We start from the raw sequence: 55,163 nt of genomic DNA on the forward strand, positions 1-55,163 counted from the left end.
GCGCGGATCAAGCTGCGCCAGCAGGTGTTCATGCTCCTCGGCCCAGAGCCGGCGGAAGAGAGCGGCGGTCTGCGGCGGCTGGTCGGATTTGCGAAGATGCGCGATCAACAGGCCGTGCAGCGCGCAGAGTTCCGAGGTGCCGGCCAGTTCCTCGCGGATCTCCAAGAGCTTGCGGCGGTTCGAGGAACGCACCGGCGCGGCGCGCAGCGGATCCTCGGCCGGGGTGGGGACGGTCTGCGCCTTGAACGGCGCGAAATCGACCTCGAGCGGCGGCAGGCTCTCGTCCTGCGAGAAGGTCAGTGGCTCGCGGCGCGCCTCCATCTGTTCCAGAACCCCTTGGATTCCAGCGTCATAGGTCGGGGTTTGGCGGTCATTCGGCACATCACTCATGCGGAAGATACTGCCGCTTTCACCGCGCCAAGGCAATTGCCGCCGGTGCGATTAGGCGGTGTTTTCACGGGGGCTGTGCTCAGGGCGCCCCCGTAAAGTTCATTGCCCGGCGGACGTCAGGTCAGACCATCATTTCCTTCGTGGCGGTCAGCTTGACGTCCGGGTAGTCACGTTCGATCCGGTCGATGTCCCACTGCAGCCGGGTCAGGTAGACGATGTCGCCGTCGTTGTCATGGGCGATGTGCTGCTTGTTGGCGGCGATGAACTTGTCGACCGCCAGCTTGTCGCCCTTGACCCAGCGGGCCGAGGTGAACTGCGACGGCTCGAAGCGCACCGGCAGGCCGTATTCCAGCTCGATCCGGCTGGCCAGAACCTCGAACTGCAGCGCGCCCACGACGCCGACGATGAAGCCCGAGCCGAAGGAGGGCTTGAAGACCTTGGCGGCGCCTTCCTCGGCAAACTGCATCAGCGCCTTTTCCAGGTGCTTGGCCTTCATCGGATCACCGGCGCGGCAGGTTTGCAGCAGTTCCGGCGCAAAGGACGGAATGCCGGTGACGCGCAGCGCCTCGCCCTCGGTCAGCGTGTCGCCGATGCGCAGTTGGCCGTGGTTGGGGATGCCGATGATGTCGCCGGCCCAGGCCTCTTCCGCCAGTTCCCGGTCGGAGGCGAGGAAGAGCACGGGGTTCGACACCGCCATCGGTTTCTTGGTGCGCACATGGGTCAGTTTCATGCCGCGCTTGAAGTGGCCCGATGCCATGCGAAGGAAGGCCACGCGGTCGCGGTGCTTGGGGTCCATATTGGCCTGCACCTTGAAGACGAAGCCGGAAACCTTTGTTTCCTCGGGCGAAATCGCGCGCGGGGTGGCGCGTTGCGGCTGCGGCTCGGGGCCATATTGGCCGATGCCCTCCATCAGCTCCTTGACGCCGAAGGAGTTGATCGCCGAGCCGAACCAGATTGGGGTCATATGACCTTCGAGCACCGCCTGCGGGTCGAGCTTGGGCAGCAGTTCGCGCGCCATCTCGACCTCTTCGAGGAAGGGTTCGAGCAGTTCCGCCGGCACGTGTTTTGCCAGAAGAGGGTCGTCCAACCCCTTGATTTCGATGGATTCCCCGACCTTGTTGCGGTCGGCGCGGTCCATCAGTTCCAGCCGGTCGTTGATCAGGTCGTAACAGCCGATGAAATCGCGACCGACGCCAATCGGCCAGGAGGCCGGGGTCACGTCGATCGCCAGGTTTTCCTGGATCTCGTCGATGATCTCGAAGGTCTCGCGGCTTTCGCGGTCCATCTTGTTGCAGAAGGTCAGGATCGGCAGGTCGCGCAACCGGCAGACCTCGAAGAGCTTCTGGGTCTGGCTCTCGACGCCCTTGGCGCCATCGATCACCATCACCGCCGCATCCACCGCGGTGAGCGTGCGATAGGTGTCCTCGGAGAAATCCGAGTGGCCGGGGGTGTCGACAAGATTGAAGCGGAACGTCTTGTAATCGAACGACATTGCCGAGGCCGAGACCGAGATGCCGCGGTCTTTCTCCATCTGCATGAAGTCCGAGCGGGTGCGCCGCGCCTCGCCCTTGGCGCGCACCTGTCCGGCCATCTGGATCGCGCCACCATAAAGCAGGAACTTCTCGGTCAGAGTAGTCTTGCCGGCGTCCGGGTGCGAGATGATGGCAAAGGTGCGCCGCCGGGCTATTTCCGGAGGCAGGTCAGGGCGGTTTGGCGTCACGTCAAGCATGGCGCGCGTATAGAGCGTGGCCGGTCCCGGCGCAATATGGCGCGAGACGCCCGGGCCGCGTGGTAACTTGTGACAAACGACAGGAGGGTGACATGCCGAACCCGAGCATCAAGGACGAAGAGACCTACCGGGCGTTGCGCGACGAGGGCCATTCCAAGGAAAAGGCGGCGCGGATCGCCAATGCCCAGGCGAGCGATGATCAGGCGCCCTCGAAGAAGGGCGGCAAGCAGCCGCCCTACGAGGAGTGGACGAAGGATGAGCTCTACGCGCGGGCGCAGGAGATCGGGATCGAGGGGCGCAGCGATATGACCAAGGACGAGCTGATCGCGGCACTGCGGGAGTGAGCACATCGCGCCCCAGGCTTGACCCGGGGCCTCCTGTGCGGCCCTAGGGAAAGTGTGTCAGGCGCGTTAACAGCGGCCAAAGGCCGCCGCGCATCGCTGGGCCGCCCGCCGGCACGGCGATTTGGCTGACGCAAGCGCGTCGCTCTGATCTCTTCCGGATATGGCGGGGATAAAGTGCTGCCGAACTGGGGGTGGATCGCCGCACCGCGGCCCGACGATACGCGGCTCAACTCTCCGGTTCATCGCTCCCAGCGCGTCAACAGTGGCTGCAAGCCGCCGCGCATCGCCGGGCCGCCTCCACGGCACGGCGATTTGGCTGACGTAAGCGCGCCGATCTGATCTCTTCCGGACTTGCCGGGATAAAGTGCTACCGAACTGAAGGAGGGTCGCCGCACCGCGGTCCGGAGATGCGCGGCTTGGACGTGGGGCAGGCCGGGAGGCCCCGGATCAGGTCCGGGGCGGCGCACCGCGAGGGAACTACCGGGTCGAGGCCCGCCGCAGGAGCTCGGCGGCGTCAGGCCGGCAGGCCAGGCTCTCGCTCAGCTCGAAATCCGCCCGCAGCCGGCCGTCATGTGCCGGCAGGGCCGCGCTCAGCTTGCCGTCCAGCGCCGGTGGCAGCGCCGCGCGGGTGCGGGTGTCGACCAGCAGGGTCTCGGCGGCAATGCCCTCGGCGTAGATGATCTGGTGATCGTCGAACAACAGCTGGAAGTACTCGACGAACCCGCCCTCGACCCGGCGCACGCTGTCGCCGTTGATCAGGTGCCGCGCCTTAACCAGAAGCTCGGACCGGCCGGCGCCCATGCGATCGTGACGCTGGTAGACAAACAGCCGGTGGTCGGGGCTCACCAGCAGGTCGCCGGCGTTGTTGAGCGTGCCCGCCCGGATCAGGATCGGGGCGCCTTCGCCGGTGGCGCGGGTGGTGGTCTGGCCGATCCAGCGCAAAGGCTGCGGCCCGTCATCGCGGGTCAGCACCATGTCGCCGGCGACCAGCTCTTCCACCGGCTTCTGCGCGCCGCTGGCCATGGTGATCATCGTGCCATGGGTGAAGGACACGCAGGCGACTTCGGCAAAGCGCCGCTCGGGCGTGGCGAAATCGAGGCCGATGATGCGGTAATCGGTCTTCGGGCGCAGCTGTCCCAGCGGCAGTCCATAGGTGCCGGCCGCCAGACCGGCCTCGTCGACCTCGACCAGAACGATCAGGTCGACGGTGTCGCCGTCATTGCCCATGAAGGTGATGCAGCCGTCGATATAGGTGTCGCGCCCGGCCTGGCCCAGCCGCGTGCCCTCGGCCAGTTGCAGCGTCCGTGGGCCGCTCTGGCGCACGCGCAGATCGCGCCGCAGGGCGGCTGGAGCGAGGTGATAGACGTCGTCATGCTGCAGATCGTCGCCAAAGCCCAGCTCATCGCCAAGGTTGGCGCCGTCCACGACCGTCAGGTCGCTGGCCGGATAGACTGAAAGCGTCTGCGATGTGCCGCGTGCCATGGCGTACTCCGAACGCCCCCGGGGGGGGCGGAATTTCCTCTTGCTGGGGCGTATACTCTGCGCCGAATGTGGCACCACTTGGAAAACGGCCGGGCGATTTCCCGGCCATCCGCCTGCGGGCGCCCGTGATTGACAACAATAGGGCAAAGCGCGACAGAAGCGAAGAACAACACGGAGATATCTGATGGATTTGGGAATTGCCGGCAAACGTGCGGTGGTCTGCGCCGCCTCCAAGGGTCTGGGTCGGGGCTGCGCCATGGCGTTGGCCGAGGCGGGGGTGAACCTCGTGATCAACGCCCGCGGCGCCGAGGCGCTGGAAGCGACCGCCCAGGCGATCCGTGACGCCCATGGCGTCGAGGTCACTGCCGTGGCGGGCGACATCACCACCGAGGAAGGCCGTGCCAAGGTTCTGGAAGCGGCGGGCGAGGCCGACATCCTGGTCAACAACGCCGGTGGCCCGCCGCCGGGCATGTGGCAGGACTGGGGCCGCGAGGATTTCATCAAGGCGCTCGATGCCAACATGCTGGCGCCGATCGCGATGATCCAGGCGCTGGTGCCCGGGATGATGGACCGCGGCTGGGGCAGGGTGGTCAACATCACCTCGCAATCGGTCAAGGCACCGATCCCGGTGCTGGGCCTGTCGAACTCGGCCCGCGCCGGCCTTACCGGTTTTGTCGCCGGCACCTCGCGTCAGGTTGCCGGCAGCGGCGTCTCGATCAACAACCTGCTGCCCGGCATCCATTCCACCGACCGCGCGATTTCGCTCGATGAAGGCCTGTCCAAGCAGCAGGGCATCACCCCCGAGGAAGCCAAGGTACAGCGCTGCAAGACCATTCCCGCTGGCCGCTACGGCACCGCCGAGGAATTCGGCGCGACCTGCGCGTTCCTCTGCTCGCAGCACGCCGGCTTCATCGTCGGCCAGAACCTGCTGCTCGACGGCGGCGGGGTGAATTCGACGCTGTGAGCGAGGCCTTCTCGCTTCGCGATCACCTGTTCAACCAGGCGACCCTCGGCCAATTGGCCGGGGAGTTCGCCGCCAGAGTGCCCGGGTTTGATGCCGGGCGGTTCCTGGACGAGGTGCTGCCGCAACTGCCCGACCTGCCGCTGCTGCAACGGCTCGAGGCGATGGCCGATGGCATCGAGGCGCAGCTTGCGACCGATTTCCCGGAGATGGCCGCGCAACTCGAAGCCGCCATGCCGCCGCCGCTCGATCCCCTGCGCAGCGATGACGATTTCGGCCAGTTCATCCACGCGGTGCCCGGCATACTCGCGGTGCGCCACGGGCTGGAGCATCATCGCGAGCGCGCGCTCGACCTGTTGCACGCGGCGACGCAGCGGTTCTCGATGGAGTTCTACATCCGCCCTTTCCTCAACCGCTGGCCGGACGAGACCTTGGCGCGGCTGCGCCTGTGGGCCGAGGATGACAACTACCATGTGCGCCGGCTGGTGAGCGAGGGCACCCGGGCGCGGCTGCCCTGGGCGCGGGCGATCACCCTTGATCCGCTGGTCCCCCTGCCGCTGCTCGACCGGCTGCACGCTGATAGGGCGCGATATGTCACCCGTTCGGTCGCCAACCATATGAACGACATCGCCAAGATCGCGCCGGAGGTGGTGATCGAGCGGCTAGCATCTTGGCAGACGCAAGCGCGGCAGACCCCGGCCGAACTGGCCTGGATCACCCGCCACGCCCTGCGCACGCTGATCAAACAGGGGCATCCCGGTGCACTTGACCTGCTAGGATACCATGCCGAGGCGCCGGTTACAGTCGAAATTGCCTTGCCCTCGGAGGCCATCGCCAAGGGCGCGCCGCTGGTCTTTGACCTGAGGCTCTCCGCGCCGGAGGATGTTCCGGTGCTCATCGACTACGTGATCTGGTTCCGCAAGGCCGACGGGCGGCTGGCGCCAAAGGTCTTCAAGCTGAAACAGACACAGCTGACCGCCGGCACGCCGCTGCGCTTGCGCAAATCGCACCGGCTGAAATGGGATGCCACCACCTTTCGGCTGTTTGCCGGGGCGCACAGGCTGGGCATCCAGGTCAACGGCCAGGTCCGGGCCGAGGCAGAGTTTACCCTTCTGGACTGACCTTGCAGGGCCGGGCGGGGATTGCTATCTGACCGTTATGCCGATTGTTTTGATCGGGAAAAGCGAGAGGCCCCCTTGCCGCCCGAAACCAGAGCTGCCCCCCCACCGCCGCGTCTTGAGATCCGCAACCTCGTCCGCAATTTCGAAGGGCGCCGGGTGGTCGATGATGTCTCGCTGAGCATCCAGCCGGGGCAGGTGACCTGCCTGCTCGGGCCGTCGGGCTGTGGCAAGTCGACGACGCTGCGGATGATCGCCGGGGTCGACATGCAGGACGCGGGCGAGATCTACGTCGACGGCCAGCTGATCTGCGACACGGTGTTCCGTGTCCCGCCAGAGCGGCGCTCGATCGGGCTGATGTTTCAGGATTTCGCGCTGTTTCCGCATCTCGACGTCGGGCGCAACGTTTCTTTCGGTCTCCGCGAGAAGGGCGCAGCGGCGCGGGCCCGGACGCTGGAGATGCTGCGCAAGGTCGGGCTGGAGCGCTATATCGACAGCTATCCGCATGAGCTGTCGGGCGGCGAACAGCAGCGGGTGGCGCTGGCGCGGGCGCTTGCACCGCAGCCCAAGATCATGCTGATGGACGAGCCGTTCTCGGGCCTCGACAACCGGCTGCGCGACGGCATCCGCGACGAGACGCTGGCAGTGCTCAAGGAAGAGGACACCGCCGTCCTGCTGGTGACGCATGAGCCGGAAGAGGCGATGCGCATGGCCGACGAGATCGCGCTGATGCGCGATGGCAAGATCGTTCAGCAGGGCGCGCCCTACAACATCTACCGCGCGCCCAAGGACAAGGCAGCGGTGGCTTTCTTCAGCGATATCAACGTGATCCAGAGTGAAGTTCACGGCGCGCTGGCGGATACGCCCTTTGGCGACTTTCTCGCCCCCGGTCTGCCCGACGGTGCCCAGGTCGAGATCGTCTTTCGCCCGCAGCATGTGGGCATCGACTTCGACCGTGCCGGCCAGGGCCCGCATCCCACCGCCGAACGCGGCGTGGCGGCGCGTGGCGTGGTGGAACGGGCGCGCTTCATGGGCAAGGAGAGCCTGGTCGAGTTCCGTATGGATCACGACGGCACCACCCTGCGCGCCACGGTGCCCAACGTCTTTCTGCCCAAGAAGGGCACGCCGCTCTGGCTCTCGATCCGCCGGGATCGCTGCTTTGTCTTCCCCCGGGTCGGCTGAGCCGCGCTGCGTCAGATCGCGCAATGGCCAATTGGCCATGTACATTCCCCCCGCTTTGCGTTAGGCGAGCGGTTTCGCAACCTGTCCTTAGGGGCAGATGGGCCGGCATCCTGCCCCGCCCGCCACTCAGAACGGTTTTCCACATGATCCAGACCCTGTCCGATGCGCTTGCCGAGCGTGGCTATGACACGTTGACCCCGGTGCAGACGGCAGTCACCGACCCGGAGCTGACTGCTTCCGACCTGCTGGTTTCGGCCCAGACCGGCTCGGGCAAGACGGTGGGCTTCGGCCTTGCCATCGGCCCGACCCTGCTGGACGAGAACGGCCGGTTCGGCCCTGCCGCGGCACCGCTGGCGCTGATCATCGCGCCGACCCGCGAACTGGCCTTTCAGGTCAGCCGCGAGCTGACATGGCTCTATGAAAAGGCCGGCGTGCGCATGGCGACCTGTGTCGGCGGCATGGACATGCGCGACGAGCGGCGCACGCTGGAACGCGGCGCGCATATCGTTGTCGGCACCCCCGGCCGTCTGCGCGATCACATCCAGCGCGGCTCGCTCGACATGAGCGACCTGCGCGCCGTGGTGCTGGACGAGGCCGACGAGATGCTTGACCTCGGGTTCCGCGAAGACCTCGAATTCATGCTGGGCGAAGCACCGGAAGACCGCCGGACGCTGCTGTTCTCGGCCACCGTGCCGCCGATGATTGTCAAGCTGGCGCAGAACTACCAGCGCGACGCCGTACGCGTCACCACCCTGGCCGAAAAGGGCCAACATGCCGACATCGCCTATCAGGCGCTGCGGGTGGCCCAGCATGACGCGGAGAACGCGATCATCAACGTCCTGCGCTATCACGACGCGCAGAACGCCATCGTCTTTGCCAACACCCGCGCCACGGTGAACCGGCTGACCGCGCGGTTCGCCAACCGCGGCTTTTCGGTCGTGGCGCTCTCGGGCGAGCTGAGCCAGACCGAGCGGACCCACGCGCTGCAGGCGATGCGCGACGGGCGCGCCCGGGTCTGCGTGGCCACCGACGTCGCGGCGCGCGGCATCGACCTGCCGAACCTCGAACTGGTGGTCCACGCCGAATTGCCCTCGAACTTCGAGAGCCTGCTGCACCGCTCGGGCCGCACCGGCCGGGCCGGGCGCAAGGGCATCTCGGCGCTGATCGTGCCGCCGAAAGTGGCGAAAAAGGCCGAGCGGCTGCTGAAATGGGCCAAGGTCACCGCCGAATGGACCGAAGCGCCGGGCGCTGACGAAATCCTGCGCCGCGACGAAGAGCGGCTGCTGAACGATCCGACATGGTCCGAGGAAATCCGCGAGGACGAGGCCGATTTCGCCAAGCGCCTGCTGGACCTGCACAGCCCCGAGGCCATCGCCGCCGCCTATCTGCGGCTGGCCCGCTCGCGGTATTCCGCGCCCGAGGAGCTGTCTGATCCCAACACCCGCCCGGATCGCAAGGAGCGCAAGCCCTTCGGTCCGAGCACTTGGATCGCGCTGTCGGTGGGTCGCGACGACCGCGCCGAGGCGCGCTGGATCCTGCCGCTGCTCTGCCGGGCCGGCGGGCTCGACAAGGATTCGATCGGCGCCATCCGCGTGCAGCAGAACGAGACCTTTGTCGAACTGACCCAGGAGGCCGCCGGCGGCTTTATGGCCAACCTCGGCGCCGACAATGTGCTGGACGAGAACGTGACCGTGCGCCCGGCCGAAGCGCCGCCGCAGGGGCCGCGTCCCCAGCGCGATGACCGTGGTCCGAGCAAGCCGCGCGCCAAGCGGGACTTTGACGGTCCGCGCCCCAAGCGCGACTTCGATGCACCGCGCCCGAAGCGCGATTTCGACGCGCCGCGCCCGCCGCGTGACGAGGCCCCCAAGCCGCGTCCCGCGCCGAAGGAATACAAGCCCGCCGATCCCGAGACTCATGGCCCGGCCAAGAAACGCGCCAAGCCCGCCGGTGACGACAAGCCGCGCGGCTTTGACAAGGGGCCGAAGGACCGTGGCGACAAGCCCGGCAAACCCTTCAAGGCCGGCGGTGCCGGCAAGCCCGGTGGCAAACCCTTCGGCAAGCCCGGCGGCAAGCCGGCTGGCAAACCCGGTGGCAAACCCGGCGGCAAGCCGGTCCCCGGCAAGGCGCTGGCCGGCAAGGCCCCCGGCGGCAAGCCGGCGGGCAAGCCCGCGCCGCGCGCCAGCGCGTCCGATACGTCCAAGCGCTTCACCCCTCCGGGCAAGGCCGCAGGCACCCGCAAGGGCGGCAGCCAGCCGCCGCGCCGCAAGCCCTAACGCCCGGGGCGCGCGTGAAAATCCTGTAGCCTCTTGCCCGGCTCCTCGACAAAGAGGCCGGGCAGGGGTGCCAGTGTCTCGATCTGGTCGATGCGGAAGCTGGTGAAATCGCCGCTGCTCTCGCTCCAGCCGACACAGGCCCAGATCCGCCCCCAATAACGCAGCTCCAGCGGCCTCAGGTCGTGCCTGGTGCCGTCCTCCAGCGTAATCCGCAGCTTCTGCCGCGCGCGAATTGCGGCGCGAAAGGCCGGCATGTGGCGAAAGCCCCGCGCCGCCGCCTCGAAGGGGTAGGCGGCAAAGGCAAATTGCGTCGGTGCCGCGTGATCCTCTGGCAAAAGCGCGTCGATCTTGGCCGAAAGCGCGCGGGCGGCTTCGGCGATCTCTTCTTCCCCTGACTGCGCCACCACGGCGAGGCCGAGGTGCAGGGCCTCGAGTTCGCCATCGGTGAGGTTGATCGGCGGCAGGGTGATCGCCGCCTGCGCCGAATAGCCCAGGCCCCGTTCACCGATCACCGGCACGCCGCTGTCGATCAGCGTGTCCATGTCGCGATAGATCGTGCGCACCGAGACGCCGAGATCGCCCGCCAGATCCTCGGCCCGGTGCAGCGACCCATCCTTCAGAAGCTCCATCAGCCGATACAGCCGGTCCGCCCGTTTCATCCCCGATTCGCTCCTGCTTCGACGCCATTACTGACAGTAACCTGTCACCTGACAACTTACTGTCAAAATGCACCCGAATTTGCCGCATCACCAGCCCCCCAATAGGGTGTTTTGCCACTTTCAGGGGGGGACCGAAGGCTTTATGCAAGGTCCCTGAGAGCCGCGCGGCTGGCGCGGCAGCAAGAGGTGGAGACAGAACCCATGCTGAACAATATCGGCCTTCCCGGCCTTCTTCTGATTGCCATCGTGGTCCTGGTGCTCTTTGGCCGCGGCAAGATTTCTTCGCTGATGGGCGAGGTGGGCAAAGGCATCACCGCGTTCAAGAAAGGCGTGAAGGACGGCAGCGAAGAGAGCGACGAGCTGGATGACAAGACTGGCGATACCGCCAAGGACGTCACCCCGCGCGAAGAAAAAGACAAGGTTTAACCGCAGATGTTCGACCTTGGCTGGTCCGAGCTTCTGGTCATCGGGGTGGTGGCGCTGATCGTCGTCGGCCCCAAGGACCTGCCGGTGCTGTTCCGGCGTGCCGGCGAGTTCGTGGGCAAGGCCCGCGGCATGGCGCGCGAATTCAGCCGTGCCATGAACGAGGCCGCCGACGAGGCCGGGGTGAGCGACCTGAAGAAGACCATTCACACCGCCTCGAACCCGATGAAATCGGCGATGGACGGGGTCAAGGACGCCGCCCGCCAGATGGCCGATCCGCTGGGTGATCTGGAGAACGGCAAGAAGAAGGGTCCCTCCGGCAGCAAGGTCGAGGACCCCGAGGCCGCCGCCAAGCGCGCCGAGCAGACCAAGAAGATCCAGGCCGCCACCGCGCGCGCCGCGGCCGAGCGCAAGCGGCGCGAGGCCGACGCGGCGATCAAGGCCGCCGAGGCCGCCGAGGCCGCGGTCGACACCCCCGCGCCGGCGACGCCCGCTCAGGAAACGAAAGACCTCTGATGAGCCCGACCGACGAGATCGAAGACAGCTCAGCCCCGCTGATCGAACACCTGGCCGAGCTGCGCACGCGGCTCATTCGCTGCGTGGTCTATTTCGTGATCGGCATGGTGATCTGCTTCACCGTGGCCACGCCGATCTTCAACTTCCTGACCAACCCGCTCTGCGAGGTTCTGGCCGAGCGCGGGCAGGATTGCGACCTGATCTTCATCTCGCCGCAGGAAGGGTTCTTCGTGGCGATCAAGGTCTCGTTCCTGGGTGGCTTCATCCTCGGGTTTCCGTTCATCGCCAACCAGTTGTGGCGCTTTGTTGCGCCGGGCCTCTACAAGTCCGAAAAGGGCGCCTTCCTGCCCTTCCTGGTCGCCTCGCCCTTCATGTTCTTTCTCGGCGCGTCTTTCGCGTTCTACGTGGTGACGCCGCTGGCCTATGACTTCTTCCTCGGCTTCCAGCAGTTCGGCGCCGAAGGCGAGGCAGTGGTCGGCGAAGAGATCGACCAGGGGCTCTCGGTGGTCTTCCAGGGCTCGGCGCAGGAATACCTGAACCTGACGATCAAGTTCATCGTGGCCTTCGGCCTTTGCTTCCAGCTGCCGGTGCTGCTGACTCTGATGGGCAAGGCCGGGCTGGTCAACGCCGAGGGGCTGGGCGCGGTGCGCAAATACGCCGTGGTCGCCATCCTTGTGCTGGCCGCTCTGGTGACGCCGCCCGACGTGATCACCCAGGTGATCCTCTTCGTGGTGGTCTACGGGCTTTACGAGGTGTCGATCTTCCTGGTTCGCCGGGTCGACCGAAAGCGCGAGGCCGATCTGCGCGCCCAGGGTCTCTGGTTCGAGGACGAGGAAGAAGGCGAGGACATGGCCGACGATCTGGCGCCTGATCTGGCTGACGACCCGCTGATGTCGGAATTCGACGAAGACGACGAAGACGACCTCGGCAAACCGGACAAGAGCTGATGAGCAAAGCCCTGAAACGTATCGCCGCGGCGCTGGAACGCATCGCCCCGGCGCCGCAGCCCGCGCCTGATTTCAAGGCCGCCGACGCCTTTCTCTGGCACGTGGAGCCCGACCGGCTGCAGCCGGTGCCGCAGGTCAGCCGGGTCGAGATCGACCTGCTGATCGGCGTTGACCGGGCCCGCGACACGCTGCTGGCCAATACGCTGCAGTTCGCCCGGGGTCTGCCGGCCAACAACGCGCTGCTCTGGGGCGCGCGGGGCATGGGCAAGAGCTCGCTGGTCAAGGCGGTGCATGCCGAGGTGCTGCGGCAGGGCGAGGCGCTCAAGATCGTCGAGCTGCAGCGCGAGGACCTGCCCTCGGTGGGCCGTCTGCTGGGCCTTTTGCGCGGCCGCAAGGAGCGCTTCGTGCTGTTCTGCGACGACCTGTCGTTTTCGCATGATGACCAGCACTACAAGTCGCTGAAGGCGGTGCTGGACGGCGGCATCGAGGGGCGGCCGGAGAACGTGGTGTTCTATTCCACCTCCAACCGTCGCCACCTGATGCCGCGCGACATGATCGAGAACGAGCGCTCCTCGGCAATCAGCCCGTCAGAGGCGACCGAGGAGAAGGTCTCGCTGTCGGATCGGTTCGGGCTGTGGCTGGGCTTCCATCCCTGCACGCAGGACGAATACCTGTCGATGATCCGCGGCTATTGCGATGCCTACGGGCTGGAGATCGACGACGAGACGCTCAGGGCGGAAGCAGTCGAATGGCAGGCGACGCGCGGCGGACGGTCTGGCCGGGTGGCCTGGCAGTTCTTTACCGATCTCGCTGGTCGCCGGGGCGTGGCGCTGGGCTGAACCGGCGTATTGCCGCGTACGTCTCACGACGCTGTTACATAGCGCGTAGGCCGTTCTCCTCAGGGCCCGGAACAAGGGCGCAAGCCCGCCGGGCCAGCGGCTGCCCGCCCCATCGGGCTGCCGCTTTGGCTGACGTAAGCGCGTCGGTCCGAGGTCTTCCGGATTTGGCCGGGATAAAGCGCTGCAGAACGATTGTTGCAGCGGCATCCCGCGGGCAGCCACTGGCCCGGCGCGTGGGATGCTTGTGGCGGGTGGGGCTTCATCACAGCGCGTCCATCAGTCTCCTCGTGGCCCGGAATCAAGGGCGTCAGCCCGCCGGGCCAGCGGCTGCCCGCCCCACCGGGCTGCCGCTTTGGCTGGGCTTGGCGCTTCGGTCCGAGGTCTTCCGGATTTGGCTGGGATAAAGCGCTGCAGAACGACTGATGTAGCGGCACCCCGCGGGCAGCCACTGGCCCGGCGCGTGGGGTGCTTGTGGCGGGTGGGGCTTTGTTGCAGCGCGTACCTCAATCTCCTCGTGGCCCGGAACAAGGGCGCAAGCCCGCCGGGCCAGCGGCTGCCCGCCCCCCGGGCTGCCGCTTTGGCTGAGCTTGGCGCTCCGGTCCGAGGTCTTCCGGAGTTGGCCGGGATAAAGCGCTGCAGAACGACTGTTTCAGCGGCACCCCGCGGGCAGCCGCTGGCCCGGCGCATGTCGTGCTTTGGGTCAGGGGAGCCTGAGAAAGACGCGGAACATGGTTCCCGACACGCCCGAAAAGCCGGGGACAAGCCGCAGACCCGGCCGCAACGCGCCCCGGGCTTGACCCGGGGCCTCCACCGCGACGCTGCTTAAAGCGTCCCGCGGGGCGGGCGGTTGGTCTCTTTGGTAAACACCATCCCGTCGAGCAATTCCGCCAGGTCGGGCCGGGCCGAGGGACCGTTGGACAAAGCGATCAGCAACAGGCTGCCGTCGGGCCGCAGGACGAACACACCGGGCTCGGCAAAGGGCGCGTCGGTCTCGGCGTCAGACAAAGGCTGGGTGACATAGAGCCCCAGCGTGGCCATCTGATCGCGCCTCAGACCATAGCCCAGGTCGAACCCCCAGCCGAATTCCGCGACATCGGCCTGCGCCTTGGCCTCGGGATCGGCCGAGACCACCACCACGTCAAACCCCGCCGCCTGCCAGTCGCCGCGCATCGCGTCGAGCCCGTTGAGGTACTTCTTGCACCGCGGGCAATGCTTGCCGCGATAGACCACCAGCAGGGTCCAGGCCTCGCGCTCGCCGCCGACGGTGATCTCGCCACCCCCGACCTTCGGAAAGCGCATCGGCGCAAGCAGCGCGCCGGCGACGGGTTTGGGCGTGGGCATGAGCGGTCCTTCCGGGGAACTTGCTGAAGTTACTGAACGTAGGGCAGGGGATCGACGCTCTCGAAGCCTTCGCGGACCTCGAAGTGCAGATACGACGGATCGCCCGCCGCCACCTTGCCCAGGGTCTGGCCGCGGCTGACGCTGTCGCCCTTCTTGACGGTGATGCCGTCGACGTTGGCATAGACCGTCAGCACGTTGTTGGCGTGCTTGATCACCACGATCGGCACCTGATCGGCATTGGCGGTGATCGCGGCGACGGTGCCGGCCTCGGCGGCCTTGACCGGGGTGCCGGCGCTGGCGGCGATGTCGATGCCGTCGTTGCGGCCCTTGGCATATTCGCGGATCACCGAGCCCGAGACCGGCATCTGCATGCGCGCGGACTTGGCGGGGGCCTTGGTCTGCTCCTTGCCGAGGTCGGGCGAGGGCGGTGTCGGCACCGGGGCGGCGGCGGGCGCCGGGGTGGCGGCGGGCAGCGGCTTCGAGGCGCTCGGCGGTGTCGGCGTGGGCGAGCCCTGGCCGGGCTCGGTGGTGGTTGTGGCCGCAGGCTCGGGCCGGGTGGCGGCGGCGCCATCCCGCACGGTGGGGATCAGCAGGAACTGGCCCTCGCGCACGGTGAATTCGCGGTCGAGCCCGTTCCAGTCGGCCAGCGCACGTACAGAGACGTTGTAGAGCCGCGCGATGGTAAAGGCGGTTTCGCCGCGTTCCACCTTGTGGCGCACCGGCTCGGCGCCGGTCTGCACCGGCGGAAGTTCGCTTGTGGTCACCGGTGTGGCGGCGGCATTGTTGATCGCGGCACCGGCGATCTCGGTGATGTCGCGGGCCTCGTTGGCGGGGCGGATCGGGCCTGTGGCGGGCTCGGTCACCTTGTAGGGCAGGGCCACGATCTCTCCGGCGCGCAGGGTGTCGTCGGCGCGCATGCCGTTGAACTTGGCCAGATCGGCGACGCTCATGCCGATGCGCTGCGCCAACCCGCCCAGGGTATCGCCACGCCGCGCCACGGCGACCTGGTAGTTGGGATAGGAAATAATCCCGCGGCTGTCGGGGCTTGGCCGGCTCGCCGTGGCATTGCGCGCCGCTTCCGACGTGTCATACTGGCTGTCGCCGATCCTGCCGCGCAGGTCGAAATCATTCGGCAGGCTCTCGCAGGCGGCCAGACCGACCAGCGCCGAGCCAGCCACGATCACCGGAAAGCGGGGCGGAAAACTCCACATCTCGATATCCCTCAAACTTCGTCCGGTTGCCCCGGATGTTCTGTTGCCAATTTTATACACCGTTCACGTGTCGCGCCCAAGTCCCTCGACCAGCGGCACAAAGCGCACGGCGCGCAATTCATCGTAATCGAAGCCGTTTTCATCACGCCTGACCCGGATCAGGCGCTGAACGGCATCGGATTGCCCCACCGGCAGCACCATGACACCACCAACGCGCAATTGCGCCAAGAGCGGGCCCGGCGGGTCCTCGGCAGCGGCGGTCACCAGGATGCGGTCGAAGGGCGCCTGATCGGGCAGTCCGAAGGAGCCGTCAGCGGTAAAGGCGGTGATGTTCGCAAGGTCGAGCTTGTCGAACACCGCCCGCGCCCCCTGCACCAGCCGCTTGTGCCGGTCGACGGTGTAGATCCGCCGCGCCAGCTGGCTCAGGATCGCCGCCTGATAGCCGGAGCCGGTGCCGACCTCGAGCACGGTGTCGCGCGGCTGCACGTCGAGCGCCTGGGTCATCAGCCCCACCACCGAGGGCTGGCTGATGGTCTGGCCGCAGGCGATGGGCAGCGGCATGTCCTCGTAGGCGCGTTCGGAAAAGAACCCCTGGATGAAATCCGCGCGGTCGATCTTTTCCATCGCGGTCAGCACGCGCTTGTCGGTCACGCCCTTGGAGCGGAGCGCATAGAGGAACTGCATCTTGCGTTCGGCCTCGGGGGTCATTCCAGCACGCCTCTCAGCGCATCGAGCGCATCGGGCGCCGTCAGGTCGGCGCGCATCGGGGTGACCGAGATATAGCCGTCGAGGTTGACGCCGGCGTCGCTGTCGGGCGCCACCGGCGCGCGCTGGTCGCCGCCGCGGATCCAGAAGAACCGCCGGCCGGAGGGCGAGAGATGCGGTTCGACGCTGAAGGCGGTGTTGTCGCGCATGCCCTGCGGCGCGGCGCGGGTGCCCTTGACCTCGGCCGCCGCCACCGGCGGGAAGTTGATGTTGTAGAACAGCTGGTAGGCCGAGGGGTTGGCCAACCGGGCCGAGAGCACCTTGCGGATGACGTCGGCGCCATGCACGCGGGCGGCCTCGAAGGGGTCGTCGAGATCGCGGTTGTCAGGGCCGTAGTACTGCGACAGCGCCATCGCCGGCAAGCCCTGCAGCGCCGCCTCCAGCGCGCCGCCCAGGGTGCCGGAATAAAGTGCGTTCTCGGCCGAGTTGTTGCCGCGGTTCACGCCCGACAGCACCAGATCGGGCGGGGTGTCCTTCATCACGTCGTGCAGGCCCACCATGACGCAATCGGCCGGGCTGCCTTCGGCGGCAAAGCGGCGGTCGCCCATTTCCGAGACCATGAAGGGATGGGTGTAGGAGATGCAATGCGCCACGCCCGATTGCTCGAACGCCGGGGCGACGGTCCAGACCTCGCCACCCGGGCCTGCGATCTCCTCGGCGATCTTGTGAAGAACCTTCAGGCCCGGCGCGTTGATGCCGTCGTCATTGGTGATGAGAATGCGCATGGAGACCCCGAATGAAAGCTGGCCTCTGCTTAGTGGAGCGGGCGCTCAGGGGCAAGGCGGGGCAGGCCGGATGCCCCCGCCGACCGGTGCCGAAATGCCATTCCGCCGCGTCGGGATCAGCCGAGGTTCAGCGCCGCCACCACCTTGGCCGCCTCGTCGCGCGGACGCGCCAGAAGCTCGGCCTCTTGTCCCGGGAAGAAGCGCGCGCGGGTGCCGCTGGGCATCTGCGCCGGTTCCAGAACGTGGACCCGGGGACCGGTGCTCTCGGTCTCGGCCTGCCAGCTGCGGGCGAGCGCGATCTGCGCGGCCTTGGTGGCGCCGTAGGAGGCAAAGAACTTCTGCCCGGCGCGGGGATCGTCGAAGAACACCGCCTGTCCCTCGGTGCCCAGCAGCGGCGCGATGAAGGGGATCAGCCGGCCCATGGCGGTGACATTGACCTCGATGCTCTTCTGCCAGTCCTTCATGTCGAGATGGCTGGCCGGCGTCAGCGGCGCGGCATGCACGGCGGTGTGGCACCAGAGGTCGAGCTTGCCCCATCGGTCGTGGATGCCGCGACAGAGCTGCGCCATGGCGGCCTCGGTGGTGATGTCCATCGGCGCCAGCGTGGCGCTGTGGCCCTTGGCCTGGATGCGGTCATCCAGTTCCTCGAGCGCACCGGTGGTGCGCGCCACGGCGATGATGTGATGGGTCGGCGCCAGCGCTTCGGCCAGGGCAGCGCCAAGCCCGCGGGAGGCGCCTGTGATCAGGGCGGTTTTCTCGGTCATGCGCCGGGTTTGCTGCGGTTCGGCGCGAAGGTCAAGCCGGAGCGCATGGGGCGGGGCGGGGAATTGCGTATTTGGGCGGGGGTGTTGGCGCTTGAGAGGCCGAGGGGTGGCCCGGGGGCGGGCGTGAAAAAGCGGCGAAGCTTGCGCGCCGCCGCTCGGGATGTCGGAATGTCGCCGGGATCAGGACCCCGGGATGGTGAGCTTGATGCCGCGGCCGTCGCGCGAGATGAAGACCTCGCCGTCGCGGATGGCGGTCACCTCGCCGCCGTTGATATGAGACCCGATGCCGACGGTGTTCACGCCGCCGTACCCGTTGCGCAGGATGGCCTTGGGGCCGGATTGCGAGGTCAGGGTGCCGAGCAGGACGGTTTCCAGCATCGGCATCTCGGCCTTTTGCGTGGCCGCGGCCTGAGTCTCGGGTGTGATCGTGACAGTCTGTGCCATTTGGCTTTCCCCATAAGTAGAAGCATCACAAGCCTACCGGGTAGGCTGTCGCACTGCGACGCTGCGAAAGGCATCTAGGCGGTCCGGACGTATAGGGGAAGGGGCCGAAAGATCATCGGCAGATTGACGCCCCGATGCTGGATCGGGGCGGCAAATTACGGCTTATTGCGGCACTGGGTCGCGGCGGTCGCAGGGGGGATGTTTACCCCGCGTTACTCGGCGGCCTTCATCTCGAAGCCCTTTTCGATCATGTCGGCCGGAATCACCGGATATTCGCCGGAGAAACAGGCGTCGCAATACTGCGGGCAGGCATTGTCGCGGCCTTCGGCCTGGCCCACGGCGCGGTAGAGCCCGTCGAGCGAGATGAACTTGAGCGAATCGACGTTGAGGTGATCGCGCATCTCGTCCTCGCTCATGGTGGCGGCCAGCAGCTTTTCGCGCTGCGGCGTGTCGACACCGTAGAAACAGGGCCAGGCGGTGGGCGGGCTGGCGATGCGGAAGTGCACCTCCTTGGCGCCGGCATCGAGGATCATCTCCTTGATCTTGCGGCTGGTGGTGCCACGCACCACCGAGTCGTCGACCAGGATCACCCGCTTGCCTTCGATCAGCGCGCGGTTGACGTTGAGCTTGAGCCGCACGCCCATGTTGCGGATCTGCTCGGTCGGTTCGATGAAGGTCCGGCCCATGTACTGGTTGCGGATGATGCCCATGCCGTAGGGGATGCCGCTCTCATGGGCAAAGCCGATCGCCGCCGGGGTGCCGCTGTCGGGCACCGGGCAGACGAGATCGGCCTCGACCGGGGCTTCGCGGGCCAGTTCGACGCCGATCTGGCGCCGGGTCTCATAGACCGAGCGGCCGCCGAGGATGCTGTCGGGGCGCGAGAAATAGACATGTTCGAAGATGCAGAAGCGCGATTTGGCCTGTGCAAATGGGCGGTGCGAATGCACCTCGCCGTTCTCGATCACCACCATTTCGCCGGGCTCGACCTCGCGGATCAGCTCGGCGCCGATGATGTCGAGCGCGCAGGTCTCTGACGACAGCGCGTAGCCGTCGTCGCCGACCTTGCCCAGCACCAGCGGCCGCACGCCCAGGGGATCGCGCACACCGATCAGCTTGGTCCGGGTCATGGCGACGATGGAGAAGGCGCCTTCGACCCGGCGCAGGGCGTCCTGCATCCGTTCCGGCACCCGGCGCTGCAGCGAGCGGGCCATCAGGTGGATGATGCATTCACTGTCCGACGAGGACTGGAAGATCGAGCCGCGCTCGATCAGCTCGCGCCGGAGCGCCTCGGCATTGGTGATATTGCCGTTGTGGGCGATCGCCGCGCCGCCCATGGAAAATTCGCCGAAGAAGGGCTGGACGTCGCGGATCGCGGTCTGTCCCTTCGATCCGGCGGTGGAATAACGCACATGGCCGATGGCGAGATCGCCCGGCAGCGTTTCCATCAGCGATTGCTTGGTGAAGTTGTCGCGCACATAGCCGAAGCGGCGTGCGGAGTTGAAGCCATGGTCGGGGTGATACGAGACGATCCCCCCGGCTTCCTGGCCGCGGTGCTGCAGGGCGTGCAGACCGAGCGCGACGAAATTGGCAGCATCGGTCACACCGACAACGCCAAAGACGCCACATTCTTCTTTGAGTTTGTCGTCATCGAAAGGATGAGCGGGGGGCATCAGGGCGTCGGCCAAGGTGTGGCTCCGAATCCGTTATTGCTTACGGGGGTTACTTAAGCCTTCGGTGCGGACATGTCACGGAACTATGACGGTCAAGTTTGTGGCATGTGCGGGGAGGGGAGGATCGCCGGGCTTTCGAGGGCCCGGAATCAAGGCCACAGGCCGCCGGGCCAGCGGCTGCCCGCCCGGACGGGCTGCCGCTTTGGCTGGGCCTGGTGTTTCGCTCGGAGGGTTTGCGGAATTGGCTGGGATAAAGTGCGGCCGAACTCAGAGTGCTGCGGCATCCCGCGGGCAGCCGCTGGCCCGGCTTGTGCCTCGGTCCGGCGGAGACTGTGGCTCAACAAACTGCGATGACAACGGTGGAGCCTGCGAGTGGCCCGGAATCAAGGACATAGGCCGCCGGGCCAGCGGCTGCCCGTCCGGACGGGCTGCCGCTTTGGTTGGGCCTGCTGGTGCCTCGCTCGGAGGTCTTGCGGATTTGGCTGGGATAAAGTTCGGCCGAACGGAGGGTGCTGCGGCATCCCGCGGGCAGCCGCGGGCCCGGCTGAAACCGAAAGCGGCGGCCCGAGGGCCGCCGCTGTTCCGAATTTCTTACTGTGCAGGTGCGTCGCAGACGCCGACGAGCTCTTCGTATTGCGTGGTGACCCAGCCCAGCGCCTGCTCGGGGTTGCGCTCTTCGATGGCGTCGGTCATCCGGCCGAAGACCTGCGCCGAGCGCGAGTCGTCGATCATCGCGATGTCCTGGCTGGTGATTACTGTCTCGTAGACGAAGAAGGCGATCGCCACCAGAAGGATGCCTCGCGCCACGCCGAACAGGAACCCGAGCCCCTGGTCGAGCCCGCCAAGCGCCGAGCGCTGGACGATCGACGAAAACAGCGGCGTGAACAGCGACACGACGACCAGAGCGGCGGCAAAGACCACCGCAAAGGCGGTGATGATGCTCAACTCGCAGCTGTCGCGGATGAAATCGCCCAGCACCGGGATTTCCTTGACCAGCGGATCGACCTGCGGCGCAAAGATGAAAGCCAGGATCGCGGCGGCGACCCAGCCGGCGATTGCCATGGCTTCACGCACCAGACCGCGCGAATAGGCCAAGAGTGCGGATAGCACGATGACAACGGCCACAATGCCGTCAACAAGTGTAAAACCTTCCATGTCCTGCCCTTCACTGCCCTCAGCGGCGCCTCAACCGGCACCAAACGTTTCGCCTACGAATGCGGTCAGATCGGCCATGCGGTTGAGTGTCAGCCCGGCATCGCCCGACATCTTGCCACCCTCGGGCACGATCGCGGACGTAAAACCAAGTTTGGCGGCTTCTTTCAACCTGTTTTCGCTCTGGCCCACCGGCCGCAGGGCACCAGATAGGCTGATTTCTCCGAAAACAACGGTTTCTGGCGGCAAAGCCGCATCTTCACGCGCGGAAAGCAGCGCAGCAGCGACCGCCAGATCGGCGGCAGGTTCGCTGACCTTCATGCCGCCGGCCACGTTGAGGTAAACGTCGAGCCCGGCAAAGGGGATGCCGCAGCGCGCCTCGAGCACCGCGAGAATCATCGCCAGCCGCGAGCCGTCCCAGCCGACGACGCTGCGCCGTGCCTGGGCATGCGGCGTCGGCGCCACCAGCGCCTGCATCTCGACCAGCACCGGGCGCGTGCCCTCGATGCCGGAGAACACCACCGATCCGGGGGCCGGGGTGCCGCGTTCGCTGAGAAACAGCGCCGAGGGGTTCAGGACCTCCTGCAGGCCCGCGCCGGTCATCTCGAAGACGCCGATTTCGTCGGCCGGGCCGAAGCGGTTCTTGACCGCGCGCAGGATGCGGAACTGGTGGCCGCGCTCGCCCTCGAAATAGAGCACGGTGTCGACCATGTGCTCGACCACCCGAGGCCCGGCGATCTGGCCGTCCTTGGTGACATGGCCCACCAGGATCACCGACATGCCCTTGCGCTTGGCAAAGGAGGTCAGCTCATGCGCCGCGGCGCGCACCTGGCTGACCGAGCCGGGGGCCGAGCCCACGTTGTCGGCCCACATGGTCTGGATCGAGTCGATGATGGCCAGCTGCGGTCGCTCCTGGTCGAGCGTGGTGAGGATGTCGCGCAGGTTGGTCTCGGCCCCAAGCCGGACCTGGGCCTTGGTCAGCCCCAGCCGCTGGGCGCGCATCCGCACCTGGGCGCTGGCCTCTTCGCCAGAGATATAGACGGTCTTGAGCCCCGCATCGGCGAATTTTGCCGCGGCCTGCAACAGAAGCGTGGATTTCCCGATGCCGGGATCGCCGCCGACGAGGATGGCGCTCGAGGGCACCAGACCGCCGCCCAACACGCGGTCAAGCTCGTCCATGCCGGAATGGGTGCGCGGCGGCGGGGTTTCCTCGGTGGAAAGATCGGAGAGCGCGACCTTGCGGCCGCGCGCCTCGCCCAGGGCTTTGCCTGCCGGCCCGGTGGAGATCCCCGCGTCTTCGGTGATCGAGTTCCAGGCGCCGCAGGCCTCGCACCGCCCGGACCATTTCGTCGTGACATTGCCGCAGGCGGTGCAGGAGAAGGTTTGTTTCGACTTGGCCATAAGGCGTCATGCCCGAGGACTGACGCCTTGCCAAGCATTCTTGGGTTATTCGGCGGCCTGACGCCCGGCCAGTTCGATCATCCGGCCATTGGCCATCCGGCTTGCCTGGCGCATGTCGGCACCGGGAGGCAGGTCGAGTTCCGGCATCACGTCCGACAGAAGCTCGGACAGGCGCTGGATTTCCGAGCGTGCGACATCTTCCTCGATCTCGACGCGCATCGCCCACTTGTGGATGTCGTTGGCAATGACCTTGGCCTCTTCGAGACGGTCCTCGATCATCTTCACCTCTTGCTGACGCTGGGTGAGGAAGGAGCGGGCCCGGTCGACCTTTTCGTCGGAATAGACTTCGGCCAGTTCGTGGCTGATCGCGCCCATCTGTGCCGCGACCTCGAGAAGGTCGGTCTCGAGCACGCTGAGATCGGGGTGATTGCGCAGAAAGATCATCCGTTCGCGCACGGCGTCGAACTCGGATTTCAGCTTGAAGACGCCCTCGCGGTCGGCCTTGTGCACCGCATCATAGGCGCGGGCCACGTCCTGCATGTTGATCGAAAAGCGGCGATGGGTGGTTTCAAGACGCAGGATACGCTGGTTCGTGGGCAGGTAGACGACAAGGCCGAGAACCAGTGCAGTGACGGCGATCTGGACGATCCAGCCGAGATCGACCGGCGGATTGCTGCCGAACTGCAGGGGTAGGGACAGCCAGGGTGCTTGCCCCAGGGCGCTCGCGATTGTATAGCCTAGCAACGCAAGGCCGGCGATCGCGTAGATTGCCATGAAGATCATTTGGAAAACGACGGCTGCCAGCCGAAGTGTAGTTTGAATGTTGCGCATCTGATCCCCCTAGGATCCTGAATGTGGGCGGCCCAGATGAGTATGAAGGCCTGCGACTTTTCGACCTAGAAGTATTTAATGATGCGTCAACCTTTGCCGTTGTTACGTGATCATTATTTCGTTTTGTCGCGTTTTGTGACGGAAGAGCACCAGATTGACCCCAAAATACAGGAACTAAACAGGTAGAGACCCCATTGGGTTTCGATGCGCCCGACACCGATTCCTTTTGTCACGGTGATATAAAGCGCGATCAGGAAGATGTCGGCCATCGCCAGCCTGCCCAGAAACGACAGCAGCGGCAGCAGATGCGTCCCCGCCCGGCCGAAATGCACGAGCGCCAGACCGATGGTTTTCACGTAGGGCGCGACCAGCGCAAAGAGCGTCACCACCAGCGCCAGAAAGATGTCGGTCGCCCAGAGCGAGCGCAGACCGGTCAGCACGCTTATCTGTTCGAGGCCGAAGAGCGGCAGCAGCCCGGCCTGCATCAGCGGCGCGGCCCAGGCCAGCGGATAGAGCAGCAGCAGCGACAGGTTGACCCAGCGCACCAGCCCGTATGTCCGGGTCTGCACGGTCAATAGACCCTTGTGTAGCCCCAGAGGCCGATCAGCACCGCCAGCAGCAGGACATGCACCACGTCCACCCAGCGCCAGGCCCGGCCAGCGGCAAAGGCCGAGGCGATGAGCGGCGCCGAGGCTACCAGCGGCAGCGCCATGCCGCCCAGCGGTTTTGTCACCATGGCCGCGACTTGCGGCAGGGTGCCAGTGTAGAGGTTGAAGAGCGGCGGCACGAAATGCGCCGCCATCCCCAGCAGCGCCAGAGCAAGGCTCGCCAGCCCAAGCCAGCGACTGGGACCGCGCGCGGCACCGGCGCGGGCGGCGGCCAGCATTGCCAGCAGCGGCAGGTAGAAGAAGGTCTGGAGGCTGAGCAGCGCCATGACCGCCGGGCTTGGTTGCAGGAACCCCATCAGTCTGCCGCCTGAGGCGCGTGGCGCCTGTCATGAGTGAGGGTCAATTGGTCGCTCCCGGTCTGTCCTGCTCCGGCCGCGGGGCCGAGTTCTCGTCAAAGATGATGATTCCCTGCGGGTCTGCAATGGCCTGCGCGGTGTCTCGCCGGATCGTGCGGCTGCATGTAACCCGGCACCGCCGCCTGTCAGCCCGTCAGAGGCCAAAAGCCTCAGGCGCCGTGATAGACCCGGGTGTAGCGCGCGCCCAGCGAGGTGAGGATCTCGTAGCCGATGGTGCCGGCCCAATCGGCCAGAACGTCGACGGTCTGATGGCGGTTGAGCAGCGACAGGCTCTCTGGCACCTGGCGCAATGCGGTGACATCGACGCCGATCAGGTCCATCGAGATCCGTCCCGCCACAGGGCAGGGCGTATCACCGGCCATCAGGCTGGCCTTGGGCCCCATGGCCCGCAAGAGCCCGTCGGCATAGCCCGCCGCGATGGTGGCGATGCGGCTGGGGCGGGAGGCGGTGAAGGTGTTGCCGTAGCCCACTGTCTCGCCCCGCTGCAGTTCGCGGGTCTGGATCACCGGGATGTCGAGGCTCACCACCGGGGCGGCGTCGGCAAAGGGCAACCCGCCATACAGGCCGATGCCAGGCCGGGTGAGGTCGAAGTGATAGTCCGCGCCCAGGAGGCAGCCACCGGTGGCCGCCAGCGAGCGCGGCGCCTCGATCCCGTCGGTCATGTCGCGGAAGCTTTGCAGCTGCCGGGCGTTCATCGCGTGGTCGGGCTCGTCGGCGCAGGCCAGATGGCTCATCACCAGCACCGGGTTCTGCGCCAGCGCGATGTCGCGCAGGGCGGCCCATTCGGCGGGCTCCATGCCCAGCCGGTTCATGCCGCTGTCGAGCTGGATGCCGAAGGGCGCGCCGGGCAGGGCCTCGACGTGGCGCAGCATCTGGTCGATGTTGTTGATCAGCGGCACCAGATCGAAATCGCGGATCAGCGCGGTGTCGCCGAGCATATGGCCCGAGAACACCAGGATCTCGGGCCCTTGGCCCAGCGCCGCGCGCAATGCCGCGCCTTCCTCGGCCAGGGCCACGAAGAAGCGCCGGGCGCCGGCCTGGGCCAGCGCGCGCGCCACCTGGGCCGCCCCAAGGCCATAGCCGTCGGCCTTGACCACGGCCGCCGTTTCGCCTTCGGAAAGCGCGGCCAGCGCGCGCCAGTTGCCGCGCAGCGCCTCGAGATCGATTGTCAGTATCGCCTGTGCCATGGCCGCTTAGTCGGTCCGCTTCGGGTCAAGGTCAAGTGGGAATTGCGCGCGAAAACCGCCCCGCAAATGACTGCGGGCCGGGCCTTGCCTGCCCCGGCCCGCAAACCTGCCCTCGCTCGATTATTCCTAGTAGTTCTGACCGCCGCCGTCCTGTTGCCAGGGCTTGGCGAGGTTGCCGAAGCGGGTGAACTGGCTTTCGAAGCTCAGCTCGACGGTGCCGATCGGGCCGTGACGCTGCTTGCCGATGATGACCTCGGCCTTGCCGTGCAGGCGCGACATCGCCTCCTGCCATTCGGCCATCTTGTCGAGCTCGTGATCGCCGGGCTTTTCGCGTTCCTTGTAGTATTCCTCGCGGAACACGAACATCACCACGTCGGCGTCCTGTTCGATCGAGCCCGATTCCCGCAGGTCCGAGAGCTGCGGCCGCTTGTCTTCGCGGCTTTCGACCTGACGCGACAGCTGCGACAGGGCGATCACCGGGATGTTCAGCTCCTTGGCGATGGCCTTAAGACCCATGGAGATCTCGGCGATCTCCTGCACCCGGTTGTCGGCGGTGCCGCGCGCCAGCTGCAGGTAGTCGATGATCAGGAGGTCGAGACCATGCGTCCGCTTGAGCCGCCGCGCCCTGGCGGCCAGCTGCGAGATCGGGATCGACGGCGTGTCGTCGATGTAAAGCGGGCAGGCCTCCAGCGCCTTGGCGGCATCGACGAAGCGGCGGAATTCCTCTTCGGTCATGTCACCCTGGCGGATCTTGTGGCTGGAGATCTCCGAGGCCTCGGCGAGGATCCGGCCGGCCAGCTGCTCGGCGCTCATCTCGAGCGAGAAGAAGCCCACCACGCCGCCGTCGATCGCGCCTTCGCTGCCGTCGGGGCGAATGCCGCGCTTGTAGGCCTTGGCGACGTTGAAGGCGATGTTGGTGGCCAGCGAGGTCTTGCCCATCGAGGGCCGCCCGGCAAGGATCAGAAGGTCGGAGGGGTGCAGACCACCGAGCTTGCGGTCCATGTCGTCAAGCCCGGTGGAAACACCGGCCAGACCGCCTTCGCGCTGATAGGCGGCGTTGGCGACGTTGACCGCGTCGGTCACCGCCTTGAGGAAGGACTGGAAGCCGCCCTCGGTCTGGCCCTGTTCGGCCAGCTTGTAGAGCTTCTGCTCGGCTTCGACGATCTGCTCGCGCGGTTCCGAGGCGACATCGACCCGCGCCGCCTTGGCCGAGATGTCCCGGCCCAGACCGATCAGGTCGCGGCGCACCGCGAGGTCATAGATCATCTGTGCATAGTCGCGCACCGCAAAGGCGCTGACCGCAGCGCCTGCCAGACGCACCAGATAGGCCGCGCCGCCCAGTTCCTGCAGGCCCTCGTCGTCCTCCATGAAAGCCTTGAGCGTGACCGGCGAGGCGAGGTTGTTCTTCGCGATCCGGGCCGCGGCGATCTCGAAGATCCGCGCATGCACCGGCTCGTAGAAATGCCGCGCGCCGATGATCGAGGCGATGCGGTCGTAGACGTCGTTGTTGGTAAGAATGGCCCCCAGAAGCTGCTGCTCGGCTTCGATGGAATGCGGCATGGTTTCTTCGGACTGAATCTCCACGCCTGTTGGATTGATCGTCGTGATCTCGTTCATATTGCCCGCTCTTGTCTTTGCCCCACGGAGGTTGTTCTAGCCAAACCGGGAGCACCAATCCATCTGCATAACCCTGTGGATGCTCCGCAGGGATAACTTTCGTGACCTTGGGTCACAGCGCCTTTGCCTCGGCTCATATGGTAGCCGATCGAAGGCGCTCTGCCAAATGTTGAATTCCGCAGTGAGTCGCAACCGGGTTGTCCCCAGTTGTCCACAGGTGGATTTATTTCTTGTTGGCTTCCTGCCACTTACGCGGATCGTTGAGGAAGGTCTCGACTTCGGCCAGCGTCTCGGCACTGAACTGGCCCTGTTCCCTGGCCTCGGCCAGCACGTCCCACCAGGTGCAGAGATGGTGCAGCGCCACGCCGTGATCGCCCAGCGTCTTCACCGTTTCGGGGAAGATGTCGTAGTAGAAGATCACCGCCGTGTGGCCGCAGGTGGCGCCGGTTTCGCGGATCGCGTCGACGAAGGAGAGCTTCGATCCGCCGTCGGTGGTGAGGTCCTCGACCAGGAGCACCCGCTGGCCTTCGGACATCGCGCCTTCGATGCGGGCGTTGCGGCCATAGCCCTTGGGCTTCTTGCGCACATAGGTCATCGGCAGGGCCATCCGCTCGGCCATCAGCGCGGCAAAGGGGATGCCTGCGGTCTCGCCCCCGGCGATATTGTCAAACGCCTCGAAGCCCGCCTCGCGCATCACCGTGACGGCGAGGAAATCCATCAGCGTCGACCGGATGCGCGGAAAGGAGATCAGTTTGCGGCAGTCGATGTAGCTGGGCGAGGGCAGGCCGGAGGCCAGGGTATAAGGCTCATCGGTGTTGAAGTTCACCGCGCCGATTTCCAGCAGCATGCGGGCGGTGAGACGGGCGATTTCTTCCTTGGCGGGATAGGTCGAGGGGATCATGGCAGGGGTCCGTTCCTGTGGCCGGCGTGGCGTGGCGTATTTGGAAAGAGAAGAAGCTCAGGTGACGCTCCAATGCACCGGGAAGCCCGGATCGAAGACGGTGACGGGGCCATCCTCGGTCTCGATCTTCTCGGGGAAGGACTGGGGGTCGCCCTTGGTCAGGGTGATCGTGGCGTCGTTGACCGGCAGGCCGTAGAAGCCGGGGCCATTGAGCGAGGCGAAGCCTTCGAGCTTGTCGAGCGCGCCGTCCTCTTCGAAGACATGGGCGAGCAGTGGCATGGTGTTGGTGGCGGTGAAACAACCGGCACAGCCACAGGCGCTTTCCTTGTTCGGATCGGTGTGCGGCGCGCTGTCGGTGCCGAGGAAGAAGCGCGCATCGCCCGAGGTGGCGGCGGCACGCAGCGCAAGGCGGTGTTCTTCGCGCTTGGCCACCGGCAGGCAGTAGTAATGCGGCTTGATGCCACCGACGAGGATGTGGTTGCGGTTGATGATCAGGTGATGGGTGGTGATCGTGGCGCCGAGGTCGGTGTCGTTGGCCTTGACGTAATCGACGCCGTTTTTGGTGGTGATATGCTCCATCACCACCCGCAGGCCGGGGGTGGCGCGGCGGATCGGGTCGAGCACCCGGTCGATGAAGACCGCCTCGCGGTCGAAGATGTCGATGTCATGGTCGACCACCTCGCCGTGCACGCAGAGCGGGCAGCCGATCTCGGCCATCCGTTCGAGCACTGGGCGGACCTTGTCGAAGTCCTTGACGCCGCTGGCGGAATTGGTGGTGGCCCCGGCCGGGTAGAGCTTGACCGCGGTGATCAGGCCAGAGGCATGGGCGGCGGCCAGATCGTCGGGGTCGGTGTCCTGCGTCAGGTAGAGCGTCATCAGCGGGGTGAAGTCCGCGCCCTCGGGCAGGGCGGCCAGGATGCGGTCGCGGTAGCGCGCGGCATCGGCCCCGGTCACCACCGGCGGCACCAGGTTCGGCATGATGATGGCGCGGGCGAAATGGCGCGTGGTTTCGGGCAGGACGGCGCGCAGCATTGCGCCATCGCGCAGATGCAGATGCCAGTCGTCGGGGCGGCGGAGGGTCAGGCTCTGGGTCATGCGCCAGCAGTTACACCAGCCGGGGAAAGGGTGCCAGAGGGCTTTGCCCGGGCCTGGGCGAAGTTACGAGCGCGAAGAGGCGGGGTCAGCCGGCCTTCTTCTTGCGGGCCTCGATCTCTTCGAGCCGGCGCTGGAACTTGGGCGCGCTTTGCCGCGAGACCACGAAGCGGCAGAGCCGTTCGGCCAGCGCGGTGCGCCGGTCGCGGTCGAGCGCGCCAAGCAGATTGCGCAGATAGCCCGGATGGCTGCGCCGCGCCCGCATCAGCCGGTAGAAGCTGTGGCGGTCGAGCTTGCCGGTGCCGGCCTTGGCGAGGATGCGGTAGAGCACCGACATCTCGAGCAGGTCGCTCTGGATGGTGTCGCCGAGGCCCGGGACCGGCAGCAGCGTGGTCTGCGGCCCGTGAAACAGCGCGGCGTGCATGGCATCGAGCGGCTCGCGCGGATCGTAGATCACATGCACCTGGTCGGCGCCCTGCGACATGTCGGGCGCATAGCCGTAACGCGAGGTGAAATCCATCGCGCGCAGATCGGTGAAGCGGTCATCCCAGCCGGCCAGGCGCGGGTTGAGCGTGGCCTGCGGCTGGATCGCCACCACGGTCGCGCCCGGTGAGGCCACCGAATAGGCGGTGGCGGCATAGGCGCAGGGTCCGGCGCCGTAGAAGATCACCCGGTCGAACTCGTCGAAGAAGCCATCGTCGGTCAGCTCGTCAAAGAACTCGTAGACCTCTTCGGTGCGAAACCAAGTCTCGCCGTCACAGACAACGCCGAGATGCGACCAGCCCATCGCCCGCACCATGTCGAACCCCAGCGGCTGGCCGGTCTCCGACAGGGCCTGGATGCCCTGAAAGCTTTCGAAGGTCACCAGCAGCGTGTCGCCTTCCTCGATGAAGGCGGCGGCATGTTTCGGGCCGAGCGGGGCGTAGAAGCCTTCTTCCTCGGCGATGTCCTTGAGCGCCCCGAACCATTTGGCCTTGGGCAAGGCGGTCATGGGGGCATCAAATGTGTTCAGCGTGTCCTGCATCATCAAATCCTCAGAGCGCACGCGTTATCTTCGCGCAATTCCCCAATGGCTATCCGACAATTTAGGCGAAAGTTGGAAAGAATGCTCGCGGAACAAGGCAGTTTCCTGACGAATTCCGTCCTTTCAGGGGCTTACGCGACGTGCCTTGCGGGCATGGGCGATCAGCTTGCGGGCGGCTTCGGGCGGCAGGGGCAGCGAGGGCGGGGTCATCAGCAGCCGGCCAAAGAGCGCGCGGCAGGGCTCTTCGCGCATCAGTTCGGCAAAGCGCGCATGGCGCCAAGCGACGGCGGCCTCATGCAGGCGCGCCAGTTCCGGGTCGGCGGCGAGGCGGGCGCGGTCTTCGGCCACCTCGGCGGCCAGCCGCAGGGCGCTGTCGTCTTCCTCGGTGTTGAAATTGCGCTCGCACCAATAGTCCATGCCAAGCCGGTCGTCGGAATGCACCGCCCGGCCGCGGGCGGCCTTGAGCACGAAGCTTTCCATCGCGCCCAGCGCATAGTGGTTGAGTTGCGCCAGCCGGGTGTGGCGCTGGCCCAGCGGCGAGAACACCCGCCGGTCATGGGAGGTCAGGTCGAGCGTGCGGCCTTCGCCGTCGCGCCAATCCACCGAATGCCCGTCACGCAACCCCCGCGGCCGGTGCACGCCCAGTTGCCGGAAGCTGCCGGTGTTGCGGTAGAGCGTCTTGAACATCTGCGCCCGCCAGGGCCAATGCATCACCTCTGGCGCGGCGCGGGTGAAGAGCCGGGTCACCGGCGCGTCGCGATACCCCACCTCGCCGGCATTGCCGAAGAGCCGCCAGGTCAGGGTGATCGCCGTCGCCTCGGGCAGGGCGGCGATGAGGTCGGCCAGACGGTGATCGCCCGCGTGGATGTTGACATATTCGTCGATATCCAGCGCCATCAGCCAGTCGGCCTGCCGCACCGGCTTGAGCTTGCCGGCGCGCTTCAGCCCGGTGAACTGGATGCCGCCCTTGTCATAAGGCCCATCGTTGCGGATGTGGGTGACGCCGCCCAGCGCTTCCAGCCGATCGGCGATCAGGTCGGTGCCATCGGCGCAATCGTTGGTGCAGATCACCACGTGGGAGAACCCCACCACCCGGTGATGCGCCAGCCAGTCGAGCAGAAAGGCGCCCTCGTCGCGCAGGCAGAGAACCGCGGTGGCCTGCATCAGGTCTCCATATCGAGCGCCAGCGCATAGGCGGCGCGTTCGGTGCCGGTCAGGCGCAGGGCCATGGCTTTCTCGTAGAGCTCGGCAAACTCGGGGATGACGCGCAACTCCGCCGCCTTTGACTTGTGCCAGGCGAGCCCCTTTGCGTGCCATTCGGCCAGCACCGGATCGGCGAGCAGCCGGTCGAACTCGGCGCGGACCCGCGGCACGTTGCGCTTGATGGTGATGTCGCGGTGGTCGTTCCAGTCCATGCGGATCCAGTAGTTCAACCCGATGGTGCGGTCGACATGCAGCGCCCGGCCGCGCTGACGCTTGATCAGGAAACTTTCGGCCGAGCGCAGTGCGTAGTGGTTGAGCTGCAAGAGGTCATAGCCGATCGAGCGCTTGGAATTGCGCCAGCCGTTTTTTTTCACCTCGTCGCCCATCGGCTGGCCCGAACCATTCACCCAGGTCACCTTGTCGGCCATCTCGGGCAAGAGCTTGTTGGGCCGGTGGCAGGAGAGCTTTTCATAGGCGCCGATGTTGCGCACCATGGTCTTGAAGCCCCAGGCGGTGTGCGGCTTGGGGCAGAACTTCGGCGCGCAATGGTCGAACTGCTCGATCACGAAGCGGTCTTCCAGCGTGGTGACGCCGCCGTGGCCAAAGAGCCGCCAGGTCATCGCCACGTTGGTGGCATCGGGCACCCGGTCGAGGAAATCCTGCAGCGTGCCATTGCCGCAGCGGATGTTCATGAATTCGTCGACGTCGATATGGATGATCCACTCGGCGTTCTGGATCACCGGTTCCTTGAGCGATTGGTTCAGCGCATATTGCTGCGGCGACTTGCCCGACCAGACTTCGTTGTTGCGGTGTTCCAGCAGGCCCAACGCCTGCAGCCGGCCGAGGATCTCGTCTGTGCCGTCCTCGCAGCCGTTGGTGTAGATCAGGAAGTTGTCGACGCCGATGGCGCGGTGATAGGCCACCCATTCGAGGATGTAGGGCGCCTCGTTCTTCATGCAGCCGACGATGACATTGCCGGCTGACCCCTCGGGCAGCACGCGCGCCGGGGCAGGGGCAAAGGCCGCGGCCAGCTCTTCTTCGTTGACGCGGCCAAGCCGGTTGTGCGGCGCAAAGGGCCCGCCGCGCAGCTGGGCGAATTTCTCCTGTGCCAGTGCCGGCATGACCTCGGCCGCGGCCTCTGACAATCCCTCGATCCGGCCGTTGGCCTTTTGCGTTGCCTCGGCGGCCTTGGCGTCACGACTGGCCTTTTCGATCCGCGGCATGGCGGCCAGCAAGTATTGCGAGGCGCGAAAGCCGCGCGTCGTCTCGACCTCCTGCCAGGTCGGTTGCGGCGCATCGGGGGTGAAGGCGCGGGCCAGCGCCGGGTCGTCCTGCGCCAGAGCGGCGAGGTCCGCGGCAAACCGTTCGGCAATCGGCGTCAGCGAGCCGGGGTGCATCGGCGCGCCCCTGACCCGCAGGTCGCCCAGCATCCGCTTCCAGATCTGCCGCGGCACCCGGTGCTCGCCCTGCGCCAGCAGCCGCGTCAGCACGTCGTTGAACTGCCGTGCGCGGGCCAGCCATTCGGCGGCGGGCATGGCGGGCGGCGCCATCGGTTCGACCTTGCCGATCTGGTCGTCGAGGCCGAAGCTTTCGCGCAGCTCTTCGGTCACATCCTCGCGGCAGAGCGCCGCCACGTCGAGCGGCCGGAAGCGGAAGCAATCCTCGCCGAAGACATCCTGCCAATGTGCCCGAAGCGCCCGGTAATCGAGCCAGGCCGGCGCCATCTGCACCTCGGGGAAGATGCCTTGATCGGGCCGTCCCTTGGGCCGGTCCTCCAGTGCCGCGACCCACCAGTCGGGCTGCGCGGCCAGCCGAAGCTCCAGCTCCAGCGAGCGCAGGCGGCCGTCGAGCACCTGCACGATGTAGTGCCGCAGCAGCATCCGCGCCGGGCAGTCGACATGGGCGATCACCTCGATCTCGTCAGTGATCGGCAGCAGAACCGCCCTTAACCGCTCCAGTTCTGACGTGTTCAGCAGCGTGCTGCCGAACTGATGCGCCGAGAGGATCAGGTGGCTGGCGCCGCTGACCTCGACCTCGCGCGCCAGCGCCTCGGTCACATCGGCGCGCAGCTGCGCCTGCCGGCGGGGGTCAGCAAAGCCGCGGTTGTGGCGCAGGGTGTCCACCGTGCCAGGATCGCTGACCGCCATGAACAGCCGCGTGTGATTGCGCGCGCCGGGGCTGCGGGCAAAGAGCACGCCGCTGCGCAAGAGCTGCCGCCGCTTGGCATCCAGCACCTCCTGCAGCCGCGTCGCGGCCCAGAGGTCCGGCCCGATATGGAGGCTGATCTTCATGCGGTTTCCTCGTCCTGCGCGATCTTCACCGGGTTGGCATTGGCCTGACCCCACCAGGGCACGTCGCGCCCCAGATAGGCGCCCAGCCGCGCGGCGGCGCCCTCGTCGCCCACGTCGAGACGCAGGAAATCCTCCGCCCCGGCAAAGAACCGCTCGAGCGCGGCGTAATGCCCGGCGATCCAGGTCTCGCGCTCGCGGCTGGTCACGCCATAGCCCGCCGGCAGCCCGGGAATGTCCGCCGCGGGCAGGCGTTCCGTCCCGAGGTTCGACCAGCGCAGCATCGAATCCGAGATCTCCTCGGGCCGCCGCCAGGTGGCCAGAAAGCGCGTGCCGGGATGCTGCTCGCGGATCGCCGCCAGCAGGCCATAGTCGAACTGCGGCCAGATCGAACGGGGCGGGCGCAGGGCGCTGATCTCGGAAAACCCGTCGAACTCGTCGAGGCCGTGCAGCGGATCACCGCGCAGGAAATAGCCGTCATAGAGCATCTCGCCGACAAAGCGGCCATGCAGGGCGCGGTCCTCGGTCTGCACCGGCTTGATCCGGTGATCGGCCACATGCAGCCCGGCCTTGCGCAGTGCCCGCGCCAGCGTCGTGGTGCCGGATTTCGGCAGGCCGAGATTGATGACGCGCAGCCGGCTCATGGCAGCGCCAACACCGGCGTATCGCCGATCCGTTCGCGCAGCGTCTCTTCCTCGGGCGGCAGGGTCGAGGCCGCGCGCAACTGTGCCTGCATCTGCTGATAGACCTCCTGCTGCACCAGCGCGTCGCGGCGCGACCGGTGCAGCCGCACCGTCTCTTCATGCAACTCAGCAATCCCCGGCAAAGCCTTGAGCACCGCGATCTGCGCCTCGAGCTTCGGCAGCATCCGCAGGATCGTGCGATCCTCCCATGCGTCGTCGTTGCGTTCGCGCCAGTAGCTGTCGTCGAAATCGCGGTTCTCGCGGTTGACGTCGCCCCGGTCATTCTTGACGAGGTAGCTGTCGAGCGAGCGCAGGGCGTAATGGTTCAACGTCGCGTGGCTGCGCGCGCCGGCGGCGGGAAACTTGCGCAGCCGCCGCTTGTTGGCCGCCTGCAGAAAGGCCTCCGGCACATCGCGGCCAGAGGCGTCCGTCCAGACCGGGGCAGGAACCTTGCCCACCCGGTGAAACGGCCGATGCGCACCGTAATATTGCAGAGGAAAGTCCTTGCGCACCAGTGTCTTGACCTCGATGGCGCTCTCGCCGCACCAGAGATCGGGATTGTGGCAGCGGGTGAACTGGGCAATCACCGGCCGGTCCTCGAAGGCCTCGATCCCGGCATTGGCAAAGAACTGAAATGTCACCGAGATCGCCTGCGGATCGCCGCAGGCAGCGATCAGCGCCGGAATGGTGTGATCGCCCACGTGGATGTTCAGGAACTCGTCCACATCCGCCACCCAGAGCCAGTCGGCCTCGCGCACCACTTCCTGCCGGCGCGCATCCTTCAGCGCCTCCATCTGATAGTTGCGCCCCTCGGCTGGGTTGGGCAGGTGCACCACCACGCCATGATCCGCCAGCCGGTCGAGCAGCCGGTCGGTGCCATCGGAACAATCGTTGGAATAGAACAGGTGCTGGCCGACCCCGATCAGCCGGTTGTAGGCGATCCATTCCAGCAGGAACGGGCCTTCATTCTTGACACATGTCACGGCGGTTATGCGCATCTCGTCGCACTCCGGCCCGTGTCTCTGACGCTCTGCATTGCTGCCCCGTGATCGCGGTGTCCCGCGATACTGCCGCCTCTTGGTTATATTTTTGCAAAAACTCGCATGTTAGCGGCCTTGCGTCAATTGCGCCGGGGCTTGCACGACTTTTGTCGCCTTGACCCGAGAGGGGGGGCGTGTAGCCCTTGCACGGCAACAAAGAGGGTCCCCATGACACCATTACCGGCAAGCATCGACGCGGTTCAGACCATGCTGGGCGCTCAGGATTATGTCTGCGACCGGGCGCTCGGCACGGTGACCTTCCTGGCGCTGACCCTGGGCAAGCCGCTGTTTCTCGAGGGCGAGCCCGGCACCGGCAAGACCGAGATCGCCAAGGCCATCGCCGCGGGCCTCGGCCGCCGGCTGATCCGCCTGCAGTGCTACGAAGGCCTCGATGCGGGCTCGGCGGTCTATGAATGGAATTTCCCGGCGCAGATGGTGGCGATCCGCACCGCCGAGGCCGAGGGCAATGCCGACCGCAATCTGCTGAAACAGGAGCTCTTCGGCCCCGACTACCTGATCGAACGGCCGCTGCTCGAAGCGATGCGCCCGGATGAAAACGGCGCGCCGGTGCTGCTGATCGACGAGCTTGACCGCACCGACGAGCCCTTCGAGGCCTTTCTGCTCGAGGCGCTGTCTGACTATCAGGTCACCATCCCCGAGCTCGGCACCATCAAGGCCCCCGAGCCGCCGATCGTCATCCTGACCTCGAACCGCACCCGCGAGGTGCATGACGCGCTCAAACGCCGCTGTCTCTACCATTGGGTCGACTACCCCGATTTCAGCCGCGAAATGGACATCCTGCACGCCCGCGTCCCCGAGGCCGCCGAGACCCTGAGCCGCGAGATCGTGGCCTTCGTGCAGTCCCTGCGCACCGAAGACATCTTCAAGCGCCCCGGCGTGGCCGAGACCATCGACTGGGCGAAATGCCTGCTGGCGCTCGACGTCATCGCGCTCTCACCGCAGGTGATCTCCGACACGCTCGGCGCGATCCTGAAGTATCAGGACGACATCGCCCGCCTGCAGGGCTCCGAGGCCAAGCGCATCCTCGACGAGGCTCGCGCCTCGCTCGAGCCGGCATGACGGCACCGGTCATCCATCTCTGCGGCTGGCCCGGGTCGGGCAAGGCGACCATCGGCCGGTGCCTCGCAGCGGCGCTGGGCGGCAGGCTGATCGACAACCACCTGATGCTCGATCCCGCCAGCGCCCTGTTCGACCGCAGCGATCCGCGCCATGCGCGGCTGCGCGAAGGCCTGCGCCGGGCGATCTACGACGCGGCCCGCGGGCTGCCGGAGGATGTGGCGCTGGTGGTGACCGATGCGCTGGCCGAGACCGAGCGGGACCGACAGCTCTTTGCCCCCACCGAGGCGCTGGCGCAGGCGCGGGGGGCGCCGCTTCTGGCGGTGACCCTGGCGATTTCGCCGGAAGAGAACCTGCGCCGCCTGACCGATCCGCCGCGACAGGCCCGCAGCAAGCTGACCGACCCCGATGTGTTGACCTCGCTGCGCGCCGACCACAGACTGCTGCGCCCCGCCGGCGCGATCACCGTCGATGTCACCGACCTGAGCGCAGAAGAGGCCGCCACCGCAATTCTGGGAGCGTTGTCCCTGCAGCGTGCGACCGATGCCTGAATACGCCCCGCTCGAATTGCCGGACCATCCGGCCCTGACCGAGAATATCACCCATTTCGCCCGCGCCCTGCGCAAGGCCGGCCTGCCGATCGGCCCCGGCCGGGTGATCGAGGCGATCCGTGCGGTCGAGGCGGCGGGCTTTACCGAGAAACGCGACTTCTACTGGACCCTGCATTCGGTCTTCGTCAACAAGCCCGAGCAGCGTGTGGTCTTTACCCAGATCTTCCGGCTCTACTGGCGCGATCCGCGCTACATGGAGCACATGATGTCGCTGATGCTGCCAGCGATCCGCGGCGTTCAGGAAGAGCGCAGCGCCAAGGCGGCCGAGAAGCGCGCGGCCGAAGCGCTGCTGGACGGTGCCGACCTGCCAGAGCCCGAGGAGCCGTCGAAAGGGGGCGAAGAGGAGCCGATGATCGAGGTTGACGCCTCGCGCACCATGTCGGCCGAGGAAAAGCTGCGCTGTCTCGATTTCGAACAGATGAGCACCGAGGAAATGGCCCGCGCGCGGCGCATGCTGGCCCGTCTCACCCTGCCGGTGCCGCCGATCAAGTCACGCCGCGCCCGCGCCAGCCGCCAGGGCCATCGGGTGGATTTCGGCAAGACCCTGCGGCTCTCGATGCGCCGCGGCGGCCAGCTGCGGGAGCTGGCGCTCAAGGAACCGCGCCTGCGCTGGCCCAACCTCGTGGTGCTCTGCGACATCTCGGGCTCGATGAGCACCTATTCCCGCACCATCCTGCATTTCCTGCACGCGGTCTCGAACGAAAAGGGCGCGGGATGGGCCAAGGTGCATGCCTTCACCTTCGGCACCCGGCTGACCAACATCACCCGCCACCTGCGCCAACGCGATGTCGACGCCGCTTTGGCGGCCGCCGGTGCCGAGGCGCAGGACTGGGAGGGCGGCACCCGGATCGGCGACTGCCTGCATGACTTCAACCGTGACTGGTCGCGTCGGGTGATGGGGCAGGGGGCAGTGGTGCTCTTGATCACCGACGGGCTCGACCGCGGCGATCCCGAGGCGCTCGACAAGACCATGGAGCGGCTGCACCTCTCCTCGCGCCATCTCGTCTGGATTAACCCGCTGCTGCGCTGGGATGGCTTTGCCGCCAAGGCGACCGGCATCCGCACCATGCTGCCCCATGTCGACACCTTCCGCGCCGGTCACAGCATCGACAGCCTCGAGGCGCTGGCCGAGGCGATCTCCAAGCCCAACGACCCGGGCGAAAAATACCGACTTTTAAAGGCCAACCAAATTTCTTAAATAGTTGTCTATGCAGATCGGACGCCTTGAGAAACTAAACATTCGGAATGTCTGGCCAAAAGAAGACTATGACTTCACACCTTGGCTTGCGCTTCCTGAGAACCTTTCCTTGCTGGCCAACGAGCTGGGCCTTGGGGAGCTTATAGAAATAACTGAAGAAGTTGCCGTCGGCTCTTTTCGGGCAGACATTGTTTGCCAGGATGCCGGCGAGCGTACAGTCATTATCGAGAACCAGTTTTCGGTTTCGGATCATCGGCATCTTGGCCAGATCATGACTTACCTCGTAGGCGCCGAGGCTCACACTGTTGTCTGGGTCGCAGAAACCCTGAGAGACGAGCATCGCGCTGTCATCGATTGGTTGAACGAGATAACCCCCCGTGAATACGCATTTTTCGGCGTTGAGATTGAAGTTTGGCGTATCGCCGATAGCGTCCCTGCTCCAAAGTTCGAAGTTGTGGTCCGCCCGAATGAATGGTCGCGCATTCAGAAGGAACGTCTTCGCGCCAACGAAATGCAGGACTATCAGCGACGCATGGAATATTGGCAGGCGTTCCTTGATCGGTTTCCTTTGTCTGATAGCCTTTCCCCGCCCTCCAGAGCTCCGAACCAAGGTTGGCTAAAGATGGCCCTCACGGGGGAGGACGCCCTAAAGGATTGCGGGATATACGCCTACCGGATGCTCAAGAGAAACCAGATTGGCGTCTTTCTTTCATTAGGCCGTCATGATGCCGATGTGTTCGCGCAATGGCTTAAAAGCTCCAAGCAATATCCATCGCTTGACCCCGAGCGGTGGAAGCAGAACCGGAGCGGGCTCTTTCAGAACTTCAGTACGCTGGAGGCAGACGCCTTGGATGAAGCCGACTGGCCGCGCCAACACAACTGGATGTACGAACGCGTTGAGGCGCTGCTTCGCGACTGGCGAGAGGGTTTAAGGGGCGAAGTCGAAGCATTGTTCATTCGGAGGCCATGAGGGCATCCCTTCAAGGCCGCACGCCCCCCCCGCCTCACAACGCCAGCGCCGTCGTCGACTTGATCTCTTCCATCGACAGAAGCGCCGTCACGTTGTGCACCTTCACCTCTGAAATCAGCGCCTGGTAGAAGGTGTCATAGGCCCGCGCATTGGCCACCCGCACCTTCAGGATATAATCGATGTCGCCCGCCAGCCGGTGCGCCTCCTGCACCTCGGGCCGCTCCTGCAGCGCCTTCAGAAAGGCCTTCTGCCAGGTGGCATCGTGCTCGGACGTGCGGATCAGCACGAAGAAACAGGCCTCGAACCCCAGCTTCTCGGCATCGAGTTGAACCGTCTGCGCGCCGATGATCCCGGCCTCGCGCATCTTGCGGATTCGGTTCCACACCGGGGTCTTGGAAGAGCCCACAACCTTGGCAATCTCGTCCAGCGAACGGCTGGCGTCCTGCTGCAGCGCCCTGAGGATTTTCCGATCGGTGTCGTCGATACGTGCCATGTGTCCGGCCTTTCCCGCCTTTTCGAAACAAGCGTTCCTTCTCCGGCTCCCATTAGAACGATCATCCTTAAATCCGCAACCCACTAGCGGGAAAACAGGAAAATTTCCTATATATCACCCAAGGGCAACCAGGAGAGTCTTATGCAGCATTTTCCGATCTTCGTGAACCTCGCCGGTCAGCGTGTCGTCGTTGCGGGCGGTGGCGAGGCGGCGCTGGCGAAGCTGCGCCTGCTGTTCAAGACCGAGGCGGCTCTGGTGGTCTACGCGGCCAATCCCGCCGACGAGATCCTGGTCTGGGCCGAGGCGCAGCGCCTGACCCTGGTGCGCCGTCCACTGGCGCAGGGTGACGTCGCCGGCGCGCGGCTCTTCTATGCCGCTGACGAGGATGCCGCCGAGGATGCCCGCACCTCGGCCATCGCCCGCGCCGAGGGGGCGCTGGCCAACATCGTCGACAACCTGCATGACAGCGAATTCATCACCCCCGCCATCGTCGACCGTGACCCGGTGACCGTGGCGATCGGCACCGAGGGCGCCGCCCCGGTGCTGGCCCGCGCCATCAAGGCCGATCTCGAAGCCCGCCTGCCGGTGCGTCTCGGCCCGCTGGCCCGGATCGGCAAGGCGTTCCGCAAGATGGCCGATGCCCTGCCGATGGGCCGCGCTCGCCGCGACTTCTGGGCCGATTACTATTTCAACGCCGGCCCCCGCGCCTTTGACGAAAAAGGGGCCGCCGGCGCCGATGACGCCCTGAAGGACCTGCTCTCCGATCACCTGTCGCGCCAGTCGCGCAAGGGCCACGTGGCCTTTGTCGGCGCCGGCCCGGGCGATCCCGAGCTGCTGACGCTCAAGGCCCGCCGGGCGCTGGACGAGGCCGACGTGGTGATCCACGACCGGCTGATCAGCCCCGAGATCCTCGAGCTCGCCCGCCGTGAAGCCACGCTGCTCGACGTCGGCAAGGAGGGTTTCGGCCCCTCGACCAAGCAGGACGACATCAACACGCTGATCGTCGAACACACCCGCCGCGGCGCCCAGGTGGTGCGGCTGAAATCGGGTGACAGCACGGTCTTTGGCCGGCTGGACGAGGAAATCGACGCCGTCGAAGAGGCCGGTCTGAGCTGGCACATCGTCCCCGGCATCACCTCGGCCTCGGCCGCTGTGGCCGCCATCGGCCAGAGCCTGACAAAGCGCGGCCGCAACTCCTCGGTCCGCTTTCTCACCGGCCATGACACCAAGGGCTTTGCCGATCACGACTGGCGCACTCTGGCCCGCGAGGGCGAGGTCGCGGCGATCTACATGGGCAAGAAATCCGCCCGGTTCATCCAAGGTAGACTGCTGATGCACGGTGCCGATCCGGCCACCCCGGTGACCATCGTCGAAAACGCCAGCCGCGCCGACCAGCGCATCCTCGAGACCCGGCTGGCCGATCTGCCCGCCGATCTGGCCGCCGCCGCCGTCGACGGCCCGGCCCTCACCTTCTACGGCCTCGCCCCGCGCGAAGCGGCGCTTGCCCAGCAGGCGCTGGCCGACAAAGACCTTACCCTGACACAGGAGCTTGCCTGATGCCCCGTCCGTTTACCCCCAAGGTGATCACCGCCAATGCGCTGATCGAAGGCGACGTGATCTACCTCACCGAGGATGACCGCTGGAGCCGTACCCTGAAAGAGGCCGAGGTCATCACCGACGAGGCCCACGCCGAGGTACGCCTGCTCGACGCCTCGTCGCGCCACGCCGAAGCGGTTGGCGTCTACCTCGCCGATGTGGCGGTCAAGGACGGCCGCCCCGAGCCCAGCCACTTCCGCGAGGAATTCCGCCGCACCGGACCCTCGAATTATTTCCACGGCAAACAGGCCGAAGGCTGAGGTCCGCAAGGATCTCGCCCCAGCCCAACGCAAGGACCGATCATGTACAGCTATACCGACTTCGACCGCGCCTTCCTCGCCGAGCGCAACCGCCAGTTCCGCGCCCAGGTGGAACGCCGCATCGACGGCTCTCTGACCGAGGATGAATTCAAGCCGCTGCGGCTGATGAACGGCGTCTACCTGCAGCTGCATGCCTACATGCTGCGCGTGGCGATCCCCTATGGCACGCTGAACTCGGCCCAGATGCGCCAGCTCGCGCTGCTGGCCGAGAAGTGGGACAAGGGCTACGGCCATTTCACCACGCGTCAGAACATCCAGTACAACTGGCCGAAACTGTCGGATATCCCCGACATGCTCGACGCACTGGCCGAGGTGAACCTGCACGCCATCCAGACCTCCGGCAACACCATCCGCAACGTGACCTCGGACCATTTCGCCGGCGCCGCGGCAGACGAGATCGAAGACCCGCGCCCCACCGCCGAGCTGGTGCGGCAATGGTCGACCGATCACCCCGAGTTCCAGTTCCTGCCGCGCAAGTTCAAGATCGCCGTCACCGGAGCCCCGAATGACCGCGCCGTGATCAAGTCGCATGACATCGGGCTCGAGATCGTCGAACAGGACGGCGAGACCGGTTACCGCGTCTTTGTCGGCGGCGGCCTCGGCCGGACGCCGATGATCGGCAAGGTGGTCCGCGACTTCCTGCCCAAGGCCGACCTGCTGCCCTATCTCGAGGCGATCGTCAGCGTCTACAACCTGCTCGGCCGCCGCGACAACAAGTACAAGGCGCGGATCAAGATCACCGTGCACGAGAACGGCCTGGAGAAGATCCAGCAGCTGGTCGAAGAGCGCTTTGCCCTGCTTAAGCCGCAGTTCGGCGGCGTCGATCAGGCAATGCTGGCCGGCATCGAGGCGCAATTCGCAGCGCCCGATTTCCGCGAGGGCTCGACCGCCGCCTTCGAGGCCGCCTACAGCAACGACCCGGTCTTCCGGTCCTGGGTCGACACCAACATCACCGCGCACCGCCGCGCCGATCACGCCATCGTCTCGATCTCGCTCAAGGCGCATGGCAATACTCCGGGCGATGCCACCGCGGCGCAGATGCGGATCATGGCCGATCTCGCCGAGACGCACGCCTATGACGAGCTGCGCATCAGCCACGAGCAGAACGTGATCCTGCCGCATGTGCCGAAAGACGCGCTGCCGGCGCTCTACCAGGCGCTCAAGACCGCCGGTCTCGGCACCGCCAACATCGGCCTGGTCTCGGACATCATCGCCTGCCCCGGCATGGATTATTGCGCGCTGGCCACCGCCCGCTCGATCCCGATCGCGCAGGAGATCGCCACCCGCTTCGACGAGCTCAAGCTCGAGCACGACATCGGCGCGCTCAAGATCAAGATCTCGGGCTGCATCAACGCCTGCGGCCATCACCACGTGGGCCACATCGGCATTCTCGGGCTCGACCGGGCAGGGGTGGAGAACTACCAGATCACCCTCGGCGGCGACGGCACCGAAACCGCGGCCATCGGCGAACGCGCCGGCCCCGGCTTTTCCGCGGACGAGATCGTTCCGGCGATCGAACGGCTGGTGGTGGGCTACCTCGACCTGCGCGACAGCGCCGAGGAGACCTTCCTGCAGACCTATCGCCGTCTCGGAGCCGAGCCGTTCAAGGCGCTTCTCTACCCGCAAGCACGCGAGAAGGCGGCCTGATACGGCAAACCCGTCAAAGGTTTCTTCTCTTTCCAAATACGCAAGGGCGAACCAGTGACCCATGTCACCGACATAACAGACCTGCGCGACACCATCGCCAGCCTCAACACCGAGTTCCGCCACCACGGCGCGACCTCGGTGCTCGAGGCGGCGCTCTCGCGGCCCGAGTTCGGCAAGATCGCCATGGTCTCGAGCTTCGGGGCGGAATCGGTGGCGCTGCTGCATCTCGTGGCGATGGTCGACCGCGCGACGCCGGTGCTCTTCATCGACACCGAAATGCTCTTTGCCGAGACCCTGGTCTATCAGACCGAGGTCGCTGAACGGCTGGGGTTGAAGAACGTCCAGACGATCCGCGCCTCGACGACAGAGGTGGCGCGCCGCGACCCCGACGGGGTGCTGCACCAGAGCGACACCGACGCCTGCTGCACCCTGCGCAAGACCGAGCCGCTCGAGGGGGCTCTGGCCGGGTTCGACGGCTGGATCACCGGGCGCAAGCGCTTCCAATCCGGTACCCGGGCGCAGATGGAGTTCTTCGAGATCGAGGATGCCACTGGCCGCATCAAGGTCAACCCGCTGGCCTTCTGGGCGCCGGGGGACGTGGCCGCCTACATGGACGAAAACCGCCTGCCGCGCCATCCGCTGGTGGCCCAGGGCTATCCCAGCATCGGCTGCGCGCCCTGTACCTCCAAGGTGAAACCGGGCGAGGACCCGCGCGCCGGACGCTGGCGCGGGGCAGAGAAAGAAGAATGCGGCATCCATTTTGTCAACGGCAAGATGGTGCGAAAAGGAGAGACAGCATGACCGAGACACCAGTGATCGTGCGCGATACCGGCTTTCAACCCGAGGATTGGTTCGAGGATTTCGACAGCGCAACGGCGCTTGACCTCGCCCCCGACGCCGATGTCGAGGCGCTGGCCGACAGGCTTCCCGGGGTGCAGATGATCCGGGTGGATTTCCCCAGCTTCGCCGATGGCCGGGGCTTCACCATCGCGCGGCTCCTGCGGCTCAAGGGCTATACCGGCCGGCTGCGTGCCAAGGGCCACGTGCTGGCCGACCAATACGCCATGGCGCGCCGCGCGGGCTTTGACGAGGTGGAGATCTCCGCCGATCTCGCCGCCCGGCAGCCCGAGGACCAATGGCAGTTCCGCGCCGACTGGCAGGGCCACGACTACCAGTCGCGGCTGCGCGCCCGCGGCTGAGCCTTCCCGAACCCCGGGGCAGGGCAGGGCGCGACAGCGCGCCCCTTTCTCTGCCTTGCAGCATTGTATAAAGTGAGGTGTCGGCAGCCGCTGTCGGCAGGATGAAATGACAGAGTTGACCAACGTGACCGAAGCCAAAGCCATCAAAGTGCCCACCCTGCCGGACGCCCAGACCGTGACCTCGGTCACCCATTGGACCGACCGGCTGTTCTCCTTCCGGGTGACGCGCCCTGCCAGCTTGCGTTTCCGGTCGGGCGAGTTCGTGATGATCGGCCTGATGGGCGAGCCGCACCCCGAGACCGGCAAGGTCAAGCCGCTGCTGCGCGCCTATTCCATCGCCTCGCCCTCCTGGGACGAAGAGCTCGAGTTCTACTCGATCAAGGTGCAGGACGGTCCGCTGACCTCCCGCCTGCAGCACATCCAGCCCGGCGACGAGATTATCCTGCGCCCCAAGCCGGTCGGCACCCTGGTGCATGACGCGCTGCTGCCCGGCAAACGCCTGTGGTTCTTTGCCACCGGCACCGGCTTCGCGCCTTTCGCCTCGCTCCTGCGCGAACCGCAGACCTACGAGGACTACGACGAGATCGTCATCACCCACACCTGCCGCGAGGCCGGTGAACTGACCTATGGTCGCGACCTGATCGAGAGCCTGAAGCAGGACGAACTCCTCAACGAGCTGATCGGCGAGGGCTTCTGGAAGAAGATCAAGTACTACCCCACGACCACCCGGGAAGAGAGCGCCAAGATGGGCCGGATCACCGACCTGATGCGTTCCGGCGAGGCCTTTGCAGATTTGGGCGTCGCGCCGCTCTCGCCCGAGACCGACCGCGCGATGATCTGCGGCAACCTCGCCTTCAACCTCGAGCTGAAGGAAATGCTCGAAGGCTACGGCCTTGTCGAAGGCGCCAACTCCAATCCGCAGCATTACGTGGTCGAGAAGGCCTTCCTCGACTGAGCCGGCCCGGGGCAGCGCGGCCTGACCCGCAGCGCTGAACTGCCTGCCCCGCCCCCAGGCCAAGTGAAGGAATGGGGGGCCAGCCCCCCAAACCCCCCGAGGGTATTTTCAAACAGAAGAAGACAGGACCCGCGCCTTCGTCTTCCTCTTGCTTCAAATACCCTCGGGGGAGGCCGCAGGCCGGGGGCAGAGCCCCCATTCCCCACCAGACAAACGCAAAACGCCGGAGCGACAGCCCCGGCGTTTGTCATCTGCGCTTGAAATGGCGCTTACTTGTGCGGCAGCGGGCCGATCATCATGATCATCTGACGGCCTTCCATCTTCGGCATGTTCTCGATCTTGCCGATTTCCTTGACGTCTTCCGCCACCCGTTCGAGCAGCTCGCGGCCGAGGTTCTGGTGCGCCATCTCGCGGCCGCGGAACCGCAGGGTGACCTTCACCTTGTCGCCGTTCTCGAGGAACTTGAAGACGTTGCGCATCTTGACCTCGTAGTCATGGGTGTCCGTGTTGGGACGGAACTTCACCTCTTTGACTTCGATGATCTTCTGCTTCTTGCGTGCCTCGGATTCCCGCTTCTGCTGTTCGTACTTGAACTTGCCGAAGTCCATGATCTTGCAGACCGGTGGCGTGGCGTTGGGCGAAATCTCGACGAGGTCGAGCCCGGCATCTGCCGCCATCTCCATCGCGCGGGCGGGCGTCACGACGCCGACGTTTTCACCTTCGGCACCGATCAGGCGGATCTCGGGGGCTCGGATACGTTCATTCACGCGCGGGCCGGTGTCTCTTGTCGGGGGCGCGTTGTGAGGTCTGCGGGCTATGACGTTGTTCCTTTGTCAGTTTCAACCTTGAAATCAGGCTGCAAGGTAGTGGGCGACGCCCCGTCTTTCAAGCGTATAATCAGGGCAGAGGGCGCGCCCGGTCTGCTTTTCCCCTTGCGCATGCTGCAACTGCAGCGCAGGTCTGCAGGGGAAGGGGGCCGCGGGGGTTCGCTGCCCTGTCACACGTAGTCTGAGGGGATTAACGAGATGGAAAAAACACACTGGGTTGTCATCGCTGTCGTTGCCGCCGTGGCCATTGGCGCGGGCGTGCTTCTCTATCCCGGCACTGAGGCGCCCGAGAGCCCCGAGGCACCGGTGGCCGAAGCCCCGGCACCGGCCGAGGAGACCGTGACCGCCGAGGTCGCGCGGGTGGCCGAGCCCGAGCCTGCCGTCGAGGAGGACGAAGCCGAGGTCGAGGCCGAGGTTGAAGAGACCGCCGAAGCATCCGACGCAGCTGCCGAAGACGTGCAGGCCGCGGTCGACGAGGTGATCGAGAGCGTCGAGGAAGCCGGGGCCGAGGCCGTCGCCACGGTGGAAGACGCCGTGAGCCAGGCCGAGGCCGCCGTCGACGAGGCCCTGGCCGCCGTGACCGAAGCGCCTGAGGCCGAGGCGAGCGCAGAGGCCGAGGTCGCGACCGAGGCTGATGTGGCCGAGGAGGTGGCTGAAGCCACCGAAGAGGCGGCCGAAGGCGTGGTCGACGCCACCGAGGAGGCTGCGGCAGAGGCCGAGGCCGCTGCAGAGCGGGTGAAGCCGGAGACGGCGGACGTCATCTCCTCTGAAGAGGTCGCCGCAATGGCGGACGACGCCGAGAACACCGCGACCGACATGGCGGATGCGGCGACGGAAGACGCGGCCGAGGCCGGTGAGGCCGTGGTCGAGGGAGCCGAAGCGGCAGCTGACGCCGTGGAAGCGACCTCGGAGGAGACCGCCACCGAGGTCGGCGAGGTCATTGTCGAGGCGCTCGAGCCGGAGGCCGAGGCTGCCGAAACCGCCGAAGGCACCGAAGAGGTTGCGCCGGAAGAGCTGCTGACGCTCGACGGCTTCGACTACGACAAGGTCATCACCCTGATCGACGAAAGCGAGGAAGTCAGCCCGCTGCTCAAGACCCCGCTGAAAGCGGCGCTCGAGCAGGCGCGCGACAATCCCGAGCTGCTCGAAGCCGCGCTGGAGCGGGTGCGGGATGCGCTTGGCATCGAGGCGCCCGCCGAGGCCGAGTAAGACCATGCTGCGCCCGGTTCTGGCCGGGCGCAGCCGCTAGCCATGGCGCGGCTGCGGCCGTGTCGGGATTTCCTTCAACAGCCCGCCAACGCCCATGGCCGCGATGTCGGCGTGGCTGACCGCGACGCCGCAGGCCACCCGCGACAGCACCCAGTCGGCGCCGTTCAGCGCCGGCGAGCGGGCGCAGCCCGGCAGGCCGATCACCGGACGCCCGGACAAGTCCCCCAGAAACAACAGGTTGCCGGGATCGACCGGCATGCCGAAGCGTTCGACCGTGCCGCCGGCGCGGCGCAGCGCCTCTGGCGCCACGTCATGCGGATCGGAGGTCGCCGAGCCGGTGAGGATCAGCAAGAGCTCGCCCTCGGCCCGGCCCAGCGCCTCGGCAATGGTCTGGGTCTTGTGCGGCACCGGGATCACCCGGTCGAGCGTCAGGCCCAGCGCCTCGAGCCGGTCGCGGATCGCCGGCACGCCCTTTTCGCCGGCCCCGCCGGGGATTTCGGTGACGATCAGGGTGGCGCTCTTCAGCACCGGCCGGGCCAGCCGCAGCGCCCCACGGGCCACGGCACAGGCGCGGTCGAGATCGGCGCCGGGCACGGCGTAGGAGATGATCTTGACCGTGCCCACCATGCCGCCCGCTGCCATCTGCTGGCAGGCCGGCACGGTGGCAAGGGTGATCATCGGATTGATCAGGTTGAGCTCGGCCAGCCGCGCGGCATCGATCAGGGCGACACCGGCGCTTTCGGCCATCAGGTTGACGCGGCCGGTGAAGGCCTTGGTCAGCCGCAGCCCCTGCGCCTCGGGGTCGGGAACCAGCGCGGCGGCCAGCCGGGCGGCGGCGTCGTTTTCATGCACGTCGCCGGGATCGAGGCGGGCGACGATCACCTCGGTGATCCCGGCAGAAGCCAGATCGCCCAGATGCGCCGCGGTCAGGGTCGCGCCCTTGCGCAACCGACCGGCGGGCAGCTGCACCGAATGCGCCAGCACCGCGCCTTCAGCCTGGGACAGCGGCACCGGGCCGAACTTCATGCGCCGGTCCTCAGAACGCGGACCATTTCGGCCAGAATCGAGACGGCGATCTCGGCCGGGCTGGCGGCGCCGATGTCGAGGCCGATGGGCCCATGGATGCGGGCGCATTGTTCGGGCGTGAACCCGGCCTCGGCCATCCGCTCGAGCCGCTTGGCCTGGGTCCGGGTCGAGCCGAGGGCGCCGATGTAGAAGACATCCGCCCCGAGCGCCGCGATCAGCGCCGGGTCGTCGAGCTTGGGGTCATGGGTCAGCAGGCAGAGCGCGGTGCGGCTGTCGAGCCCCAGCGCCGCCACCGCCTCGTCGGGCCAGTCATGCAGCAGCCGCGTTTTGGGGAAGCGGGCGGGCGAGGCAAAGCTCTCGCGCGGGTCGATCACCACCGGGTCATAGCCGATATCGCGCGCCATCGGCACCAGGTGCTGGGCGATATGCACCGCGCCCACGACGATCAGCCGCAGCGGTGGGTTGTGGATGGCGACAAAGGTCTCGCCGTCCTCTTGAAAGCCCGAGCGGTCCATGCGGAAACGCCTTGCGTGGTCGGTCGTGTCGAGCCGGCGGCTCTGGCTGACGATGTTCACCACATAAGCCACCGGGCGACGGTCGGCGCGGGCCTCGACCAGATCGGCCAGCAGCGGCTCTGGCAGGGCGGCGCCCACGGGTTCCACCAGCACCCGGATGGTGCCGCCGCAGGCCAGGCCCACGGCAAAGGCGTCGCCGTCGGACACGCCGTATTCCAGCACGCGGGCTTCGCCGGCCTCGAGCGCCTCGAGCGCCTCGACCACCACCGCGCCTTCGACGCAACCACCCGAGACCGAGCCTGCCATCTCGCCCGCGCCGCTGATCGCCAGCTGCGCCCCGATCCGACGCGGCGCGCTGCCCCAGGTTTCGATCACCGTGGCCAGAGCGGCGCCCGTGCCGGCGCGGTGCCAGTCGAGCGCGGTTTCCGGTATGCCCTTCATCTGATGTCCTCCTGAGCGGCAGTCTAGCAGACTTGCCGGGACTGTCTGCAGGGAGGAAGGTGGACGTTGGTCGGAGACGAGGGCTCTGCGTCGGCCATGAGGTCCCGGGGCAAGCCCGGGACGGGGGCGGGCGTTGGGGGGCTTTTGCTGCTGGGAGTGGTGGAGGACCGGGTGGGGCGCGGAAATTGTTGAATGTCGCGCGAGGGGTGTGTGTGGATTGGGGGCTCTGCCCCCAAACCCCCGAGGGTATTTTTGAACAGAAGAAGCAGGGGGTGGGGGCTTGATGTCGGCCATTTGGCGGCAGGCAGACGTGGAACTTGCGCCGGTTTTCAGGCAAGCTCGCTCAGGAACACCTCGAGGTCTCCGGCATCCAGGGGTTTCGACAGCAGCGGCACGCCGAGGGTGGCGCAGCGGGTGTGCAGCGCGGGCGCGCGTTGGGCGGAGATGATGCGGGCCGGGATCGGGCCGTAGCGGTCGGTGATCTCGGAGAAGAGCTCGCAGCCGGTCATGCCCGGGCCGAGGTCCTCGTCGAGCATCAGGGCATCGGGCGTGATCTCGAGTTCGTCAAGCAGGTCGAGCGCGTCGCGGGCGTTGGCGACGTCGATCACATCCGCGCCCATGCCCTCGAGCGAGAGGGTCAGCGCGCGGCGCAGGTCGGTGTCGTTCTCGACCAGAAACACCACGCGGCCCTGTACCATAACTCCGGGCGGTGGCGGGCGGGGAATGCGCGGCGTGGCGCTGCGCGGGGCCCGCGAGGCCAGCGGCACGGTGACGGAAAAGACGGTGCCGCGGCCGGGCTCCGAGCGCAGGTCCAGCGGCAGGCCGAGGCCGGCGCAGGCGCGGTCGACGATGGCGAGGCCAAGGCCCAGCCCCTCGGAGGCCGAGGCCGGCGCATCGACTCGGCTGAACTCGCGGAAGATCATGTCGCGGTGCTCGTCGGCGATGCCGGGCCCGGTGTCCCAGACCTCGATCCGCACCGCCTCGCCCTGGCGGCGCAGGCCCATCAGCACCTTGCCCTGTTGCGTGTAGCGCACCGCGTTGCCCAGCAGGTTCTGCAGGATGCGGCGCAGGTAGGAGGGGTCGGTCTCGACCCGGGCCGAGGTCGGCATGACCTTGAGGTCCAGCCCCTTCTGCGCGGCCAGCGGTTCGAGCTGGGTGTCGAGGGCGGTGAAGATCTGGCCGAGGTCGACGGGGCGGATATCAAACGCCGCGCGGCCCGAATCGAGCTTGGACATGTCCAGGAGCGCCTCGATGATATGTTCGAGCGAGCCCAGCGCCGAGGAGATCTTGCCCAAGGTCTCGTCGCCCACCGGCGACAGCGCCTCGCCGCTCAGCGTCCCGAGAAACAGCTTGGCGGCGGAGAGCGGCTGCAACAGGTCGTGACTGGCGGCGGCGACAAAGCGGCTTTTCGAGGCATTGGCGCGTTCGGCCTCGGCCAGTGCCGAGGCCAGCTCGGTGGTGCGTTCGGCCACCCGCGCCTCGAGCCGTTCGTTCATCTCCTGCAGGGCGCGGGCGGCGTTGCGCTCGGCGGTGACATCGGTGAAGGAGATCACGAAGCCGCCATCCGGCAGCCCCTGGGCAAAGGCGTCGAGGGTCAGTGCCGTGCCCTGAGCCGCCTCGAACCGCAGCGCGCCACGGCGGGTGGGGCGGCCGGCCCAGTCGAGCAGGCGCTTGCGCGACATGCCGTGCGACAGGGTGAAATCCTCGGGCAGCTGGTCGATCAGCGTCCGGAAGGGCGCGCCGCGCTGCACCCGGGTCAGCGGCAGCCGCAAGAGCTCGGCCACCCGCGCGTTCCAGCCGATCAGCCGCGCGTCATCGTCGAAGATGCAGACCCCCTGCGCCAGATGCTCCAGCGTGGCGGCGATCAGCCGGGCCTGCTTGTTCTGCAGCCGGGCACGCTCCTTGCGTTCCAGCCGGATCAGGTCGGTCACATCGGTCTGCAGCACCACGGTGCCATTGGAGGCGGTGCGCCGCTCGGAGACCTGCAGCCAGAGGTCCTGGGTCAGCCGCACGTTGAACATCGCGTTGTTCTTGCGGTGTAGCGACTTGCGCTGCATCGCCCAGGTCAGCCGGGTCTCGCCCTGTGGCAGGGCGAGATAGGCCGACTGGCTCACCAGATCGACATAGCCGTCGAACGGCAGGCCGGGTTTCAGCTGGTCGGCGATGTCGCGCATGTCCTGGCAGAAGCGGCTGTTGGTCAGCACCAGGTGATCCTGGCTGTCAAACAGCGCAAAGCCCTCGTTCACCGCCTCGATCGCATCGGCGAGGTTGGCGCGCGCCGCCTCGGTCTCGGCGCTGGCGTGTTCCAGCTGCAGGTTGCTGTCATGCAGCAGGTCGAGCGCGCGTTCGAGGTCGCGGGTGCGCGAGCGGACCTGATCCTCGAGCAGGGCAGCGCGTTCGAACTGGGCGTAGGCCAGCCCGGACGGGTCCTGCTGCTGTTCGACCCGGCGCATCAGCGACTGGGTGATCCGCAGCAGCTTTTCGTTCTGCCGCTCGAGACTGTCGGCGGTGTTGATCAGCGTCATTCGGCATCATCCGGCGGGTAGAAGGCGACGCCGGTCATCGTGTGGTTCACATGCAGCGCGCCCAGCTGTTCGCCATAGGTCGAGAAGCCGCGCACGTTGTGGCGGCGCAGCACCTCCGACACCGCGCGGGTCTGCTGGTTCTGGCCGGCCTCGAGCCGGCGCAGGATGCAGTCGCAGCCCAGGATCATCGAGGGCGCGCGGTCGCGCGACAGGCCTGAGAGCTCGGTCTCGAGGTGGCTGGCCATGTCCTCGGTGGTGGCCAGCGTCAGCACCATGCCTTCGTCGATGGCGGAGAAAAACACCAGCTCGCCGGCCTCGTTGACCCGCTGGATGGCGCGCACGTGGTGGCGCTGGCCAAGTTGTACCACCACCGGGTGGGCGGCAAAGGTGAACTGGTCAAGCTGGTCGGGCACCTTGCCGACGATGCGGGCATATTCCTGCGCCGCAGGTTCGGCATTGATCTGTCGGACGATGCGGCGGGCGGGGTCGGCCTCGGTCACCACCATCTTGGTCGCCGTAGGGGTCAGGTGATTGAGGCTGAACACCCGGATCGGGCAGGTCGAGCGCACCAGCGACACCACGGCGGCATTGTCGCGGGCCACCCCATCAAGCGCCAGAAGCGTGCGTTGAAAGGTCTCGCCATCGCCGGCCGAACCGCCAAAGAGTGGCACGCCGCCAAGGCCGGCGGAAAGTACCGCGGTCAACTCGTCCTCGCGCAGCGACAGCCCGTCGATGGCGAGAAAGGCGAACTCGGACGCCAGCGCCGGGGCTTCATCGGCCAGCTCGACGCGGTGGCGGATCAGCCGGTCGATCTCGGACTGCGGGTCGATCCGGTCGAGCCCGTCGACAAGGTAACAGGCGGCCCGGAAATGCGAGGGCAGGAGCCCCAGCGCCACGATCTGGCCGTCCTCGTAGCCGGCGGCGCCGATCTCGCCGGCGGTGGTGCAGGCGGTGACATGGCGCGCGTCGAGCCGGTCGCTGGCCTCGGCCGAAAGGGCGGCAAAATCGCATTGCGCGCTGACGAACAGCAGAACAAGTTCGAAGGGGCCGGGGCCAAGCCCCGCCGCGATGGCGCCCACCGGATCGGCCTCATGCACCGAAACCTGCGCACTGCGCAGCCCCGTTGCCTCTCCTCCCACGGCGGACGGGTCTGATGTCAGGCCGTCCAAGGTTCCGGTTGTCCCGAATTGTTCTGTCAGGTGCGCGCTCTTGCGCGCGCGAAGTTAAGCGTGTTGCGACTGGTCTGGCAAGGTGCCGCTGAGCCGCGCGTCCTGGGCCACCAGCACCGCCTGGGTGCGGCTCTGGACACCGAGCTTGCGCATGATCGCGGTGACATGCGCCTTGACGGTGGTCTCGGCAATCGAGAGGTCATAGGCGATCTGCTTGTTGAGCTTGCCCTCGCAGATCAGCTGCAGGATGCGCGACTGCTGGTTGGTCAGCGTCGCCAGCCGCTCCATCGCGGTGTTTTCCTCGCTGGCCTCGTCTCCATGCGGCAAATAGTCGTCTGGGGTATAGACTTGGCCCTTGCGCACCGCGCTCAGCGCCGCATGGAAGGCGGGCTTCTGGCTATGCTTGGGCACGAAGGCCGCGGCACCGGCCGAGAGCGCCTTGGAAATCGTTCGGTTGTCGGCCATCGACGAGACTACGATCACCGGCGTGTTCTGCCCCAGCGCCGCGCGCAGTCGCAACAGACCGTCAAGCCCGTTGACGTCGGGCAGGTTGAGGTCGAGCAGCACGATATCCGGCGATCCGGTCTCGCCCACCCGGGTCAGCCCCTCCTCGAGGCTGGCGGCGGTTTCGACCTTGGCACCGGTGCAAAGCGACCTGAGGGTGAGCACGAGGGCATCGCAAAACAGCGGATGATCGTCGATCACCAGGGCGCGGGAAATACCATTAATCGGCGTCAGGGGGTCATTGGTCATTGTGCACTGTCCGTTCTGCGGTAGGCTCAGCTTAGCCGCGATACCTGGCTCGGTCCTTTGTCCAATAGTCGCATGGGACCGGTGGCACCACAGCCACCCGGCACCTTTGTATAATAGCCGGTTGCGCCGATCCAAGCCTAGGTTCGGACCCGAGGAGACCAACACTATGCAACTTACCGATTCCCGAGAGATTGCCGCGGCGCCAGAGGTTGTCTGGGCTGCCATTCTCGACCCCGAAGTGCTCAAGCAATGCGTGCCGGGCTGCCAGGAGATGACCGGCAGCCCCGAGAAAGGATTCGAGGCCAAGGTCGTCCAGAAGGTCGGCCCGGTGAAGGCCACCTTCAAGGGCGCCGTGACCCTGTCGGAGATGAAGCCGCATGAAAGCCTGACCCTGACCGGCGAAGGCAAGGGCGGCGCCGCTGGCTTTGCCAAGGGCGGCGCCGATGTGCGGCTTGAACCCAAGGGCGAAGGCACGCTGCTCAGCTATGATGTCGAGGCCAAGGTCGGCGGCAAGCTGGCGCAGCTGGGCAGCCGCATCATCGACGGCTTTGCCAAGAAGATGGCCGACCAGTTCTTTGACAACTTCAAGGCCGCCGTCGAAGGCCCCGGCGAGGCAGAGACCGCCGAGGCCGGCACCGACGCAGGTGCCGAGGGCGAGGCACCGAAAAAGGGCTGGTTCAAGCGCATGGTCACCTGAGGGACCTGCGATCCGACAGCCGCCCCGGGGGCAATGTCTCCGGGGCAGGGCGGCCAGCCCGACATTCATTTGAGAAATAACCAAGGGAGGACTTCATGACCAAGGTAACGATGACCGTAAACGGCAAGTCCGTGAGCGGCGACGTGGCAGGCAATACGTTGCTTGTCGAATTCCTGCGCAACGACCAGCGCCTGACCGGCACCCATGTCGGCTGCGACACCAGCCAGTGCGGCGCCTGCGTGGTGCATGTCAATGGCGCGGCGGTGAAGAGCTGCACCATGTTCGCGGCCGAGGCCGACGGCGCCGAGGTGGCCACCATCGAGGGCCAGGCCAATGCCGACGGCTCGCTCAACACCATCCAGCAGGCGTTTCAGGATTATCACGGGCTGCAATGCGGCTTCTGCACGCCGGGCATGGTGATGTCGGCAGCGGCGCTGCTGAAGGAGAACCCCAAGCCCACCGAGGCCGAGGTCCGCAACTACCTGCAGGGCAATATCTGTCGCTGCACCGGCTATCACAACATCGTCCGCGCGATCATGGCCGCATCCGGTCAGGACGTGCCTGCGGTCGCCGCCGAATAACCGGAGCGGGCGGTGGGTTGCAGACCCACCCTGCCGCATTCCGTCGGCCGGGCGCGTGCCCACCGACCTCGACACCGTAGGGTGGGTCTGCAACCCACCGGCAGCCAATCCGTAGGGTGGGTTTTCAA

The 55,163-nt window shown here is 66.5% G+C and carries 54 protein-coding genes (1 of these 54 cut by a window edge); 22 read left to right on the plus strand and 32 right to left on the minus strand.

All coding sequences use genetic code 11. From position 1 onward, the window contains the following. Nucleotides 1–390 carry the 5' end (the start) of a glycosyltransferase family 2 protein gene (locus ACN0SE_RS07275; protein WP_417523841.1) on the minus strand. 1,413 nt of this gene lie to the left of the window's left edge, so 390 of the gene's 1,803 nt are visible here — the first part of the coding sequence; it begins with the start codon at nt 388–390; the stop codon falls past the left edge of the window. 121 nt (nt 391–511) lie between these two features. Then, nucleotides 512–2,119 (minus strand): peptide chain release factor 3, encoded by a 1,608-nt coding sequence (locus tag ACN0SE_RS07280; RefSeq protein WP_417523842.1) that lies wholly within the window; start codon nt 2,117–2,119, stop codon nt 512–514. 92 nt (nt 2,120–2,211) lie between these two features. Here ACN0SE_RS07280 and ACN0SE_RS07285 point away from each other — a divergent pair, with 92 nt between their 5' ends. Then, the gene (locus ACN0SE_RS07285) at nt 2,212–2,463 is read left to right on the plus strand and encodes a Rho termination factor N-terminal domain-containing protein (RefSeq protein WP_417523843.1); all 252 of its coding nucleotides are present in this window, start codon (nt 2,212–2,214) and stop codon (nt 2,461–2,463) included. A 477-nt stretch (nt 2,464–2,940) separates the two neighbouring features. Here the strand turns inward: ACN0SE_RS07285 and ACN0SE_RS07290 are convergent, their stop codons facing one another. After that, nucleotides 2,941–3,945: a Hint domain-containing protein gene (locus ACN0SE_RS07290; protein WP_417523844.1), complete on the minus strand. Its 1,005-nt coding sequence runs from the start codon at nt 3,943–3,945 to the stop codon at nt 2,941–2,943. Nucleotides 3,946–4,129: 184 nt separating this feature from the next. Here ACN0SE_RS07290 and ACN0SE_RS07295 point away from each other — a divergent pair, with 184 nt between their 5' ends. The 4 genes from ACN0SE_RS07295 (at nt 4,130) to ACN0SE_RS07310 (ending at nt 9,479) form a co-directional block, all read left to right on the plus strand. Continuing rightward, nucleotides 4,130–4,909, plus strand: a complete 780-nt coding sequence (locus tag ACN0SE_RS07295) for an SDR family oxidoreductase (protein ID WP_417523845.1) — start codon at nt 4,130–4,132, stop codon at nt 4,907–4,909. Then, nucleotides 4,906–6,027, plus strand: a complete 1,122-nt coding sequence (locus ACN0SE_RS07300; protein ID WP_417523846.1) for a hypothetical protein — start codon at nt 4,906–4,908, stop codon at nt 6,025–6,027. Before ACN0SE_RS07295 ends, ACN0SE_RS07300 begins: the two co-directional genes overlap by 4 nt. Nucleotides 6,028–6,102: 75 nt before the next feature. Beyond that, nucleotides 6,103–7,206 (plus strand): ABC transporter ATP-binding protein, encoded by a 1,104-nt coding sequence (locus tag ACN0SE_RS07305; protein ID WP_417523847.1) that lies wholly within the window; start codon nt 6,103–6,105, stop codon nt 7,204–7,206. A gap of 143 nt (nt 7,207–7,349) precedes the next feature. Continuing rightward, on the plus strand, nt 7,350–9,479 hold the full coding sequence (locus tag ACN0SE_RS07310) for a DEAD/DEAH box helicase (RefSeq protein WP_417523848.1): 2,130 nt from the start codon (nt 7,350–7,352) through the stop codon (nt 9,477–9,479). Here ACN0SE_RS07310 and ACN0SE_RS07315 read toward each other — a convergent pair. Next, complete coding sequence (locus ACN0SE_RS07315) at nt 9,476–10,138, minus strand: helix-turn-helix transcriptional regulator (RefSeq protein WP_417523849.1); 663 nt, start codon at nt 10,136–10,138, stop codon at nt 9,476–9,478. The two genes, ACN0SE_RS07310 and ACN0SE_RS07315, sit on opposite strands and share 4 nt — an antisense overlap. A gap of 201 nt (nt 10,139–10,339) precedes the next feature. Here ACN0SE_RS07315 and ACN0SE_RS07320 point away from each other — a divergent pair, with 201 nt between their 5' ends. Genes ACN0SE_RS07320 through ACN0SE_RS07335 form a run of 4 tightly spaced genes read left to right on the plus strand, consistent with a single transcriptional unit; the run spans nt 10,340 to nt 12,863 of the window. After that, nucleotides 10,340–10,564 carry a twin-arginine translocase TatA/TatE family subunit gene (locus tag ACN0SE_RS07320; RefSeq protein ID WP_417523850.1) on the plus strand — a complete coding sequence of 75 codons (225 nt, stop codon included), beginning with the start codon at nt 10,340–10,342 and terminating at the stop codon, nt 10,562–10,564. Between the two features lie 6 nt (nt 10,565–10,570). Next, complete coding sequence (gene tatB, locus ACN0SE_RS07325; protein ID WP_417523851.1) at nt 10,571–11,077, plus strand: Sec-independent protein translocase protein TatB; 507 nt, start codon at nt 10,571–10,573, stop codon at nt 11,075–11,077. Continuing rightward, a complete protein-coding gene (tatC, locus tag ACN0SE_RS07330; protein WP_417523852.1) occupies nt 11,077–12,024 on the plus strand; it encodes a twin-arginine translocase subunit TatC in 948 nt (315 codons plus the stop codon). Before tatB ends, tatC begins: the two co-directional genes overlap by 1 nt. Continuing rightward, nucleotides 12,024–12,863, plus strand: a complete 840-nt coding sequence (locus ACN0SE_RS07335) for an ATP-binding protein (protein WP_417523853.1) — start codon at nt 12,024–12,026, stop codon at nt 12,861–12,863. The genes tatC and ACN0SE_RS07335 overlap by 1 nt, the downstream gene beginning before the upstream one ends. An 822-nt stretch (nt 12,864–13,685) precedes the next feature. Here the strand turns inward: ACN0SE_RS07335 and ACN0SE_RS07340 are convergent. The 21 genes from ACN0SE_RS07340 to ACN0SE_RS07440 all read right to left on the minus strand — a co-directional run bounded on the left by ACN0SE_RS07340 (nt 13,686) and on the right by ACN0SE_RS07440 (nt 35,184). After that, the gene (locus ACN0SE_RS07340; RefSeq protein ID WP_417523854.1) at nt 13,686–14,204 is read right to left on the minus strand and encodes a redoxin domain-containing protein; all 519 of its coding nucleotides are present in this window, start codon (nt 14,202–14,204) and stop codon (nt 13,686–13,688) included. A gap of 29 nt (nt 14,205–14,233) precedes the next feature. Continuing rightward, nucleotides 14,234–15,415, minus strand: coding sequence for a LysM peptidoglycan-binding domain-containing protein (locus ACN0SE_RS07345; RefSeq protein ID WP_417523855.1), 1,182 nt, complete (start codon nt 15,413–15,415; stop codon nt 14,234–14,236). A gap of 63 nt (nt 15,416–15,478) precedes the next feature. Then, entirely contained in the window at nt 15,479–16,123 is a 645-nt protein-coding gene (locus ACN0SE_RS07350; protein WP_417523856.1) for a protein-L-isoaspartate(D-aspartate) O-methyltransferase, read from the minus strand. Continuing rightward, nucleotides 16,120–16,905 carry a 5'/3'-nucleotidase SurE gene (surE, locus tag ACN0SE_RS07355; protein ID WP_417523857.1) on the minus strand — a complete coding sequence of 262 codons (786 nt, stop codon included), beginning with the start codon at nt 16,903–16,905 and terminating at the stop codon, nt 16,120–16,122. The genes ACN0SE_RS07350 and surE overlap by 4 nt, the downstream gene beginning before the upstream one ends. A gap of 116 nt (nt 16,906–17,021) precedes the next feature. Beyond that, nucleotides 17,022–17,669 (minus strand): SDR family NAD(P)-dependent oxidoreductase, encoded by a 648-nt coding sequence (locus tag ACN0SE_RS07360; RefSeq protein WP_417523858.1) that lies wholly within the window; start codon nt 17,667–17,669, stop codon nt 17,022–17,024. 180 nt (nt 17,670–17,849) lie between these two features. Then, nucleotides 17,850–18,113 (minus strand): hypothetical protein, encoded by a 264-nt coding sequence (locus ACN0SE_RS07365; protein ID WP_417523859.1) that lies wholly within the window; start codon nt 18,111–18,113, stop codon nt 17,850–17,852. Between the two features lie 212 nt (nt 18,114–18,325). Continuing rightward, the gene (purF, locus tag ACN0SE_RS07370) at nt 18,326–19,783 is read right to left on the minus strand and encodes an amidophosphoribosyltransferase (RefSeq protein ID WP_417523860.1); all 1,458 of its coding nucleotides are present in this window, start codon (nt 19,781–19,783) and stop codon (nt 18,326–18,328) included. Nucleotides 19,784–20,374: 591 nt separating this feature from the next. After that, nucleotides 20,375–20,938, minus strand: a complete 564-nt coding sequence (locus tag ACN0SE_RS07375) for a CvpA family protein (protein ID WP_417523861.1) — start codon at nt 20,936–20,938, stop codon at nt 20,375–20,377. 30 nt (nt 20,939–20,968) lie between these two features. After that, the gene (radA, locus tag ACN0SE_RS07380) at nt 20,969–22,336 is read right to left on the minus strand and encodes a DNA repair protein RadA (protein ID WP_417523862.1); all 1,368 of its coding nucleotides are present in this window, start codon (nt 22,334–22,336) and stop codon (nt 20,969–20,971) included. A 45-nt stretch (nt 22,337–22,381) separates the two neighbouring features. Beyond that, the gene (locus ACN0SE_RS07385) at nt 22,382–23,110 is read right to left on the minus strand and encodes a DNA repair protein (protein WP_417523863.1); all 729 of its coding nucleotides are present in this window, start codon (nt 23,108–23,110) and stop codon (nt 22,382–22,384) included. A gap of 170 nt (nt 23,111–23,280) precedes the next feature. Beyond that, nucleotides 23,281–23,736 carry a paraquat-inducible protein A gene (locus tag ACN0SE_RS07390; RefSeq protein ID WP_417523864.1) on the minus strand — a complete coding sequence of 152 codons (456 nt, stop codon included), beginning with the start codon at nt 23,734–23,736 and terminating at the stop codon, nt 23,281–23,283. A 2-nt stretch (nt 23,737–23,738) separates the two neighbouring features. Next, nucleotides 23,739–24,131 (minus strand): hypothetical protein, encoded by a 393-nt coding sequence (locus tag ACN0SE_RS07395; protein WP_417523865.1) that lies wholly within the window; start codon nt 24,129–24,131, stop codon nt 23,739–23,741. Between the two features lie 209 nt (nt 24,132–24,340). Further along, the gene (gene alr / locus ACN0SE_RS07400) at nt 24,341–25,378 is read right to left on the minus strand and encodes an alanine racemase (protein WP_417523866.1); all 1,038 of its coding nucleotides are present in this window, start codon (nt 25,376–25,378) and stop codon (nt 24,341–24,343) included. A gap of 126 nt (nt 25,379–25,504) precedes the next feature. Continuing rightward, nucleotides 25,505–26,995 (minus strand): replicative DNA helicase, encoded by a 1,491-nt coding sequence (locus tag ACN0SE_RS07405; protein ID WP_417523867.1) that lies wholly within the window; start codon nt 26,993–26,995, stop codon nt 25,505–25,507. Between the two features lie 223 nt (nt 26,996–27,218). Then, nucleotides 27,219–27,896: an orotate phosphoribosyltransferase gene (locus ACN0SE_RS07410; RefSeq protein WP_417523868.1), complete on the minus strand. Its 678-nt coding sequence runs from the start codon at nt 27,894–27,896 to the stop codon at nt 27,219–27,221. A 57-nt stretch (nt 27,897–27,953) separates the two neighbouring features. After that, complete coding sequence (pyrC, locus tag ACN0SE_RS07415; RefSeq protein WP_417523869.1) at nt 27,954–28,991, minus strand: dihydroorotase; 1,038 nt, start codon at nt 28,989–28,991, stop codon at nt 27,954–27,956. A gap of 85 nt (nt 28,992–29,076) precedes the next feature. Continuing rightward, nucleotides 29,077–29,979, minus strand: coding sequence for a phosphoadenosine phosphosulfate reductase (locus tag ACN0SE_RS07420; protein ID WP_417523870.1), 903 nt, complete (start codon nt 29,977–29,979; stop codon nt 29,077–29,079). Between the two features lie 156 nt (nt 29,980–30,135). Continuing rightward, complete coding sequence (locus tag ACN0SE_RS07425) at nt 30,136–31,176, minus strand: glycosyltransferase family 2 protein (protein ID WP_417523871.1); 1,041 nt, start codon at nt 31,174–31,176, stop codon at nt 30,136–30,138. After that, entirely contained in the window at nt 31,176–33,506 is a 2,331-nt protein-coding gene (locus tag ACN0SE_RS07430; protein WP_417523872.1) for a glycosyltransferase family 2 protein, read from the minus strand. The genes ACN0SE_RS07425 and ACN0SE_RS07430 overlap by 1 nt, the downstream gene beginning before the upstream one ends. Continuing rightward, a complete protein-coding gene (locus ACN0SE_RS07435) occupies nt 33,503–34,147 on the minus strand; it encodes a hypothetical protein (RefSeq protein WP_417523873.1) in 645 nt (214 codons plus the stop codon). The genes ACN0SE_RS07430 and ACN0SE_RS07435 overlap by 4 nt, the downstream gene beginning before the upstream one ends. Further along, complete coding sequence (locus tag ACN0SE_RS07440; protein WP_417523874.1) at nt 34,144–35,184, minus strand: glycosyltransferase family 2 protein; 1,041 nt, start codon at nt 35,182–35,184, stop codon at nt 34,144–34,146. The genes ACN0SE_RS07435 and ACN0SE_RS07440 overlap by 4 nt, the downstream gene beginning before the upstream one ends. 210 nt (nt 35,185–35,394) lie before the next feature. Here ACN0SE_RS07440 and ACN0SE_RS07445 point away from each other — a divergent pair, with 210 nt between their 5' ends. The 4 genes from ACN0SE_RS07445 to ACN0SE_RS07460 are packed head-to-tail and all read left to right on the plus strand — an operon-like array spanning nt 35,395 to nt 39,082. Then, the gene (locus tag ACN0SE_RS07445) at nt 35,395–36,306 is read left to right on the plus strand and encodes an AAA family ATPase (protein ID WP_417523875.1); all 912 of its coding nucleotides are present in this window, start codon (nt 35,395–35,397) and stop codon (nt 36,304–36,306) included. Continuing rightward, nucleotides 36,303–36,854: an AAA family ATPase gene (locus tag ACN0SE_RS07450; RefSeq protein ID WP_417523876.1), complete on the plus strand. Its 552-nt coding sequence runs from the start codon at nt 36,303–36,305 to the stop codon at nt 36,852–36,854. The genes ACN0SE_RS07445 and ACN0SE_RS07450 overlap by 4 nt, the downstream gene beginning before the upstream one ends. After that, complete coding sequence (locus ACN0SE_RS07455; RefSeq protein ID WP_417523877.1) at nt 36,847–38,112, plus strand: vWA domain-containing protein; 1,266 nt, start codon at nt 36,847–36,849, stop codon at nt 38,110–38,112. The genes ACN0SE_RS07450 and ACN0SE_RS07455 overlap by 8 nt, the downstream gene beginning before the upstream one ends. A 10-nt stretch (nt 38,113–38,122) precedes the next feature. Next, complete coding sequence (locus ACN0SE_RS07460; protein WP_417523878.1) at nt 38,123–39,082, plus strand: hypothetical protein; 960 nt, start codon at nt 38,123–38,125, stop codon at nt 39,080–39,082. Nucleotides 39,083–39,116: 34 nt separating this feature from the next. On the opposite strand, the gene ACN0SE_RS07465 is transcribed toward ACN0SE_RS07460, so the two are convergent. Next, complete coding sequence (locus tag ACN0SE_RS07465; RefSeq protein ID WP_417523879.1) at nt 39,117–39,575, minus strand: Lrp/AsnC family transcriptional regulator; 459 nt, start codon at nt 39,573–39,575, stop codon at nt 39,117–39,119. Between the two features lie 141 nt (nt 39,576–39,716). Between ACN0SE_RS07465 and cysG the strand changes: the two genes are divergently transcribed. The 6 genes from cysG (at nt 39,717) to ACN0SE_RS07495 (ending at nt 45,292) form a co-directional block, all read left to right on the plus strand. Then, nucleotides 39,717–41,132 carry a siroheme synthase CysG gene (gene cysG / locus ACN0SE_RS07470; protein WP_417523880.1) on the plus strand — a complete coding sequence of 472 codons (1,416 nt, stop codon included), beginning with the start codon at nt 39,717–39,719 and terminating at the stop codon, nt 41,130–41,132. Then, nucleotides 41,132–41,431 (plus strand): DUF2849 domain-containing protein, encoded by a 300-nt coding sequence (locus ACN0SE_RS07475; RefSeq protein ID WP_417523881.1) that lies wholly within the window; start codon nt 41,132–41,134, stop codon nt 41,429–41,431. The genes cysG and ACN0SE_RS07475 overlap by 1 nt, the downstream gene beginning before the upstream one ends. Nucleotides 41,432–41,473: 42 nt before the next feature. Beyond that, entirely contained in the window at nt 41,474–43,138 is a 1,665-nt protein-coding gene (locus ACN0SE_RS07480) for a nitrite/sulfite reductase (protein ID WP_417523882.1), read from the plus strand. A 54-nt stretch (nt 43,139–43,192) separates the two neighbouring features. Continuing rightward, on the plus strand, nt 43,193–43,939 hold the full coding sequence (locus ACN0SE_RS07485) for a phosphoadenylyl-sulfate reductase (protein WP_417523883.1): 747 nt from the start codon (nt 43,193–43,195) through the stop codon (nt 43,937–43,939). After that, nucleotides 43,936–44,337 (plus strand): DUF934 domain-containing protein, encoded by a 402-nt coding sequence (locus tag ACN0SE_RS07490; protein WP_417523884.1) that lies wholly within the window; start codon nt 43,936–43,938, stop codon nt 44,335–44,337. Before ACN0SE_RS07485 ends, ACN0SE_RS07490 begins: the two co-directional genes overlap by 4 nt. 106 nt (nt 44,338–44,443) lie before the next feature. Further along, entirely contained in the window at nt 44,444–45,292 is an 849-nt protein-coding gene (locus ACN0SE_RS07495; RefSeq protein ID WP_417523885.1) for a ferredoxin--NADP reductase, read from the plus strand. A 269-nt stretch (nt 45,293–45,561) separates the two neighbouring features. Here ACN0SE_RS07495 and infC read toward each other — a convergent pair whose 3' ends face one another. Next, nucleotides 45,562–46,110 carry a translation initiation factor IF-3 gene (infC, locus tag ACN0SE_RS07500; protein ID WP_417523902.1) on the minus strand — a complete coding sequence of 183 codons (549 nt, stop codon included), beginning with the start codon at nt 46,108–46,110 and terminating at the stop codon, nt 45,562–45,564. 207 nt (nt 46,111–46,317) lie between these two features. Between infC and ACN0SE_RS07505 the strand changes: the two genes are divergently transcribed. Then, nucleotides 46,318–47,328: a hypothetical protein gene (locus ACN0SE_RS07505; RefSeq protein WP_417523886.1), complete on the plus strand. Its 1,011-nt coding sequence runs from the start codon at nt 46,318–46,320 to the stop codon at nt 47,326–47,328. Between the two features lie 36 nt (nt 47,329–47,364). Here the strand turns inward: ACN0SE_RS07505 and ACN0SE_RS07510 are convergent, their stop codons facing one another. The 5 genes from ACN0SE_RS07510 to ACN0SE_RS07530 all read right to left on the minus strand — a co-directional run bounded on the left by ACN0SE_RS07510 (nt 47,365) and on the right by ACN0SE_RS07530 (nt 53,757). Next, nucleotides 47,365–48,354: a molybdopterin-binding protein gene (locus tag ACN0SE_RS07510; protein ID WP_417523887.1), complete on the minus strand. Its 990-nt coding sequence runs from the start codon at nt 48,352–48,354 to the stop codon at nt 47,365–47,367. Further along, nucleotides 48,351–49,310, minus strand: a complete 960-nt coding sequence (locus ACN0SE_RS07515) for an XdhC family protein (RefSeq protein WP_417523888.1) — start codon at nt 49,308–49,310, stop codon at nt 48,351–48,353. Before ACN0SE_RS07515 ends, ACN0SE_RS07510 begins: the two co-directional genes overlap by 4 nt. A gap of 329 nt (nt 49,311–49,639) precedes the next feature. Further along, nucleotides 49,640–51,835 carry a PAS-domain containing protein gene (locus ACN0SE_RS07520; RefSeq protein WP_417523889.1) on the minus strand — a complete coding sequence of 732 codons (2,196 nt, stop codon included), beginning with the start codon at nt 51,833–51,835 and terminating at the stop codon, nt 49,640–49,642. Beyond that, a complete protein-coding gene (locus tag ACN0SE_RS07525) occupies nt 51,832–53,004 on the minus strand; it encodes an FIST N-terminal domain-containing protein (protein WP_417523890.1) in 1,173 nt (390 codons plus the stop codon). The genes ACN0SE_RS07520 and ACN0SE_RS07525 overlap by 4 nt, the downstream gene beginning before the upstream one ends. A gap of 54 nt (nt 53,005–53,058) precedes the next feature. Next, complete coding sequence (locus tag ACN0SE_RS07530) at nt 53,059–53,757, minus strand: response regulator transcription factor (RefSeq protein WP_417523891.1); 699 nt, start codon at nt 53,755–53,757, stop codon at nt 53,059–53,061. 166 nt (nt 53,758–53,923) lie between these two features. Between ACN0SE_RS07530 and ACN0SE_RS07535 the strand changes: the two genes are divergently transcribed. Next, nucleotides 53,924–54,454 (plus strand): CoxG family protein, encoded by a 531-nt coding sequence (locus ACN0SE_RS07535; protein WP_417523892.1) that lies wholly within the window; start codon nt 53,924–53,926, stop codon nt 54,452–54,454. Between the two features lie 95 nt (nt 54,455–54,549). Beyond that, nucleotides 54,550–55,035, plus strand: a complete 486-nt coding sequence (locus ACN0SE_RS07540) for a (2Fe-2S)-binding protein (RefSeq protein ID WP_417523893.1) — start codon at nt 54,550–54,552, stop codon at nt 55,033–55,035. The last annotated feature ends 128 nt before the right edge of the window (nt 55,036–55,163 follow it).

The organism is Marinovum sp., assembly GCF_048263515.1.
GTDB lineage: Bacteria > Pseudomonadota > Alphaproteobacteria > Rhodobacterales > Rhodobacteraceae > Marinovum.

What these genes read in the sequence shown, in the direction of transcription:
- ACN0SE_RS07450 (WP_417523876.1), top strand. Translation starts at nt 36,303, where the DNA reads ATGACGGCACCGGTCATCCATCTCTGCGGCTGGCCCGGGTCGGGCAAG.
- ACN0SE_RS07480 (WP_417523882.1), top strand. Translation starts at nt 41,474, where the DNA reads ATGTACAGCTATACCGACTTCGACCGCGCCTTCCTCGCCGAGCGCAAC.
- ACN0SE_RS07420 (WP_417523870.1), bottom strand. Translation starts at nt 29,979, where the DNA reads ATGACCGCCTTGCCCAAGGCCAAATGGTTCGGGGCGCTCAAGGACATC.
- ACN0SE_RS07440 (WP_417523874.1), bottom strand. Translation starts at nt 35,184, where the DNA reads ATGCGCATAACCGCCGTGACATGTGTCAAGAATGAAGGCCCGTTCCTG.
- ACN0SE_RS07385 (WP_417523863.1), bottom strand. Translation starts at nt 23,110, where the DNA reads ATGGCAATCTACGCGATCGCCGGCCTTGCGTTGCTAGGCTATACAATC.
- surE (WP_417523857.1), bottom strand. Translation starts at nt 16,905, where the DNA reads ATGCGCATTCTCATCACCAATGACGACGGCATCAACGCGCCGGGCCTG.
- ACN0SE_RS07320 (WP_417523850.1), top strand. Translation starts at nt 10,340, where the DNA reads ATGCTGAACAATATCGGCCTTCCCGGCCTTCTTCTGATTGCCATCGTG.
- ACN0SE_RS07410 (WP_417523868.1), bottom strand. Translation starts at nt 27,896, where the DNA reads ATGATCCCCTCGACCTATCCCGCCAAGGAAGAAATCGCCCGTCTCACC.
- radA (WP_417523862.1), bottom strand. Translation starts at nt 22,336, where the DNA reads ATGGCCAAGTCGAAACAAACCTTCTCCTGCACCGCCTGCGGCAATGTC.
- purF (WP_417523860.1), bottom strand. Translation starts at nt 19,783, where the DNA reads ATGCCCCCCGCTCATCCTTTCGATGACGACAAACTCAAAGAAGAATGT.
- ACN0SE_RS07285 (WP_417523843.1), top strand. Translation starts at nt 2,212, where the DNA reads ATGCCGAACCCGAGCATCAAGGACGAAGAGACCTACCGGGCGTTGCGC.
- tatB (WP_417523851.1), top strand. Translation starts at nt 10,571, where the DNA reads ATGTTCGACCTTGGCTGGTCCGAGCTTCTGGTCATCGGGGTGGTGGCG.
- ACN0SE_RS07395 (WP_417523865.1), bottom strand. Translation starts at nt 24,131, where the DNA reads ATGGGGTTCCTGCAACCAAGCCCGGCGGTCATGGCGCTGCTCAGCCTC.
- ACN0SE_RS07295 (WP_417523845.1), top strand. Translation starts at nt 4,130, where the DNA reads ATGGATTTGGGAATTGCCGGCAAACGTGCGGTGGTCTGCGCCGCCTCC.
- ACN0SE_RS07310 (WP_417523848.1), top strand. Translation starts at nt 7,350, where the DNA reads ATGATCCAGACCCTGTCCGATGCGCTTGCCGAGCGTGGCTATGACACG.
- ACN0SE_RS07425 (WP_417523871.1), bottom strand. Translation starts at nt 31,176, where the DNA reads ATGCAGGCCACCGCGGTTCTCTGCCTGCGCGACGAGGGCGCCTTTCTG.
- ACN0SE_RS07490 (WP_417523884.1), top strand. Translation starts at nt 43,936, where the DNA reads ATGACCGAGACACCAGTGATCGTGCGCGATACCGGCTTTCAACCCGAG.
- ACN0SE_RS07515 (WP_417523888.1), bottom strand. Translation starts at nt 49,310, where the DNA reads ATGAAGGGCATACCGGAAACCGCGCTCGACTGGCACCGCGCCGGCACG.
- ACN0SE_RS07460 (WP_417523878.1), top strand. Translation starts at nt 38,123, where the DNA reads ATGCAGATCGGACGCCTTGAGAAACTAAACATTCGGAATGTCTGGCCA.
- ACN0SE_RS07365 (WP_417523859.1), bottom strand. Translation starts at nt 18,113, where the DNA reads ATGGCACAGACTGTCACGATCACACCCGAGACTCAGGCCGCGGCCACG.
- ACN0SE_RS07340 (WP_417523854.1), bottom strand. Translation starts at nt 14,204, where the DNA reads ATGCCCACGCCCAAACCCGTCGCCGGCGCGCTGCTTGCGCCGATGCGC.
- ACN0SE_RS07535 (WP_417523892.1), top strand. Translation starts at nt 53,924, where the DNA reads ATGCAACTTACCGATTCCCGAGAGATTGCCGCGGCGCCAGAGGTTGTC.
- ACN0SE_RS07350 (WP_417523856.1), bottom strand. Translation starts at nt 16,123, where the DNA reads ATGACCCCCGAGGCCGAACGCAAGATGCAGTTCCTCTATGCGCTCCGC.
- ACN0SE_RS07360 (WP_417523858.1), bottom strand. Translation starts at nt 17,669, where the DNA reads ATGACCGAGAAAACCGCCCTGATCACAGGCGCCTCCCGCGGGCTTGGC.
- ACN0SE_RS07290 (WP_417523844.1), bottom strand. Translation starts at nt 3,945, where the DNA reads ATGGCACGCGGCACATCGCAGACGCTTTCAGTCTATCCGGCCAGCGAC.
- ACN0SE_RS07475 (WP_417523881.1), top strand. Translation starts at nt 41,132, where the DNA reads ATGCCCCGTCCGTTTACCCCCAAGGTGATCACCGCCAATGCGCTGATC.
- tatC (WP_417523852.1), top strand. Translation starts at nt 11,077, where the DNA reads ATGAGCCCGACCGACGAGATCGAAGACAGCTCAGCCCCGCTGATCGAA.
- ACN0SE_RS07520 (WP_417523889.1), bottom strand. Translation starts at nt 51,835, where the DNA reads ATGACGCTGATCAACACCGCCGACAGTCTCGAGCGGCAGAACGAAAAG.
- ACN0SE_RS07405 (WP_417523867.1), bottom strand. Translation starts at nt 26,995, where the DNA reads ATGAACGAGATCACGACGATCAATCCAACAGGCGTGGAGATTCAGTCC.
- ACN0SE_RS07495 (WP_417523885.1), top strand. Translation starts at nt 44,444, where the DNA reads ATGACAGAGTTGACCAACGTGACCGAAGCCAAAGCCATCAAAGTGCCC.
- ACN0SE_RS07540 (WP_417523893.1), top strand. Translation starts at nt 54,550, where the DNA reads ATGACCAAGGTAACGATGACCGTAAACGGCAAGTCCGTGAGCGGCGAC.
- ACN0SE_RS07455 (WP_417523877.1), top strand. Translation starts at nt 36,847, where the DNA reads ATGCCTGAATACGCCCCGCTCGAATTGCCGGACCATCCGGCCCTGACC.
- pyrC (WP_417523869.1), bottom strand. Translation starts at nt 28,991, where the DNA reads ATGACCCAGAGCCTGACCCTCCGCCGCCCCGACGACTGGCATCTGCAT.
- ACN0SE_RS07465 (WP_417523879.1), bottom strand. Translation starts at nt 39,575, where the DNA reads ATGGCACGTATCGACGACACCGATCGGAAAATCCTCAGGGCGCTGCAG.
- ACN0SE_RS07510 (WP_417523887.1), bottom strand. Translation starts at nt 48,354, where the DNA reads ATGAAGTTCGGCCCGGTGCCGCTGTCCCAGGCTGAAGGCGCGGTGCTG.
- ACN0SE_RS07445 (WP_417523875.1), top strand. Translation starts at nt 35,395, where the DNA reads ATGACACCATTACCGGCAAGCATCGACGCGGTTCAGACCATGCTGGGC.
- ACN0SE_RS07335 (WP_417523853.1), top strand. Translation starts at nt 12,024, where the DNA reads ATGAGCAAAGCCCTGAAACGTATCGCCGCGGCGCTGGAACGCATCGCC.
- alr (WP_417523866.1), bottom strand. Translation starts at nt 25,378, where the DNA reads ATGGCACAGGCGATACTGACAATCGATCTCGAGGCGCTGCGCGGCAAC.
- ACN0SE_RS07280 (WP_417523842.1), bottom strand. Translation starts at nt 2,119, where the DNA reads ATGCTTGACGTGACGCCAAACCGCCCTGACCTGCCTCCGGAAATAGCC.
- ACN0SE_RS07505 (WP_417523886.1), top strand. Translation starts at nt 46,318, where the DNA reads ATGGAAAAAACACACTGGGTTGTCATCGCTGTCGTTGCCGCCGTGGCC.
- ACN0SE_RS07435 (WP_417523873.1), bottom strand. Translation starts at nt 34,147, where the DNA reads ATGAGCCGGCTGCGCGTCATCAATCTCGGCCTGCCGAAATCCGGCACC.
- ACN0SE_RS07375 (WP_417523861.1), bottom strand. Translation starts at nt 20,938, where the DNA reads ATGGAAGGTTTTACACTTGTTGACGGCATTGTGGCCGTTGTCATCGTG.
- ACN0SE_RS07315 (WP_417523849.1), bottom strand. Translation starts at nt 10,138, where the DNA reads ATGAAACGGGCGGACCGGCTGTATCGGCTGATGGAGCTTCTGAAGGAT.
- ACN0SE_RS07530 (WP_417523891.1), bottom strand. Translation starts at nt 53,757, where the DNA reads ATGACCAATGACCCCCTGACGCCGATTAATGGTATTTCCCGCGCCCTG.
- ACN0SE_RS07345 (WP_417523855.1), bottom strand. Translation starts at nt 15,415, where the DNA reads ATGTGGAGTTTTCCGCCCCGCTTTCCGGTGATCGTGGCTGGCTCGGCG.
- cysG (WP_417523880.1), top strand. Translation starts at nt 39,717, where the DNA reads ATGCAGCATTTTCCGATCTTCGTGAACCTCGCCGGTCAGCGTGTCGTC.
- ACN0SE_RS07430 (WP_417523872.1), bottom strand. Translation starts at nt 33,506, where the DNA reads ATGAAGATCAGCCTCCATATCGGGCCGGACCTCTGGGCCGCGACGCGG.